This is a genomic window from Porphyromonas sp. oral taxon 275, from assembly GCF_018127745.1.
Lineage (GTDB): Bacteria > Bacteroidota > Bacteroidia > Bacteroidales > Porphyromonadaceae > Porphyromonas.
The window spans coordinates 1,727,988-1,785,251 of sequence record NZ_CP072333.1; the positions used below are offsets into that span (position 1 = coordinate 1,727,988).

Below are 57,264 nucleotides of genomic sequence, written 5' to 3' on the forward strand. Positions count from 1 at the left end.
CCATCGCCGACAGCCGCAGCCCCGCCGAGTTCGTGGCCTACCTGCGCTCTGTCGGCTACGAAGCCGTATGGAAGGACTGGGACAGCTGGCTCTAGGGGCGGAGCGAGGGGGCGAAGGCTGGACGGACGAGGCCGCCGAGCGCTACCAGCGGCAGCTCCTCCTCCCCGAGCTCGGGCTGGAGGGACAGCAGCGCCTCGGCCGTGCTCGGGTGGCGGTCGTCGGCGCGGGCGGGCTGGGCTCCACCCTGCTGCCGCTGCTGGTGGGCGCAGGCGTCGGGCAGCTGCGCCTCTGCGATGGGGATAGCGTCAGCCGCAGCAACCTCCCCCGACAGACCCTCTACCGCACGGCTGACCTCGGCGGGAGCAAGGCGCGGCTAGCTGCCGAGCGCCTCAGCTCCCTCAATCCCCACTGCCAGCTCATCGCCTCGGCGGAATACCTGAGCCCCGAGAACGCTCCGCGCCTCCTCGGCGGGGTCGATCTCATCCTCGACGCCACGGACAACGAGCCCGCCCGCCGCTGCCTCGACGCCTACAGCCGCGCCGCTAAGCTCCCTTGGCTCTACGCCTCGGCCGAAGGCTGGGGCGGGCAGCTGGCGCTCTTCCTCCCCGGGCGTCCAGGCTACGCCGAGCTCTTCCCCGAGGCGCCAGCACCCGCCCCGAGCGAGGCTGGCCAGGGCTCTACCGCGCCCGCTGCAGCCTCAGGCGGCCGCCCCATCCCCGTGCTGGCGACGACACCCGCCCTCATCGCTTCGCTCGCTGCCACCGAGGCGCTCAAGTACCTCCTCGGGCTCCCGACGACGCTCGCCGACAGCCTGCTCCTCGTCGACAGCCTCGGCATGCGCCTCCAGCGTATCCAGCGCTAAGCCCCCGCCCGACGGTTCGCACCGCCCTCCAGCCCCTGCCGCCTCGCCTCACCTCGAGCGCGGCAGGGGCTTTCTCTTTTCCTTACGCTCCTGCCTTAGCTCAGGGCTAAGGCTGGGAGGGCAAAGCTCCGACGAAGGGACAGCTAAGGGCGAGGCCTCGCAAGGGATATCAGTGAGGAGGCTGAGGGACGTCCGTAAGGAGCGTGAGGGATATCAGTGGGGGCGGCTGAGAGATATCCCTCACGGAGGCGGGACAAGGCCATCGCTACGCTCCGCCGCCCAGCGTACTGCCCTAGGAGGAGCGGGGCAAGGCGGGGCGAGGTGGGTAGCGAGATATTTCGTACCTTTATTTAAGCAAACCAATAGCCCTGCAGCCCATGCTCTACCTATCCATCCTCCTCGTCTGTCTCAGCCTCATCATCTTCGTCCTCCTCTACCAGCGTCAGGCAGCCATCCGTCAGGCGCTCGAGCCTAAGGACGAGCAGCTGAAGCGCCTCGACCTCGAGTGCCAGCGTCTGAGAGGCGAGCTCTCGCAGCGCGAGAGCCAGCTCGAGCAGCTGCGGCAGGAGCATAGCCAGCGCCTGCAGCAGCTGGCGCGCCTCGAGGAGCAGACCCAGCAGCAGGAGGCCCTCAAGGCCGAGCTCGCGAGCCTCCAGCAGGACTACCTCCAGAGCCAGACCAGCCTCAGCGCGCAGAGCCAGGAGCTGCGACAGCTGCGCGAGCAGCTCGCCGCCTCCCGCGCCGAGCAGGGCGAGATCAGCCAGACGCTGCGCGAGAGCTTCCGCAACCTCGCCACCGAGGTACTGCAGGGCCAGCGGGCCGAGCTCAGCACACGCAACCTTGAGCAGCTCGCCCCGCTGCGTGAGGAGCTCCAGCGCTTCAGCGAGCAGGTCGGAAAGGTCTACAATGAGGAGGCTCGCGAGCGCTTCTCCCTCCAGCGAGAGATCATGCAGCTGGTCGAGCGCAGCCAGGCGCTGAGCCAGGAGACCACGCAGCTGACGCAGGCACTCAAGGGCGACAGCAAGGTACAGGGCGACTGGGGCGAGATGATCCTGGAGCGCATCCTCGAGCAGAGTGGCCTGCGGCGCGACGAGGAGTACTTCGTCCAGCAGACCCTACGCGATGCCGAGGGGCGCGTCATCACCACAGAGGACAACAAGGGCGGCCTGCGCCCCGACGTGCTAGTGAAGTACCCCAACGGCGGGACGCTCGTCATCGACAGTAAGGTCAGCCTCACGGCCTACCTCAACTACCTAGGCGCCGAGACCGAGGAGCAGCGCGAGCAGGCTGCCGCCGCGCATCTGCTGAGCGTACGCCACCACATCGACGAGCTCGCGGCCAAGCGCTACGAGACGCATACGGCAGGCTCGCCGAACTTCGTCATGCTCTTCATCCCCAACGAGCCCGCCTACATGCTCGCCCTCAGCCGCGACAAGCAGCTCTGGGAGTACGCCTACCGCAAGAACGTCATCCTCATCAATGGCACCAACCTCATCGCCAGCCTCCGCCTGGCACAAGACATGTGGCAGCGCGAGCGTCAGGACCGCAACGTGGAGCAGATCCTCGAGCGGGCCAATCTGCTCTACGACAAGGTCGTCTCCTTCGGCGACCAGTTCGTCACCCTCGGCGACCGCCTCCAGAAGGCCCTCGAGAGCTATGAGGGGGCGAAGAAGTCCCTTGACTCGGGCCGGGGTAACCTCGTCTCGCAGTTCGAGAAGCTCCGTAAGCTGGGCCTGAATCCCAAGCGCAAGCTGAGCTCCGCCCTCCCTAGCGCAGAGCTAGGAGATGAGGAGGAGGACGAGCAGCAGCAGGAGGCTTAGCCTACGCCCCCCCCTAGGCTCCAGCACCCCGACGCTCGCCCCAGCCGAGGCTGCAAGCACATGCCTAGCTGAGCCTCGCTAAGGCCGCAGTGCACCTCTCGGCAGAGGGCCTTCGCCGCGCCCCATACGGAGCCCCTCAGCCGAGGCGCAGCCTATTCCCCCCTTAATTGTATATTTGTATAGATTCAATATATTAAGTGCATTATGGCATTCACACTAGGAGACCTAGTCCCCGACCTACTGGGGACGGACCAAGACGGTCGTGAGGTACGCCGCTCGGACTACCCCGGGCGCAAGATTATCCTCTATTTCTACCCCAAGGACAACACCTCGGGCTGCACCGCTCAGGCCTGCTCGCTACGCGACGGCTACAGCGAGCTACGCGCCGCAGGCTACGAGATCATCGGCGTCAGCCGTGACTCGGCCAAGAGCCACCAGAAGTTCATCACCCAGCACGAGCTGCCCTTCCGCCTCATCGTAGATAGTGACGTCCAGCTCAACGAGCTCTTCGGCACCTGGATCGAGAAGAGCATGTACGGGCGCAAGTACATGGGTACCGAGCGTACGACCTTCGTCCTCGACGAGGCGGGCCGCATCGAGCGCATCCTCCGCGGCAAGGAGATCTCCACCAAGGAGCACGCCCAGCAGCTGCTCCAGCATCAGTAGTCAATCATACACCCCAATAGCATCATGAGCGAAGAAGTAAAAGACATAAAGGTACGCGGACTCAAGTCTAAGGACAAGGAGCTCAGCCCCGAGGAGCGCCGTCGCCAGGCCCTCGAGACCACCCTAGCAGGTATCGACAAGGCCTACGGCAAGGGCGCCATCATCAACATGGCCGCCCGTCCCACCGAGCAGGTGGACAAGATCCCCACCGGCTCCATCACCCTGGACAACGCCCTCGGCATCGGTGGCTACCCCCGCGGCCGTATCATCGAGATCTTCGGCCCCGAATCCTCGGGTAAGACCACGCTCGCGATCCACGCCATCGCAGAGGTGCAGAAGGCGGGCGGCATGGCAGCCATCATCGACGCCGAGCACGCCTTCGACCCCACCTATGCCGAGGCCCTCGGCGTGAACATGGAGGACCTCTACATCTCCCAGCCCGACAACGGCGAGCAGGCCCTCGACATCGCCGAGCGCCTCATCCGCTCGGGCACGATGGACCTGGTGATCATCGACTCCGTCGCCGCCCTTGTCCCCAAGAGCGAGATCGAGGGCGATATGGGCGAGGCCAAGGTAGGGCTGCAGGCTCGCCTCATGTCGCAGGCCCTGCGCAAGATCACGGGTGCCATCAGCAAGTCCAATACCGCCTGCATCTTCATCAACCAGCTGCGTGAGAAGATCGGGGGTAATATGTACGGCCCGAGCGAGACGACCACGGGGGGGAACGCCCTCAAGTTCTACGCCTCGGTACGCCTAGACATCCGCCGCCGCTCACAGATCAAGGACGGCGACGAGGTGCTGGGGAACCAGACCACCGTCAAGGTCGTGAAGAACAAGGTAGCACCGCCCTTCCGCAGCGCCACCTTCGACATCATCTATGGCGAGGGTATCTCCCGCACGGGTGAGATCATCGACCTGGCAGAGAGCGCCGACATCATCAAGAAGAGCGGCGCCTGGTACAGCTACGGCGCTACCAAGCTCGGGCAGGGACGCGAGGCAGCCAAGACAACGCTGCTCGACAACCCTGAGCTGATGGAGGAGCTGACGGCCAAGATCAACGAAGGCCTCAAGGGAAACAGCATCGCCGCGGGCAAGAAGAAAAAGAGAAGCAAGGACGAAGACGAGGACGACGAAGCCTAGCCGCATGGGAAAGCTCATCATCATCTCCGCTCCCTCAGGTACGGGCAAGAGCACGCTCATCACTCGCCTGATGAGCGAGCACCCCGAGCTCCAGCTGCGCTTCTCTGTCTCGGCCACTAGCCGCGCCCCTCGCGGCGCCGAGCGCGACGGCGTGGAGTACCACTTCTTTAGCCCCGAGGAATTCGAGCAGCGCATCGCTCGCGGTGAGTTCCTCGAGTACGAGGAGGTCTACAGCGGCCGCTACTACGGTACGCTGCGCAGTGAGGTGGATGCTCGGCTCTCCGAGGGTGGGCGCGTGATCTTCGACGTGGACTACGTCGGGGGGCTCAACATCAAGCGCGCCTACGGCTCCGAGGCTCTCAGCATCTTCATCCTCCCGCCGAGCATCGACGAGCTCCGCCGTCGCCTCGTAGGGCGCTCTACCGACAGCCCTGAGGTCATCGAGGAGCGTATCGCCAAGGCCGAGCTGGAGCTGCAGCACGCGGGGGAATTCGACCTACAGCTGGTCAACTCCGACCTCGAGGAGTGCTACGAGCGCTTCTACGACGCCATCAGCCACTTCCTCGCCGAGTAGGCTCCGTCCCCCTACTTACCCAAAAGCCCTCGGGGCGCCCCAGCACAGCTGCTAGGGCGCCCCGAGGGCTTTTGTTACTTAGGCGCTAGGCGAGGGAGGCCGCGAGGCGAGGCTTAGAGCTCCAGCGTGCAGATCGCACCGTAGGGATCGAGCTGAGCGAAGGCCTCCTCCAGCGGACAGAGGCCAAGGGCGACACGTGCCGCCACCAGCACCCCGCCGTGGGCGAAGGCCAGCACCTCATGCGCCCCAGCGCCGAGCGCTTCCTTCCGTGCCGCCAGGCCACGCACGAAGTCCCCGACGCGCTCCACCTGCTCCACGAAGGATTCGCCCCCAGGCGGTGCTACGTGCAGGTAGTCGGCATACCAGCGCTCCAGCTGCGGGTCGCGGATGTCGTCGAAGCGCTGCAGCTCCCAGTCACCAAAGTTCAGCTCTAGAAGGCGTTCATCGAGCTCGGGCTCATAGCCACAGTAGCGCGCCAACCGACGGCTGCGGCTCAGCGGACTGCTGTAGACGGCGCGCGGCGCTTGGCTCTGGAGCAGCAGCCCGAGGCGCTGACGCACGGCATGCGCCTCGTCCATGAAGGTCGGGCGCAGCGGCACGTCCGTACGTCCGTAACAGACGCCCGCGGGGACGTCGACCGAGGTATGGCGTATGAGGTGGAGGCGCAGCGTGGGCGGCCTTAGATCCTTAGAGTCCATAGCGGTCAAGGAGTGCATGCATAGCGAGGACGGAGGCGAGGTAGCAGAGCTCCGAGAGGAGGCAGAGCGCCCCGCAGGTATCGCCCGTATAGCCCCCGATGCGGCGACGCAGATAGGCGATGAGGAGGAGACTTAGCCCAAGGGGCGTCAGCGCTAAGAGGCGCAGCCAGCCGAACTCCTCGGGTAGGCTCAGCAGCACGGCGCTGAGGCTCACAACCAATCCCAGGAGCAGCGGCACCGCGCTCGTCCGTCGGTAGACGACCTGCGTCTTGCTCTGCTCCTCGCGGCGCGCATAGGGCAGCAGCTGCACCTGGAGCTGCGCAGCGAACTTACCCATCAGATCCGCCGCCACCAGCACCCAGGGGAAGGGAACCCCGCCCTCAAGGGCGGTGCTGATCTCATCATAGAGCAGCAGCGTCTGCGCCATACCCACATAGCAGAGGTAGTAGAGGACAAAGCCGAGGACGGCATAGCTGCCCACATGGCTGTCCTTCATGATCGCCAGCACCCGCTCGCGATCGCGCCCCCCGCCGAAGCCGTCGAAGAAGTCCCCCAACCCGTCCTCATGGAAGGCGCCCGTCAGGATCATCCTGCAGCCGAGGGCCAGCACCAGCGCTACCTGCATGGAGAAGAGCTGCGCCAGGAGCCAGTAGCTGCCCGCCAGCGTCAGCGCCGTGAGGACGCCCACGACGGGCCACCAGCTGAGGGCGTCCTCATAGTCCTCCTTGGTGAGGCTGCGTAGGCGCCAGAAGGGCAGCCGCGTGAAGAGGCTTGCCGCGGCCACGAGGGCTCCGAGATGTGATCGCTTGTTCATCACGTATCGTATATCATTTACTTATCCTATAGCCTTAGCCTATCGCGGGAGCCCGCTGTAGCGTGCGGGACTAGCTGAGACAGGCCTCCGCTGAGCTCTATGGCTTAGTACCAGATGTGCCCGCGCTCGCTCGTCAGCTCGAAGCTCAGCTCCCCGCCACGCTGTAGCTCCTCCCAGCTGATGTAGGAGCGGCGTAGGGGCTGGCCGTTGAGGCGCACAGACTTGATGTAGCGCTTGCCCTGCTGGCGTCCCTCAGCCTTGATGCGCAGCACGGCACCCGAGCCCAGGCGCAGACGCGCCTCCTCGAAGAGCGGCGTCGTCAGCTCGTAGTGCCCCGACAGCGGGTCAAGGGGGTAGAAGCCGAGGGCTGTCATGACGTACCAGGCCGACATCTGCCCGCAGTCCTCATTGCCGCACAGACCGCTGGGCCGATCGTTGTAGAGCTCGGTGAGGATATGGAGATTGATCTCGGCGGTGCGCCAGGGCTGGCGCACCGCGTTGTAAAGGAAGCTATTGTGGTGCCCGGGCTCATTGCCATGGGCGTACTGCCCGATCATCCCCGTGGAGAAGATAGGCAGCTCGATCTCCTGCGGCGTCGGGCTCGTGAAGTACTCATCCAGACGACGCGCCAGGCCCTCGGCACCGCCCATCAGCTGCATCATCCCCTCCACATCGTGCTGCACGCTGAAGAGGTACTGATAGGCATTGCTCTCGGTATAGTCCTTGGTGTAGGCGAAGGGATTGAAGTCCGCACGCCACACGCCCGAGGCACTGCGGGCACGGAAGAAGCCGCGCTCAGCGTCCCAGAGCTTGCGGTAGCTCTGAGCACGTGCCTCGTAGCGCTTCGCCGTCGTCTCATCCCCCATCCAGCGGGCATAGGCGGCGATGGCAGCATCATCGTAGGCATACTCCAGCGTCTTGGAGACGCTCTCCTCCTCGGTGTCGTAGGGCACGTAGCCGAGGCGCTGGTATTCGTCTAGCCCGCGGTAGCCACGACGCTCGGCCGTGGAGCGCAGCAGCGCCAGCAGGGCGGCCTTATCGCGGGGCTTATAGATGCCCTTCAGCACCGCCTCCACGATGACGGGCACCGAGTGGTAGCCGATCATCATATCCGTCTCGGAGGCGAACATCGACCATACGGGCAAGTGGCCGCCGTGCTCACGGCCGAAGTCGACGAGCGAGCGTACGAGGTCGCGGCTCGTCTTAGGGTCAAGGAGATTATATAGCGGATGCGCGGTGCGGTAGGTGTCCCAGAGGGAGAAGGTCGAGTAGGCGGCCTGCCCCTTCGGTAGGTGATGCACCTTACGATCCGCCCCGAGGTAGGCGCCCGTGACATCGGAGCTCAGCGTGGGGCAGATCTGCGCGCGGTAGAGCGCCGTGTAGAAGGTCGTACGGAGGCTGTCGGGTGTGGACGCCGCGATCTCGATCTGCCCGAGACACGCCGCCCACGCAGCTTCGCTCTGTCTGCGGTAGCCGTCGAAGTCATCCCGCGGCGCCTCGGCCGCGAGGTTGGCACGGGCTCCCGCCTCGCTCACTCCAGAGAGAGCGGTCGTCACCGTGATCTGCTCGCCCGCCTTGACCTTATAGTAGAGATAGGCGCGGTGGCTTAGCCCCACGACCTTGCCCTCATGGCGCAGCGTGTCGGTCTTCAGCTCCCAGCGCAGCGGCTGACGCGAGAGGCGCGAGGCGAAAAAGATGCGCTGATCACGCGCCCAGCCATCGGAGAAGCGATAGCCCGCGAGCCTGCGCCCTCCCTCGGTGACGCGGATCTGACTCGCCATCGTACGGTCCCAGTTCATCGCCTTGGTGAGGTTGAGGATGATACAGGCCGAGTCGCTCCCGCGCTCGAAGGTATAGCGCTGCACGCCCACACGGGGCAGCGCTGTCAGCTCGACGCGGATCTGATAGGGCTGGAGCGTCACGGCGTAGTAGCCCGCCCGAGCCTGCTCTGTGCTGTGGCTGAAGCGTGCGTGCACACCGAGGTGCTCCTCCTTCGCCTCCCGACTATCGTCCAGCGCGGGAAGGAGGACGGGCAGGAAGGAGATATCATAGAGGTCACCCGCGCCCGTCCCGCTCAGGTGCGTATGGCTGAAGCCCGCGATCGTACTGTCTGGGTAGAAGTAGCCCGCAATGCGGTCCCAGCCTCCGATGCCGTTGTCAGGGCTGAGCTGCACCATCCCGAAGGGTGCCGAGGGGCCAGGGTAGACGTTCCCCACCCAGTCAGTCCCGATGAGGGGATTGACTGCGTAGCTCAACTGTCGGGGCTGCAGCAGCTGTGCCGAGAGCGGTAGCGCAAGAAGGATCGAAAGGAGGGCCAGCCGCACGAGGCTCCCTAGATAGTTAGTCGTAATGTAGCTCATCATCGTTTGTTTAAGTCCCCGCCAGCGGGCTCCGCTGACGGCAGCACTCCTCCTCGGGTCTAGTATCCACGGGAGAGAAGCGCCCTCGTCCACCGCCTCCAGTGGCGGCGCAAAGAAATCCGCGGGCCAGCCCGCGCGAGTAACAATCAGCCTGCAGCTTACGTCCTACAGCCCGAGAGCCTAGCCCGCAAGCCTGCCCGCAAGCGAACTCAAGGCTACTCCGCAAGCCTGCCCAAGGCCATCCCGCAAGCGAGCTCAAAGCTCGCCGAAGAGCAGGCAGCCGCACGAGCCGCCTAGGCAGCTGGCTCATCCACAGCCTCCGCTCACTGCATAGAGCCCTAGCTAACAGCTCCGCTCCACAAGTGCGAGACTCCACTAAAAGCCCTTGCCCACGAAGCAGAGGCCGCACTCAAAGCAGCTTCCTGGATCGGAAGCGAGCCTAGCGCAAAGCAGCTCCACCCGCGAGCCGAGGGGTACAAAAGCAAGAAAGGCGATAACTAGCAGCAGCTAATCATCGCCTCCTCGGATGGGTGAGAACATTGATATGACAGCAGAAGGTAGCACGCGCGCTAAAGGTCCAAAACCTAACACATCTATACGTACATACTACACTAACTATACTAAAGCCCATTTTCAGAACTCCAGAAAGGAGGTGTTCCAGCCGCACCTTCCGGTACGGCTACCTTGTTACGACTTAGCCCCAGTCACCTGTATTACCCTAGGCCGACCCTCGCGGTTACGGACTTTAGGTACTCCAGACTCCCATGGCTTGACGGGCGGTGTGTACAAGGCCCGGGAACGTATTCACCGCGCCATGGCTGATGCGCGATTACTAGCGAATCCAGCTTCACGGAGTCGAGTTGCAGACTCCGATCCGAACTGTGATGGGGTTTGGAGATTCGCATCCTGTCGCCAGGTAGCTGCCCTTTGTCCCCACCATTGTAACACGTGTGTCGCCCCGGATGTAAGGGCCGTGCTGATTTGACGTCATCCCCACCTTCCTCACGCCTTACGACGGCAGTCTCTACGGAGTTCCCAGCATCACCTGATGGCAACCGTAGACAGGGGTTGCGCTCGTTATGGCACTTAAGCCGACACCTCACGGCACGAGCTGACGACAACCATGCAGCACCTACATAGACGCCCCGAAGGGAAGCCGACTTTCACCGGCGGTCATCTACATTTCAATCCCGGGTAAGGTTCCTCGCGTATCATCGAATTAAACCACATGTTCCTCCGCTTGTGCGGGCCCCCGTCAATTCCTTTGAGTTTCACCGTTGCCGGCGTACTCCCCAGGTGGATAACTTAACGCTTTCGCTTAGGAGCATACTGTATATCGCATACGCCCAGTTATCATCGTTTACTGCGTGGACTACCAGGGTATCTAATCCTGTTTGATACCCACGCTTTCGTGCTTCAGCGTCAGTTGTACCTTAGTAAGCTGCCTTCGCAATCGGAGTTCTGCGTGATATCTATGCATTCCACCGCTACACCACGCATTCCGCCTACCTCATCTACACTCAAGCCCGCCAGTATCAATGGCAATTTAGGAGTTAAGCTCCTAGATTTCACCGCTGACTTAACAGGCCGCCTACGCACCCTTTAAACCCAATAAATCCGGATAACGCTCGCATCCTCCGTATTACCGCGGCTGCTGGCACGGAGTTAGCCGATGCTTATTCGTAGGGTACATTCACTGAGGCACGCGTGCCCCTCTTTATTCCCCTACAAAAGAAGTTTACAATCCATAAGACAGTCATCCTTCACGCGACTTGGCTGGTTCAGGCTCTCGCCCATTGACCAATATTCCTCACTGCTGCCTCCCGTAGGAGTCTGGTCCGTGTCTCAGTACCAGTGTGGGGGTTCAACCTCTCAGTTCCCCTACCCATCGTCGCCTTGGTGAGCCGTTACCTCACCAACTAGCTAATGGGACGCATGCCTATCTCACAGCGAATTTCATTTCCTTACCAAAGGATGCCCTCCGATAAGTGTACGCGGTATTAGTCCGTCTTTCGACGGGTTATCCCCCTCTGTGAGGCAAGTTGCATACGCGTTACGCACCCGTGCGCCGGTCGCCATCAGTCTTAGCAAGCTAAGACCATGCTGCCCCTCGACTTGCATGTGTTAAGCCTATCGCTAGCGTTCATCCTGAGCCAGGATCAAACTCTTCATTGTCAATATCTTTATTGTACTTTGTTTCTGTTTGTCTTGCTCCGAAGATGTTTCTTGCTTCAGATTCATTAGTGTTCTTACCTAAGTAAGGTTCGTATTGACGGTTAGGTCTTTTTGTTCCCTAAACGTTTGTTACTACACTTCTGTTTGTCAATATCAAATATCTCAAAGATCTCTCAAAGTCAGTCAGTAAGCATCTCTCAGCTTAGCTGCCCGTTTTTTTTGATTGCGAGTGCAAAGATAAGAGCTTTTATCCAAACCACCAAATCAGCGCGGTGATCTTTTGCTCTGCGCTCTGCTGTGACTTAGGCCTCAGCTAGCCTCGCTATCGTATCTCATTTCTATCGCACCCCTCGCTCGGTTTGCGGTTGCAAAGATAGAGCTTTTCCTGAATACAATCCAAATCAAAAACAAAAGTCACACGCAAGTGCGCTTAAATTAGGGGATTAGAGAAGGGGACTCAAGGCCAGGGAGGCGCTTCGAAGGGGCTTGCAGCACGGCGGATGGCTGAGAAGAAGGGCAGCTGAAAAGAATGGGAGCAGCGTTGCGAGGCAAGAAGAGCGAGCTACTTTATAGATCGCGGGGCACCTATATATAAGGGGTGGACGAGCCGAGGGATAAGGCAGCCCTCCCCCACCGATATCAGTCAGCCGCCCCGCAGACACCCCTCAGAGCGCTGACTGACGTTCCTCACAACGCTGAGGGATAGCTGTCACGGACGGCACAGCTAAAGGCGAGGCAGGCTGCACCTACAAAAAGCGAGCGCCCCAGGCAGGACTCCATCGGAGTCGCTGCCTGGGGCGCTTGGCCTTATACTTAGGTCTGTAGGACTACTCGTCGAGGTCCTCGCTAAGGGCTTCCAGCTCCTTAGCATAGCTCTTGTCCGCGAAGAGCGGAGCGAAGACAGAGTCACTCTGAGCCTTATAGAGAAGGAAGGACTCGAGCTTGACGGCCTCGCGCAGCGACTTCTTAGCTTCATCGACCTTACCCGAACGAGCCAGACAGAGCGCCTTGAGGTAGTTTACCTTCCCCGTGGAGTTGAGCTGATTGAGCACGATGAGGGCGCGCTCATCATCACCCATCCCTGCGAAGGCTACGGCGGCATTGTAGTCAGGATACTTGCGGAAGATCTCGAGGGCAGCCTTGTAGTCACGTGCTGCCATGCGCTCCAGACCCTGCTTGTACTCGATCGCAGCCTCGGGCTTGTCGCTCCAGCGCTCGATGAGGCTAGCGTCTACGAGGTCGTTGATCCCCGAGATGACGAAGCTCAGCGTATCGAGCCCGCGCTGTGCCCAGATACTGCGATCAAGGGCGGTGACGCGCGACTCCATGAGGACGCGCAGGCGGCGCTGCATCTTGGGCGTCACCTCGATATCGCGGCTGTAGAGGTAGACGAAGTCCTGGTCGGGCTTGATCTCCTCGGTAATGTGCGCATCGGGGATGAGCGGGAAGTGCAGGATATTGCGGTGATAGACGTCCTGATACTTACGGCGGCTCTCGTTGTGCGCGATCTTCTTGAAGTCGTAGGTGTGCACCGCGATATCGAGGGAGTCACGCTCCTGTAGGGTCTTGACTTGGATGGAGTCGATCGTCCAGCCACGCTCTACGAAGCTACGATAGCGGCGGGGCGTATTCCAGGGCTGGATGGAGCGCTCCTTGAGCCCCAGGATCTTCGCCTCGCGCTCGGGGGTATAGTACTCGTTGAAGCGCGTGTGCACAGCGGCGCTGTCACGGCCTGCCAGGTAAGCATTGTAGGCATTACGCAGCATACGGAGGCTGGCATCGTGGTAGCGGGTATCGTAGGCGCCCTTGGACTGGGCGTTGCTGCGGAGGTAGCGCTGCTCAGTGATGCTACGCCAGCGGTCATAGCTGAGGAAGCTCTTGATCTCGCGCTGATTGGCCTTGTAGTAGCTGCCCTGCAGACGGTGCATGAAGCGGCGGTACTTGGCGGGCTTGAAGTAAGCGCTATCGTACTTCGCGCTATCTACGATGCTCTCGTCGAAGGCCTTGACCTTATCGAGCTCCTTCTGCTGTGCCGCAGCGAAGAGCTTACCCTTGAGCACCATCGGGGGCAGCTTGTAGGTCGTATCCCCAGCATTGAGGGTAGGGCTCAGCACGACCTGATAGCGATCATCCATGAAGGCAGCGGGCACCTTGACAAGGAAGGTCAGGTTGATCATACCCTTGCGCAGGGTAGAGATCTTGACCTTGGGGCGCTCTGCTGTAATGGTCACGCCCTGCAGGGAAATGGTCTTGACGCCGTCATCCTTCTTGGGAGCAGCGGCCTCGCTGCTAGACTTCTTGCGCAGCGTATCGATGCGCTGCTGATAGGTGACGATCTCGGAGAGCTGCCCCGCACGACCAGCCTGCTCCTCCTTGTCGGTAGGGAGTAGCGCCTGGGGACGGCCCGTCTGATAATAAAGTTTATGGGTAAGGGGCTTGGAGCAGGCTCCGAGGAAGAGGAGTGCTGCCAGGCTCGTAAGTGAGGTCGTTAAACGCAAGCTTGACTTCATAGAATATACACTAGACTAAGACTAACACGGGTGGGAATCAGCAATGAGCGCTGCTGATCCGCTGCCTCAAGGGTACCATTACGGTGGTAGCGATCGTAGAGCGCCTGCACGAAGGAGCCGCCCAGCTCGCCCTCAATGTTCCAGCGAGGCGAGAGCTCATAGGCATAGCCCAGGGACATCCCTCCGCCAAAGAGGTAGCCCTTGGAGTAAGTGGGATCCCCTGTATAGGTACCGAACTTGTAGTAGCCAGCAATAAGGTTGAGCCCGATGAAGAAGCTACGATTGTACGCACCCTGCGCCCAGTAGCGGATCCCAGGCTGGATGAAGGCATGCTGCGTATGGTACACATTGTGAAACTTGAAGCGCTCGTCAGCACCTAGAGAACGGTCTGAATAGAAAGTATCCATAAGCCCCGTCGGCAGCGGGAACTTAAAGTCAATGGGCTTGGCCTGTATTCCGAGCTCGAGCGTAACCTTCTGCGTCAGCGCCATGGAAGGCTGGAGATTGATGGTCCCCGTGAGCCAATAGGGGAGGTTGGTACCTATGGCATAGTTCTGCGCCTCGGCCTTAAAGCTAATTCCCAGTAGGCAGAGCGCGCCCCATAGGGCAATACGTTTGATCATTATGCAAGCTGATTAGTTTCGTCACAAAGCGCGGGCACCTTGGTCCCGCATAGAGCCAGCAAAATTACAAAAAAGTGTTGATTCACAGCTCACCCAAGGCTGCATCATCCCCAAGAGGCCACTCCCTAGAGGCAGGAGCAAAAGCAGGAGCACCCTACTATAGAGGGACACAGCGTAGAGCATGCAGGCAAGGCCCTGCCCTCAAAGGCACCCTTACCCTAGCTCCCCCACCCCTATATACCTATATATAATGTACGCGCGCGAGCGAGAGGATAGGCACCAAGGATAGCTCCACACACGCCCTAGGAGCGACAGGCCAAGCACGGAGGCTCGGGCACAGGCAAGCGAGACGGGCAAATATCCTATCTTTGTAACAAACTAATACACTACGGATATGAAGCTATCAGACTCTAGAGGACTAAGCCTACTCCTGGTGGGCCTCCTCACACTCCTTCCCCTGCTGCGACTCAGCGCCCAGACAGGACAGACCACGCAGGCTGATAAGGACAAGTCCTTCAGCCTGAATGTCGATGGGCGCCTTACCTTCGACGCGGCTACCTACTTCGTCCCCGGGAGTAGCGACCTGCGCTACTCAGGAGCTCCCTTCCGTATGTCGCCCGCGAGCCAGGTCAGCCAAGCGCGCATCGCAGCAGTTCTAGGGCTCGACCGCTGGTCAGGACGCTTCGACCTCGACTTTGTTCGGGCTCGTGTCACGCTCTGTGATCTCTTCGTCCGCTACAGCTATGCGCCCCAGGCCAACATCACTGTAGGCTACATCTTCGACCCCATCAGCATAGGGATCAATACGGCTACCCGTCATCGATCGGTGAACCTCGCTCCCGCCGTCGCCCCCCTAGCGCAGAGCTCACGCCACTGGTCCATCCACTGGCGTCAATGGGGGCGCAACTACTGGCTCTCTGCAGCCCTCGCCGCTGGCGGCATCGAGAGCATCAATGCCAGCCCCAACCACTACAGCGAGGGCTACGGCATCTCAGCACGCGCCGTCTGGCTCCCTAGTCCCGAGCCCGACCGCCTCATCCATCTAGGTATCGCTGGGACCGTGCGCGCTGGTGACCGCAGCCAGAATCCTCTCGGGAGCTTCACCCTACGCGCAGCCCCGAGCTCTGATGTCGACGGCCGCAGCTTCATCCTCAGGACGCTGACGGGAGTGCAGCGCTACGAGATCCTCGGGCTGGAGGCAGCTCTGCGTACCCCCAAGGTCTACCTCCTTGGCGAAGGGCTCTACACCCGCGTAGGCTACGACCCGACGGTCACCGACCCCGAGAAGCTCCAGAGCGGCCTCTTCGTAAGTCCCCACAGCTACAGCAATCACTACGGGGGCTATATCGAGGGTAGCTACATGCTCCGCGGCACGCAGCGCAAGTACCTCAAGGCAGCCTCAGTCTTCAACAACGTCGCCGACGAAGTCAGCCCTGGGGGCAACCTCGAGCTGATGGCACGCCTCAGCTACATCAATGCCCGCACTGGTGGGGCGAGTACAGATGCTCTCGTCGCGCTCAACTGGTTCCCCTCGCCCAGCGTCCTCCTCGGGCTCAGCTACAGCTAGATGAACGCCTCGGCAAGCGATGGGGGCAAGATCACCCGTGTCGGCGCAGCCTATGATGGCCTCCAGGTACACTGCCTGCAGCTGCGTACCCAGTTCGTCTTCTAGCCTCCACGCTACTACCCCATACCCACATTATGACCCTCCTCCGCCCCTACCTCGCACTCGCGACGCTCCTTATAGCACTACCTCTCTCCGCAGGCACGCCCAAGAAACCCGCCAAGGCCAAGCCTCAGGTCACAGCCAAGACACCCCAAGCCCACCTCGAGGATGCACGCCAGCTCTACCGAGCCTACCGCATCAATGAGGCCATGGATCAGATCGCCGAGGCGATGGCAGCGGCTAAGGGTAAGCGCTTCGACGACGAGACGATGGCTGTGTACCGCGAGCTCCACGGGCAGATCAATCGTGCAGCCGTCATGAGCGACCGAGCAGATAGCCAAGTACTCCTAGACAGCATCGTCGTCCCCAAGGCAGACTGGCTGAAGCACCTCGCGGCCTACGAGCCTGGTCTCCAGCCGATGCAGGAGCCCCTACCTGGTGAGTCACAGATGCCCAGCGTCAGCTACCGCGACGCCCTGGAGCGCAACCAGCTACTCCCCTCGGGGCAGAGCCTCGTATGGCACTCCAAGGTCGGAGGCGCATGGGAGCCCCAGCCGCTGAGCACCCGAGCGCTCGACGAGGAGCAGCCGCTCGTCTGCCCCATCCTCCTAGAGGACGGCACAACGCTGCTCTTCGGACGCGAAGGAGCTAAGGGCATCGGAGGCTATGACCTCTATATCTCCCGCCTCAGAGATGGAGGGGGCGCCTTCCTCGAGCCTACACTCCTGGGGATGCCCTACAACTCGCCCTACAACGACTACCTCCTCTCCTGGCACGAGAGCGAAGGCTGGGGGACGCTCGTCAGCGACCGCTTCTGCGGCCCTGACTCCGTGCACATCTACCGCTTCGCCCAGAAGCCCAGCTTCCTCTCGGGGCAGACCAAGGTAGAGCCAAGAGAGGAGACAGCAGGAGAGGAGTTTGACTTCGCCCGCGCCTCCCTATCGGGCCTCCCTATCAGCAAGGACAAGGCAGCCGTCGCTAGCCCCAGCCGTCCAAGCCAAAAGGCAAGTAGCGAGCTCCACTTCGTCGTGCAGGGCGATCGTATCTACCGCCACTGGTCCGACTTCCGTTCGCCCGAGGCAATGAAGCGCTACAAGGCTGCTCAGGAGGCCGACCAGCGCCTAGCCGAGCGCCGCAAGCAGCTGGAGGAGCTACGCCGCAGCTGGAGCGCCAGCGCCGAGGATAGCACGCAGCGCCGCGAGCTCTCCGTACAGATCCGCCAGCTCGAGACCCAGCTCGAGACCGCTGCTGCCGAGCTCGAGGCACAGTACCAGACGGTACGCCGCCTCGAGGGTGCTCACTAGGCAGCCTACCCCTTACCCCATTTACATTGGAAGAATTAGCACAGATCATCCGACCGAGCATAGCCCTCTCGGCGTGGACTACCCTAGCCCTCAGTGGGCTACTACTCATCATCTCGGGCTTCATGTCCTCTAGCGAGGTAGCCTTCTTCTCCCTCTCACCGAGCGACATCGATGAGATCAAGGAAGAGGAGCACCCTGCCGACTCGGCACTGCTGGAGCTGCTGAAGGACTCGGAGCGCCTGCTGGCGACCATCCTCATCGGGAACAACCTCGTGAATGTAGCCATCGTCATCCTGACGGGCTACGCCTTCAGCCAGATCTTCGACTTCGGGACAAGCCCACTGCTGGGCTTCCTGGTGCAGACAGTCATCCTGACGCTGCTGCTGCTGCTCTTCGGGGAGATCATCCCCAAGGTCTACGCGCAGGCACGGCCGCTGGCCTTCAGCCGCTTCTCTGCCGGCAAGATGCGCCTCATCAGCCGCGTGCTCCGCCCCTTCGCCACGCTTCTGATGCGCACCACGAGCCTTGTGACCAGCCGCATGCAGCCCAAGAAGTACGACCTCTCGGTCGATGAGCTCTCGCAGGCCGTCGACCTACTGGAGGGACACGAGCCCGAGGAGAAGGAGCTCTTCGAGGAGATCATCAACTTCCATCACAAGACAGCCTCCGAGATCATGGTGCCGCGCGTGGATATGTGCGACATCGACATCAGCTGGGACTTCGCCCGCGTCCTGGCCTTCGCCATCGAGTGCGGCTACTCTCGTATCCCTATCTACGAGGACTCGGAGGACAATATCCGAGGCATCCTCTACATCAAGGACCTGCTGCCGCACAAGGATAAGCCCGCCGAGTTCGACTGGCGTGGGCTCATCCGCGAGGCCTACTTCATCCCCGAGAACAAGCCCCTGGATGACCTCCTCGAGGCCTTCCGCAGCAGCAAGAAGCACATCGCTGTCGTCGTCGACGAGTACGGCGGTACGAGTGGTATCGTGACGATGGAGGACCTACTGGAGGAGATCGTCGGGGAGATCTCGGACGAGTACGACGAGGAGGAGCTGCCCTACAAGCGGCTCCCCGACGGGAGCTACCTCTTCGAGGGTGGCACGCCGCTGACGGACGTCCTGCGCGCACTCAACCTCCCCTCTGGCACCTTCGGCAAGGGCGAGGACCAAGTAGACACCCTCGGGGGGCTCGTCCTCGAGCTGAAGCAAGACCTACCCCGCAAGGGCGATGTCGTGACGAGCGAAGGCTGGCGCCTGGAGGTGACGGGGCTGGAGAAGTTCCGCATCACCGAGGTCAAGCTCACCCCGCCGCCTGCCGCGACAAGCAGCTCCAGCTAGCATCATGGCTCTAGAGCTACAGCAGCTCGCCTGTGCCCTAGAGGGCGCACGACTTGTCCTCTGCCGCTTTGCCCCAGCTGCTGACCGCCGCGAGCGGCGAGCACTGGAGCAGGAGGCTACACAGGCGGCGCTGCACTACGCCCTCGGGAAGGCTAGCCCCCTAGCACACCACCCGCACGGAGCTCCCTATCTCCCCGAGGAGCCTGGCTGGGCCGTGAGTCTCAGCCACAGTGCGAGTGCCGTCGCCCTGCTCCTTGCCCCACAGCAATCCCCCCTCCACATAGGTATAGACATCGAGGAGGAGCGCGCCGAGCTCGAGCGCGTCCTGCCTCGCTTCGTCCATGGGCCCGAGCTGGTGCAGCTCGAGGCTAAGGGTCTCCCTCGAGCAACGGCCCTCGGCCTCCTCTGGACGGCCAAGGAAGCAGCCTACAAGGCGGTGAACCCACCGAGCGGCTCCCTCCTCAGCTTCGTCCTCGAGCGCTGTGACCCAGCCGAGGGGCTCCTCAGCCTCCGCTACGCTCCCCTAGAGCTCCAGCTCGAGCTGCATTACCTCCAGCTCGCGGGCTACCTCATCAACTATACCGAGCCTATCCCCGCAGCGCTCCTCTCCCCTCAGCTCCAGCTCTAGATCTAGATCTCATCCCGACATCCGCGACGACATGACCCTCTTCCGATACGAGGCCTTCACCAACCTCAGCTACCTAGGCGTCGGCATCCTCTGGCTGCTGATGCTCGTCCTGTGGCTCTATACGCCTGGGCTACTCGCCGTAGCCGTGCATAGCCTCCGTAGCCGTGGCCGTGATACGGGGATGGGCTATATCGCCCGCTTCGCCCCGATCAACCTTTTCCGCTTCCTCGTCTACCTCGTCAATAGTCTAGGGATAGGCTTCCTATCGCTACGGTTGATGGGCTTGATGGGCGCACTTCCCGCGGGCAAGCAGGACTACCAGGGGATGCTGCTCTTTGTCGGGGGCGTCAGCCTCGGCTGCTATGCCTTCCTCTTCCTACGCTCTCGGCTCTTCTGGCTCTGGCGCTACCTCTTCTTCGGAGGGCTCGTAGGTGAGGCGCTGAGGCAGGACTACTTCTTCCTCGACTGGCTGCGCGCGCTGTGTCTAGCACCACTGGGACTACTCTGCCTAAGCCCCCTCCCCGCGCCCCTCCTCCTGCAGCTCACGCTGGGCCTGCTCCTCCTCATACAAGGGCTAGGTATCCTCCAGCTTATCCGCAGGTTAGCCGCGTCTTCGGCTGGCTATGTGCTCCTTTTTTTGTACCTTTGCGCCCACGAATTAGCGCCCTTCCTCTACTTGCTAGGCCTCGGGCGCTATCTAGGTATGTATTCATGAGCATCAAGAAGATCCTAATCTCTCAGCCCAAGCCCGAGTCAGGGAAGTCCCCTTACTTCGACATCGCAGCGCGCCATGATGCCGAGGCTACCTTCCGCCCCTTCATAGTCGTCGAGTCGGTATCCAGCCGTGAGTTCCGCGACCAGAAGGTGAATATCCTCGATCATACGGCCATCGTCTTCACCTCGCGCATCGCGATGGAGCACTTCTTCAAGCTCGCTGAGGAGCTACGCGTCAGCCTGTCGGAGGACATGAAGTACTTCTGCATCAACGAGCAGGTAGCCCACTACCTCCAGAAGTTCATCGTCTACCGCAAGCGCAAGGTCTTCTATCCCGAGGCTGGCGGACAGACCGAGCTCGTGGCCCTGATGCACAAGCACGCCAAGGAGCACTACTTCCTCCCCGTGGCCGAGGACCACAAGGCCGATCTCATCGATCTACTGGAGGCCAAGAAGCTCCAGTACAGCAAGGCCGTCATGTACCGCACCGTCAGCGCCGAGTTCAGCCCCGAGGAGAAGGCCGAGCGCTACGACATGATCATCTTCTTCAGCCCCGCAGGGGTGACCTCCCTCCTACACAACCATCCGGACTTCGAGCAGGGCAAGACCGTGCTGGCTGCCTTCGGCCCCGCGACGACCGCCGCTGTAGAGCAGGCTGGGCTACGCCTCGACCTGGCGGCTCCTACGCCAGGTGCGCCCTCCATGGCCATGGTACTCGACCAGTACCTCGGTCAGGTCAATAAGTAAGCCGCCTCCTGCCGTGGACAGCCCTAGCCTAGTCCTTCGCAATACGCTATCCAAGGAAGAGCGTCTGCATCTCAAGCGAGATGTAGACGCCCTTTTTGCTTCGGGCTCAGCCTTCATCGCCTACCCGCTGCGTGTCGTCGTGCACGTCCGCCCTGCCCTCGAGGGCGAGCGCCCTGGGGCTGCTATCCTCGTCGTCGTAGCCAAGAAGTACTTCAAGCGCGCCAATAAGCGCAACCGCATCAAGCGCCTCATCCGCGAGAGCTACCGCGTGCAGAAGCATCCCCTCACCGAGCAGGCACAGCGCCACGGCCTCAGGGTACACCTCGGCTTCCTCTCGGTGGCAAAGACCCTCCCCAGCTATGCCGAGGTCTCCCGTGGTATGGAGAAGGCGCTGGCACGTGTCCTCGAGCGCCTCAGCGAGGCCCCGCACCCAGCAGCCCCCGAGTCCCATGAGTAGCACACACCTCAGGCAGTTCCCGCGGCTGATGCTCAGCGGACTACGTCGCCTCTTCATCCTCCTGCTGACGCTGCCCATCCTCTTCTACAAGGGCGCTATCTCCCCCCTCACGCCACCCTCCTGCCGCTTTACCCCCTCCTGCTCGACCTATGCGCTGGAGGCCATACGTCGGCACGGCCCCATCTACGGGCTCTACCTTGCGCTCAGACGTATCCTGCGCTGCCATCCCTGGGGCGGCAGTGGCTACGATCCCGTACCCTAATACCCCTCTCGCTCCTCCCCGCTATGGAGGTTCCCTTCATCGACCTACATACCCACCACGAGGCAGCCCCCAGCGCGGAGGCCTGGCAACTGATCAGCCGTAGCCTCAGCGAGGGACTCTCCCCAGCCCCGCCTCCCCGCAGCGCCTACAGCCTAGGGATACACCCTTGGCAGATTAATGCGCTCGGCGAAGAGCCCCTGCCCCAGCTCGAGCAAGCCCTCAGCCAAGGTCATTTCCTTGCCCTCGGCGAAGCAGGTCTCGACAAGCGCTGCGGCACGGACTACACGCGCCAGCAGCAGCTACTCCGTGGGGAGATCGAGCTCTCGGAGCGCCTCCAGCTGCCCCTCATCCTACACCTGGTCAAGGGTACGACCGAGCTCCTCGCCCTACGGCGCGAGCTTCGTCCCCACATGCCCTGGGTCGTCCACGGCTTCAGAGGCAAGGCTACGGAGGCGGCCCAGCTCCTAGGCCAAGGACTCTACCTCAGCTTCGGCCGCTACTACCATCCCGAGAGCCTCGCCCTAGCCCATAGGGCGGATGCCGCCTTCCTAGAGACAGACGAGGCGCCCCTCCCGATCGAGGACATCTACACCGAGGCCGCTAGCACCCTCGGCCTCCCCCTCTCCGAGCTCCGCCACCAGCTCTACGAGCGCTGCCAGCGCCTCCTCGCCCTCCCTCCAGCCAAGTAAGCAAGTCCACCACAGCCCCCAAAGGCAACTAGCGTCCAAGGCTCACGCTTGGTTTTATTCACAGAATTAGCTACCTTAGCTGCGCTACTAAACGACAATACGTACCTTCCGTGAGGGCATGGCTCAGCCTCAGATCAAGGAAAGGCTAGAGGCCTCAGCAGGAACTCACGGACAAACTAAAAGAGCTACTCAAGCGTTCTATCCAAAAACAGATTCAGTCCTATGAACATTATTAACGTGCTACTCGGCGGGCTCTGTGCCATGTTTGGCACGTCGCAGCCCCCCAAAGACGAAGGCATCGAGCTCCTCAAGCGAGAGCTCGAGAGCTATAGCCGCGTCTCGGACAGGGAGCGTCTCGCAGGTGACTGGCGCACTGTCCGAAGCGATATGAACAAAGCCTGGCAACGCATCAAAGCAGAGTATGAGCAGAACTAGTCTCAAGCGAGCGGGTGCCAAGATTGAGCCCCAAGCATCCTTGGAGGACCAGAGCCTCATCCAGACACTCCAAGCAGAACATGTAGTCATTGACGACAGCCCCATACCCTCCGCCGACGAGCTGGCCAAGTACAAAGAGCTCGACCCAAGACTGGTAGACTACTTCATGCGAATCGCGGACGAAGAGCGAGCGATGCGACACGAAGCTACCAAGCAGAGCATGGACATTATCGCTAAGGATAGCAAGGGGAAGCACCAAGAGCGTATGCTCGGCCTCATCTTTGCATTCGTCTCGCTTCTCGGCTTCCTCGGTACGACCATCCTAGCCCTCTACCTCGATAAGCCTTGGCTGGCGGCCATCTTCAGCACGCTATCCATCGCGGGTATTGTCTCAGCCTTCGTCACAGGAGCCAAGAAAAGCGAATAGCCCACCCCCACACAACACAGCAGCGCCCCTGCATCCGTCACGGATGTAGGGGCGCTGTTGTTTTTAGCCGAGCGGGCTAGCGGGGGAGCTAGCCCGCTTAGTTGATCTCGCAGGCACCGCCGACACAGGACTGAGAGGCCTGTTCGTCAGCGTTGGCATAGCGCTTGCCGCCGAAGTCCACCAGCTTCCAGTCTACGGGCTTGTAGGTCTTCTTCAGCAGCTCGAAGAGGTGAAGGTTGTTGACGCTCTTCAGCAGGTTCACCGCCTTGTACACATCGCCGCGGCAGTAGTTGGCCGCGAACTTGATGATACGACGTACAATATCGCGCTTGGCCGCGAGGTTCTCCACCTTATCGTTGAGCTTGGCATTGAGCGTCGCTAGGATGTGCTTGCGCTCCTCCTCGGTGATCGTCGCCTCGTCCAGATCATTCTTCTGCAGGTAGTCCACGAGCGCATGATCGGAGACGAAGAGCTGCTCGCCACGACCCTGCGCCGACTCACAGGCCTTCCACAGGTCGCCGAAGACCTCAATCGCCTCGACCACGAGCCCAGAGGCGAACATGCTGCCGACCCCGTACTCACGCAGGATCTCCTCAGGCGTCGCCACGCGGCACATAGGTGCCTGCGGCAGATCCATATCCCCGTAGGAGGAGAGGAAGGTCACGCCTGCGATGTAGTCCTGATTCTCCCACACCCAGTCGCGGACGACATCCCACTGGTCGTTGGGGACGTCGACCGTATTGGACACATTGTTCTTGATGGGCGAACTCATATCCGTCATCCCGGGGATAACCCAGCTCTGCTGGACGAGCTTGACGTACTCCAGCAGCTTGAGGCCAGCCAGCTCGGAGCGCAGCAGCGTCTCCTCTGACTCCTCGATGGGGAAGAAGATCTTCTTATCCGTCGTGGGCTTGAAGATATTGGGCTGTACAGCCTTGGGGTTGGCCTCCTCATAGGCCTTGAGGTTGGGCTCCTCGATGTTGGCCTCGACGCTGCGCAGGTAGCGCTTGGCGTAGGCGCCGTGGATACCCGAGGTCATCCCGAGCAGCAGGCTCACCGTACCGTCGGGCTTGACGCAGGTCGTGCGCGTGGCGGGGTTGATGCCGAGGATGCGGGCGACCTTGGCATTCTGCTGACGCACCTGCATGGCGCCGACCGAGAGGATATTAGGATTGGTCAGCACCTGGGGATTATTCATGATCCCACCGATGGAGACCCCAATCAGCGGATCGGACTCGATGATATTGCGCGTGGCGGGGCTGAGGTAGGCGAAGTCCATGTAGGTAGCCTGCACCGTAGCCAGCGTAGAGGCACAGCGGCAGATCTTGTAGAACTCCTCCTCCGTCGTGCAGCACAGACCATTGATGGACACGAGGTTGCACACCTGCCAGCCCGTATTGCCGTACTGGTCTACGGGGCGGAAGCCGATCTCACAGCAGGGGTTGCAGCCGATGCCGAACTCATCACGCCAGTAGAGCCCTGGGTCGCCGCTCGTGCGCATAGCCTCGAAGAGACGCTCATAGACCTCGCGCGCTACCTGGCCGCGATCCAGAGCAGCCGACATATTGAAGCGCGCACGTTGGGGATTGGTCGAGAACCAGTCGCCGTGCTTACAGTTCACCATCTCCTCATCCTCGGGGCTGAAGAGGATCATCAGTGCCGAGCGACGTACCCCACCCGAGAGGACGGAGTCCGCCAGGTGCGCGATGATGTCGGTGCACTGCAGCGCTGAGAGACGGCGCTGACCTGCCGTGACGGCCTCGCGCAGGAGCTTGCGGATATTATCCAGCGCGATACGCAGGCCATCGGGCCCGGGGGCGAGGAAGCGCCCAGCGATCTTGGAGCCCTTGGGGCGGATATCCGTGTAGTCAAAGACAGGGCGCGTCGTGCCAGGGACGAAGAAGAACTCCAGCAGGCGGTGGATGGCATCCGACCAGCCCTCGATGCTATCGGGGATGCGGAAGACTTCGCTCTCCTCCAGCAGTTCCTCCAGGGGCAGCAGGTCGGGCAGCTTGTCCACGTGCGCCTGCTCTACCGAGAGCCCGCAGCCGCAGCCACTCAGCAGCAGCCACTCCGTCTCGCGGAAGACCTCCAGGCGATCGCAGTGCGAGTAGCTACAGTTGTACGATTTGGCAGACGACTTGAGCACGGGCTCACCCCCGAACTGGAGGTTGCGCTGCGAGCCGACGAACTTCTTCTGCTTGTAGTAGTCAATGGCCTCATGGAGCTGCTCCATGAACCACTCATCCTGCAGAGCTGCTGGAGCGTGGATCCCTAGGTGCGTGAGGTGCATCTGGTAGATGCGCTCGACGCTCTCCTCCCAGACCTCCTTACGGCCGAGATCCTCGCGATAGAGCGAGTACTTACTCTGGTAGATGTAGTCCGACAAGGCGCGTTTACTTTCTGTCATGATGTGTACCCTGTGATGGTTTGTCTATAAGTGTGGTTTATTATATCTCTAGTATAAAGCGACATACAGCACACCCACGGATGAGGTGCGACGTCTATGTATAAGGGATGAGGCCGCCTTGGCAGCCTCCTGTGCCCCAGCTGCTAGTCTAGTCTAGACCAGCCCCGGGGCGCTGTGGTTCTGGATCTCAAAGGCAAAGATAAGGTAAAAAAGAACAAATTTCAGCCCCTCTGCCCAATCGTCAGAGCCGCCTCCCAGCGTGGTCAAAGAGGCCCCAAGAGGCCCCTAATCCTCACCCCACCAAGCTGCCCTCAGAAGCCCCGAGCAGCACAAGGATCAGACAGAATACGAGCTCCGAAGCGGGCAAAAACGCCGTCCGAAGCACCCGAAATTGCCCCCTCCCTCGCTGGGCCGGATCTGCCGTTTTGTCCGAGTGCTCCCCTCCTCCATCGCTCCCCCCATCCTCCCCCCAAGGCCGCGGAAGCTCTCCCAAGCTAGGGCACGGCTCGGGGAAGCTAGGCCCTAGCCTCCCCGACCCCAGCCTCCAGCCTCCGGCACGGATATCCCTCAGCGCCCCGACTGACGTCCTTCAGCGCGCGAACTGATATCCATCGACGATCTGAGGGATATCCCTCAGCCCCGCTCCCCCTTATGCAAGAGCCATGGCCCCCCTATATGCAGAGAGCTTCGCCCCCCGAGAGGGAGACGAAGCTCTCTGCTTAGACGGCCTTTGATCCGTCTAAGACATGCAGCGACTGGCTTAGCCTTGATGCCCTAGGACTAACTTGCCCAGCCCTTGACCTCACTAAGGAGCTAAGCGGCTAAGCTACCGTTGATGATGTAGCGGCGCCGCTTCGTGCGATACGTCAGCTCCAGGAAAGGCCCGCGCTGATCTGCGACGAAGAGGCTACAGAGACCTCGCTTCGGCAGCCAGAAGAAGCCCGTGAAGCCGAGGTAGCCACCCGAAGCGAAAATCCGAATACCACCCAGTATCGGCTGCTGCTCAAGCGCCCTGACTTCGTAGTCCGCCAGCAGGAAGGTCTTGCGCCATAGAAGGCAATGCAGCACGATCCTATCCTCATGCAGCTCATAGCCGCGAGGCAAGTAGATCAGCGGCACCAGCATCAGCGACAGCAAGAGGTAGCTGATCCAGCTCACGGAGAAGTAGCAGGCCCCCAGCAGCAAGACCAAGCAGCTCGCCGTGATGACCTTCACCATCGGCGAATAAGAATACCCGTAATACATAAGCCCATCTATTATATGCGTCCAACAATATCTATCCCTTAGCTCCCGCAGCTCCTCCGCCGTCGCCTCTCTTTATGCGTCTCGAGGGGCGCCCCTATCCCAAGCAAGGCCAGCGCCCCAATCTAGGGCCCTCCTCCCTCTAAGCCAAGCAAGAGCCCGACGCACGGAACAAAGCCACGGCCTTCAAGCAAGGCGTGCCTCAGCCCCTATACACAAAGCCACAGCACAAAGTTATTCAAAAAAGTACGCCCCTGCACCGACCGCTCTCCCCCAACGCTCGCCCCGCACGAGCCCTAGCCAGGAAGCTCCGCCCTCCTCCCTTCGCCACCGCTTTGACGAAGATCAAGGGCCGTACGGAGCATCGACAAATGGCCTTACAAGCAACAAGCAGGGCAGCTGTACCCCAAGCTAGAGGAGCCCTGCAAGGACTGGGGAGACTGAGTGTGCAGCTGGGTCTAGGTCAGTTCACGCTAAGCTGAACAGCCCGCCTGCAGCCGAATGGCAGGCGAGCTGAAAGAAACTTTGAAAGTGCGGGCGTGTCCAGCTGACGACAGCGGAGCAGTCGAGTGGCGGCTGATATGCGCTAGACTGACGGCGCACATCATGCGAAGAGGAGACTGCACTTAGGTAAGGCGGACGAGTAGGCTCGCGCTAAACTGACGACGTGCGTCCCGCGAATAGGGAAATAGACTTGGGCAAGGTTAGCAGGCCTACTCCCCCTAAGCTACAGACTGATTTAGGCAAGGGGGTAGGCGGCTTGTACTTGGCGGGTAGCTCGGTCTATGCACGGGTGGCAGCAGGCTTTGACGCTGTTAGTCGGAGTGTTGGCGCTACTGGGCGGCAGCGCTTGGGTTCCAGATTTTGGGCGGCTTGTGCTTGCTGGCTGTGCGGTCGACCTGCGGCTGGCCGCTGGCGGAGGCTTTGTTGGTGGAGCGGGGCGTATGCAGGCTGAGGTAAGCGGCGGCGCTGCTGGCAGGAGCGCGGGCGCCCTTGCGCGGTGATCTGAGTGCCAGCTCGCAGCAGGGCACAAAAAAAGAGCGGGTGCGATCGCTTCTGCAATCACACCCGCTCATCCTAAAATGGCGGCTACCTACTCTCCCACTTTCGCAGTACCATCGGCACAATTGGGCTTAACTTCTCTGTTCGGAATGGGAAGAGGTGGAACCCCAACGTTATAACCACCTAAATATCTCAATATCTAGACAATCATTGACTTGATAAAAACATCCGATACTCACCACCGTAGCGCTAAGTCGGTATACAACCACTCGCGCAAAAACTTTCGGGCTATTAGTACTACTCGGCTTTGATGTCACCATCTTTACACCTGTAGCCTATCAAGGTCATCGTCTTTAACCACCCTTATAATGAGATCTAATCTTGAGGCAAGCTTCGTACTTAGATGCTTTCAGCACTTATCTCAACCGAACGTAGCTACTCGGCACTACACCTGGCGGTATAACCGATAGACCAGCGGTTCGTCCAACACGGTCCTCTCGTACTAGTGTCAGGCCCCCTCAAATCTCAAACGCCCACAACAGATAGAGACCGAACTGTCTCACGACGTTCTGAACCCAGCTCGCGTGCCACTTTAATGGGCGAACAGCCCAACCCTTGGGACCTTCTCCAGCCCCAGGATGTGACGAGCCGACATCGAGGTGCCAAACCGCTCCGTCGATATGAGCTCTTGGGAGCGATCAGCCTGTTATCCCCGGAGTACCTTTTATCCTTTGAGCGATGGCCCTTCCATACGGAACCACCGGATCACTATGCTCTAGTTTCCTACCTGTGCGACTTGTTAGTCTCCCAGTCAAGCACCCTTGTGCCATTACACTCTACGACCGGTTACCAATCGGTCTGAGGGTACCTTTAGAAGCCTCCGTTACTCTTTTGGAGGCGACCACCCCAGTCAAACTACCCACCATGCAATGTCCTCGCATCCGCGAGTTAGAACCCAAATAACAAAAGGGCCGTATTTCAACGGCGACTCCACGAATACTGGCGTACCCGATTCATAGTCTCCGGCCTATCCTACACATTTGTTACCCAAATCCAATGCAAAGCTATAGTAAAGGTTCACGGGGTCTTTTCGTCCCGTTGCGGGTAATCGGCATCTTCACCGATACTACAATTTCACCGAGCTCGCGGTTGAGACAGTACCCAGATCGTTACACCATTCGTGCAGGTCGGAACTTACCCGACAAGGAATTTCGCTACCTTAGGACCGTTATAGTTACGGCCGCCGTTTACTGGGGCTTCAATTCAATGCTTCTCTTGCGATGACATCTCCTCTTAACCTTCCAGCACCGGGCAGGTGTCAGGCTATATACAGTATCTTTCGATTTAGCATAGCCATGTGTTTTTGTTAAACAGTCGCCTGGGCCTATTCTCTGCGGCTCACCTTTAGAGTGAGCGTTCTTTTTCCCGAAGTTACAGAACCATTTTGCCTAGTTCCTTAACCGCGAATCACTCGAGCGCCTTAGTATACTCAACCCAACCACCTGTGTCGGTTTATGGTACGGGTAATCATGCAATATGCTTAGCGGATTTTCTTGGGAGCGCCGTTACTCTGTCCATATCACCTCGTGCAAGCACTCAGCGTACTGTCAGGTTCAGCTCTCAGGGCGGATTTGCCTACCCCGATCATCGCCTACACCCTTCAACCAGCTATTCCGTCAGCTGGCAGGACCGTCACATCTCCGTCTCCACATCGCTCACATAATTAGTACCGGAATATTAACCGGTTCGTCCATCGGGTGCGCCGTTCGGCTGTCCCCTTAGGCCCCGACTAACCCTGATCCGATTAGCGTTGATCAGGAAACCTTAGTCTTTCGGCGAGGAGGTTTCTCACCTCCTTTATCGTTACTTATACCTACATTTGCTTTTCTAGAAGCTCCAGCCTGAGTTGTCCTCAAACCTTCTACGCCGCTAGAATGCTCCCCTACCGATATTTTCATATCCCACAGCTTCGGTAAATAGCTTATGCCCGATTATTATCCACGCCAAAGCACTCGACTAGTGAGCTGTTACGCACTCTTTAAATGAATGGCTGCTTCCAAGCCAACATCCTAGCTGTCTTAGCACTCTGACTTCGTTTGGTCAACTTAGCTATTATTTCGGGACCTTAGCCGATGGTCTGGATTCTTCTCCTCTCGGACATGGACCTTAGCACCCATGCCCTCACTCCATGGATCTAACTTGTGTGCATTCGGAGTTTGTCTGGACTTGATAGCCGGTGAAAGCCTCGCATCCAATCAGTCGCTCTACCTCACACAAGAAACTCCACAGGCTGCACCTAAATGCATTTCGGGGAGTACGAGCTATCTCCAAGTTTGATTAGCCTTTCACCCCTACCCTCAGTTCATCCGAAAGCTTTTCAACGCTTACCGGTTCGGTCCTCCAGTTGGTTTTACCCAACCTTCAACCTGACCAAGGGTAGATCACTTGGTTTCGCGTCTACTCCCTCTGACTATCCGCCCTATTCAGACTCGCTTTCGCTTCGGCTCACGTGACTCCTCATCACTTAACCTTGCCAGAGAAAGTAACTCGTAGGTTCATTATGCAAAAGGCACGCAGTCACAGCCAATGGCTGCTCCTACCGCTTGTAGGCAGACGGGTTCAGGATCTATTGCACTCCTCTGTTCGAGGTTCTTTTCACCTTTCCCTCACGGTACTGGTTCACTATCGGTCTCTCGGGAGTATTTAGCCTTACGGGATGGGCCCCGCAGATTCACACAGGATTTCACGTGTCCCGCGCTACTCAGGATACTCCTAACTCCAACTAAAACTTTCGGATACACAGCTGTCATGTTCTATGGCAGGCCTTTCCAGACCTTTCTCCTAGTCTTGTCTTCATATGACGGAGTCCTACAACCCCGTGCTTGCCGAAACAAGCACGGTTTGGGCTTCTCCCCGTTCGCTCGCCACTACTAAGGGAATCACTTTTGTTTTCTTCTCCTATGGGTACTTAGATGTTTCAGTTCCCCACGTTCGCTCACTGCTCTGCAGTGTGACATGTCTTCTACATGCCGGGTTGCCCCATTCGGAAATCTACGGATCAATTCGTATGTGCCGATCCCCGTAGCTTATCGCAGCTTATCACGTCCTTCGTCGCCTCCGAGAGCCTAGGCATCCACCGTCTGCCCTTATCTGTTTTTGCGCCTAAGATGCTTCAAGTTACCCATCCGCATCCAGGTTGTATACTAACTTATTTAATATGCTCTACGTTGTTTTCTCGTTTGTTTTTATCAAGTATGTCAATGATCGCTTTTAGCTATCTAAGGAGAATTGCTTCTCGTCTTAGACTCATCTCGCTCCCGAGGCTTGTCTCTTCCGTCCCTGCCCGGCGCGCTTGCCGTAGCTCCGTGGGCGTTTCCTCGTTTGCGGTTGCAAAGGTAAGACGAAAAAGCAATACCAACCAAATCTCGAGGAGAAAAAGGCGCTCGGAGTAGGCCCTGAGTGCTATTCATTAGGCCGTAAGACAGCTAATTACAAAGGCCAAAAGTTTTTTCTCGTTCGGGTGAAGATGGGGGCTGGAAGGGGCGCTCAGCAAGCGCGGAGCGGGGTGAGAGGGCGCGGAAAAGGGGAAATGGAAGCGCTGCGACAAGCCGCGCGGGGCGGTGAGACAAGGCTAGAGGGTCAGCGCGGAGCCGCTTGGCCCGCGCTGACCCATAGCAGCCACCGTCCCCGCCGACGCCAGTTAGCCCCACGACCCACGCCAGTCAGCGCGGCGAGGGATATCGGTCCGAGCGCCGACAGGCATCCCTTATATTAAGGAGCGGCAAGGCAAGGCGCAGCCGCGGGCGGCCTTCGACGAGTCCCCTCCCCTAGCCTAGCCGCGCGGATGGACTTAGCTGAGTTAGGTGCACGGCCTTGCTTGGGTGGAGACGCTAATTAAGTTGGACGGGGACGCAGGCAGCCTTGGGCGAGCACTCCCCTTACACTATGCGTGCGCGCAGAGCAGCGCTTCGACAGGAAAAAGCCCAGCGGGGCGAGCTGGGCTTTTAGGCTTAGGACGCCTTAGGTCCTAATGAAGGAACGAGGGAGGATCAGCGACGGAAGGTATAGTTGACCCCAAGGCTGAGGTAGGTCGGGAAGAGCGCGTAGGGCATGACCTCGAAGCTACGCTCGAAGGTACGCGTTATCCCGAGCTTGAGCCGTCCGTAGAGTCCCCAGTTCTCATCGAGGCGACAGTCTGCCCCGAGGAGCAGCCCGAGCTCATTGCGCACCTGCATGTGCCCGATGGCAAAGGGAAGGATGGTCTCGCGCTGGTAGATGCGCCCGTCCATCAGCCCGTCTCCGTCAAGGCGCGCGATGAACTGGCGGTCGACGAGGTGGCTGTAGTAGCCGCCTGCCTGCAGCGACCAGCGCGTGGAGAGGTCGTAGCTGAGGGTCAGCGGCAGGGTCAGCGCCTGGTTGCTCTGGTCTACCGACTGGTAGCCCGTATAGTGCTGCTCGGCGAAGTCGGTATTCTGATAGCGCACGGGCATATCCCGCGCCGAGATGGAGGTATAGAAGCCGCGCCCCTCGAAGGCGAGGCCCGAGCAGAGTCGCCAGGGGGAGCTCGGCGCGCCAAAGCGCCAAGAGACATCCAGCCCGAGATCGAGGCCGAAGCCTGGATCAAAGTGATGGATACGCTCCACCGTCGAGGGGATGGAGCGCGGCAGGGCGCCCCCGAGGTTGAAGCCAAAGTGTGCGCCGTAGCCGAGGCGTGGGCTGGGAGCGGTCGTATCTTCGCCAGCGAAGGCTGCCAGCGGACTAGCCGCGAGGGCTAGCAGTAGAAGGGTCTTCTTCATCATCCTAAGGTGGGGGCTAGTTGCTTGACTTGACACGATCCTTGATGCGCACATCCTGCAGACGCAGCTCACTGCCGAGGGCGCCGATGAACTCAGCCCCGCGGTAGCTGGAAGCAAAGACGAGGGCGAGGCGATAGCGGCGTGCGGCGAAGTCTATGCGGGCATAGCGCGCCGCGTCCACAGGAGCGACACGCAGCTCGAGCTCGCGCCACTGCCCCTCAGGCGTCGCCTCGAGCTCGGTATAGCCCTTGGCGACAATGCGCGGATCGGACTGCAGCGTCAGGCCATTGAGGTAGCTGGCGTCCTCGGTGATCTCGTAGAGGACGATGGACACGGAGCCCTTGTCGGTGGCGGGGAGCTCGACACGGCGGTTCTGCCCCTGGATGACGGTAGCGCCGGACTTATACTGGTAACGGAACTCCAGCCACTCGGGGACTCCGCTCGTGTAGGGCTGACCGAAGAGGCTGGACTCGAGGCTACTGGAGATGAGCTTGCGCTTGTCGACGGCGCCCGTGTAGAGCGAGCCCGCGACGACATTCGACCCGATACCGAAGAAGTAGGCGCCCTTGACGGTGCGGATGGAGGCCCCTCGAGCGCGCCCATCGATGAGGAGCGGAGTCACGGGGAAGTCACTCTTGCCCTGCGCGAGGAAGGTGTAGCCTTGGTTGCTCGCTGAGGCCCAGTAGGTGGCGGTCGGTGTGTCGCCCTTGCCGATGGTGGGCAGGGAGTAGCCGTCGGGGGTCTCGAGCCACTGGGTGAAGTCGTAGTGCTGTGTGGTGGTGAGTACGCCCTCGGTCGCGGCCTTGCGCGCCAGGGCGGTCTCCTTCTCCTCGAGCGGATCGGCGCCGCAGGCCGGGAGGAGGCTAGCCATAGCCAAGGTGAGGGCTAGGGGCAGGAGGATGTGCTTGGTCATCAATAAAGCTATGAAAGGGGGAGGCTAAGTGCCGAGGCTATGCTCACGCAGAGCTCGGACTGTCCGCCTTAGCGGTGGCGGGACTTAGCCAGGGACTAATAAGCGACTAGCCATAGGGTCGCTAGGCGATCCTATGGCTAGTATACTGGACGAGCTTCGTCAGACACCCACTGCGGGGCGAAGACTACTTCTCGATGGCTACGCGACGCTCCTTGATACGAGCCTTCTTACCCGTGAGGGCACGGAGGTAGTAGAGCTTAGCGCGACGCACCTTACCGAGCTTCTCGACGGTGATCTTGTCGATGAAGGGGCTCTCGAGCGTGAAGATACGCTCTACGCCGACACCTTCGCTGATCTTACGTACGGTGAAGCGCTTCTTATCCCCGTGACCGCTGATACGGATGACGACACCGCGGTAGCGCTGGATACGCTCCTTACCACCTTCACTGATGCGGTAGTCTACGGTGATCGTGTCCCCGCTACGGAAGCTGGGGTGGCTCTTGCCGGTGCTGAATGCGTCGTTGACGATCTTGATGAAATCCATCTTGTCTTTGGCTTATTTGATTAGTACTATTCTAAACGCAATATAACAGGCCACTCAGAGCTTTCCTGACAGAGATTGCGCAAAGCGCCACAAAGGTACAAAGAAAAAGCCAAGTGACCGCGACTGCAGTCACTTGGCTCTCCGAATGATGGGGTATGGCGCAGTGCGCTACTGGGCGGGCTGCTCTGCGGGCGCCTGCTGAGCAGGCGCTGCTGCAGGAGCCGTGCCGCCACCGAGGTTGGGCAGAGCCGTAGGCGCTGGAGCCTTGGCTGCGTTCTGCTCGAGGGTCTGCTGCGTCTTGCTCTCGGCGGTAGCACCACCACCGAGGAAGTGCGTGGAGGCGACGCAGAGGACAGCGATGGCGCCGAAGAGCCACCAGGTAGCCTTCTCGAGTACGTCCGTCGTCTTGCGCACGCCCATGATATTATTGGACGAGGCGAAGGGCGAAGCGAGGCCGCCGCCCTTAGACTTCTGCACGATGACGAGCAGCACCAGGGCCAGAGATGCGATGAGGATGAGGACAGTGATTAGGGTGAACATGTCGTCTTAGTCTTCTTATTATTGCTTGCTTTTGTTATTCGCTATCAGGCGCTCTAGGAAGCGTATCTGGTCTGCAAAGAAACGATTTTTCTCTGGATAATTCAAACTGAGGGCGCGGATAATGCGCAGCGCCTTGTCGTAGTGCTGCTGCTGGATGTAGATCTTGGAGAGGGTCTCGGAGAGCAGTGACTCCTCCAGCTCGGCCTCTAGGGCGGGGCGTGCGGGCGGCTGGCTCGGCGCAGAGGAACTAGGCTGCGGCGAGGAAGCGCGGACGGAAGGCGCGGTAGGCTCAGCACCCAAGGGAGCAGCCGCGGAAGCGATCGGTGCAGTAGCTGCTGAAGCGGTCAAGGCAGCCTCTAAGGAAGAGGTGCGCAGGGCGTCCTCAAGCGGACTGGAGGTAGCGGAGGTGACGGACTCAGCGGGCGCACGCTCGGGGAGCAGCGCACTGAGGGCGGCCGTCTCGCTCAGCTCCTCCTCGCCTGCGAAGTACTCCTCACGCAGGGCAGCCGTCTCCAGCTGCAGGCCCGTCGGGAGATCTTCGCCCGAGGTCAGCGCAGCATCGAGGAAGTGATCGATCAGGTCGAAGCTATCGGTCGCGGGCTCCTCAGGCTCGGGCAGCTCGACGCTGAGCCTATCGCCCTCGACGAGGCGGAAGAGGCGCTCTCTGTCGGGCAGCAGTACCGCCAGGCGCCTCAGTTCGCTGGCGTAGCGCACATCCTCCGCCACCGAGAGATTGTATAGGTAGAGGAAGGTGAAGGTGCTGCAGTAGGGATAGGCCTCCGAGAGCTGGCGTATAGGCTCGAGGGTCTCGGCGCTGAGCTGCCGCGGGTCACGGAGGTAGCTATAGAGCTCGTCGCGGGTCATGCTACCAGTTCTCTACCGTGGCGTTGTAGATCTGCTTGATCAGATCATCCATGATCTCACGCAGGAGGTCGTCCTGCACCGCCACGAAGGGCTGCGTGCGGGGGAAGTCGCGATAGGCCTTGAAGCTGCGATCGAAGCTCTCCTTATCATTGGCGCGATTGACGTACTTGACCTGCACCGTGACGGTGAAGACGGTACGCTCGGCGAAGTTGTCCTGGCTGATGGACATAGGCGTCAGGTCGTAGCCCGTGACCGTGCAGTGCAGCTCGAGGTCCCCCGCCTGAGGCACCAGCGAGAGGCGCGTGCGGGTGACGTACTGGTCCTTGAGGCGCTCGGTGAAGGTCGGTGCCAGCGTCGGGTAGATGATGGGCGCCTTATTGAGCACCTCGCCTATGGTGATGGTGCGCAGCTGCGTGTAGTCGATGGCGCCGCCGTTGAAGCGGTAGCTGATGCTGCAGCCGACGAGCGTTGTCACGAGCCCCACGAGGAGCACGAGCCCGAGTAGCCAGCCCTTGAGCTGCTTAATGCTGTTCATCCAGTGCGTATTGCTTGATTTTACGATAGAGCGTGCGCTCCGAGATTTTGAGCTCCTGGGCGGCCAGGCGACGGCGTCCCTTGTGGCGATGCAGGGCCTCGGCGATCATACGGCGCTCGTTCTCCTCCAGCGATAGGGGCTCCTCGACGATGTACTCCTGCACGTGCTCCTCTACGGGGAAGTCGTGGTGGGGCAGCGCTACCAGCGGTTCCTCGCGACCGAAGCTCCCCGTGGGGTGCGTGAGGAGCGATACCGCACCCTCGCTGGTGGGCGGACGGAGGCCCGCCGCAGCGTAGCCCCCACGTAGGTCGGCGTAGTCGGCCGTGCCCCCAGCGGGGTGATGCCCTACGGGGATATCGCCCTGCATGATGCCTGAGACGAGCTTGCGTAGCTCGGCCATATCCTGACGCATATCGAAGAGTACCTGGTAGAGGATCTCACGCTCGTTGGCAAAGCTCTGCTGCTCGCGGCTCTCCATGGGGCGCAGCGCGGGATGGTAGTCCTCGCTCACCGTGCGGGGCAGGTAGCCACGCACGATCTCGGCCGTCAAGAGACGCTCCTCCTCGAGCACGCTCATGCGGTCGGTGAGGTTGCGCAGCTCACGGATGTTGCCGGGCCAGCGATAGCTCTGGAGCAGCTCGACGGCCTCGGGGGTCAGCTTGAGCGGCGGCATGTGGTACTGGTCGGCACTCTTGGAGGCGAAGAAGCGGAAGAGCAGGGGGATGTCCTCGGGACGCGCGCGCAGGGGCGGGATCTCGATGGGGACGGTATTGAGGCGGAAGAGTAGATCCTCGCGGAAGCGTCCGCGCGCCACGGCCTCCTGTAGATTGACGTTGGTGGCGGCGACGATGCGCACATCGGTCTTCTGCGCCTGGCTGGCACCGACGGGGATGAACTCGCCCGTCTCCAGCACGCGCAGCAGGCGTGCCTGCGTCGAGAGGGGCAGCTCGCCCACCTCGTCGAGGAAGATCGTCCCGCCGCCTGCCTCCTGGAAGTAGCCCTTGCGGTCGTTGATGGCGCCCGTGAAGGAACCCTTGAGGTGGCCGAAGAGCTCGGAGTCGATCGTCCCCTCAGGGATAGCCCCGCAGTTGACGGGCACATAGGGCCCGTGCTTGCGCGCGCTCGACTGATGGATGATGCGGGGGAAGTTCTCCTTCCCCACGCCGCTCTCCCCGATGACGAGGACGGACATATCGGTAGAGGCTACCTGCACTGCCGTGCGTAGCGCGTGCTCCAGGAGCGGGCTATTGCCTATGATGCCGAAGCGGTGCTTGATCTGCTGAATATCTATACTCATCTGGCTGTAGGGCTTATCCTTTGGAACTACAAAGATACGCAAGACTAGCCGAAGCGGCCAGCTCGGCCGTCAGGGCGGATAGAATAGCGACGTCCCCACACCATGCACTGGAGGCAGGATGTGGGGACGTATATATATGTAGGACGGCTGGGGGCAGCCACCCTAGGGAGGGCGGAGGACTAAGCCTCAGCTGCTGCCTCCTCGGCTGCGGGAGCCTCAGCAGCAGGAGCCTCTTCCTTCTTCTCCACCGCTAGGGGAGCATCGGAGAGGACTTCGACGGGGATCTCTACAGCCACTTCCTTGTGCAGGCGCACGGTAGCGATGTAGTTACCGACCTCCTTGATGGTCTTGACGAAGATGAGCTTGCGCTCGGTCTCCAGACCCTTAGCCAGCAGCGCTTCGGCGATCTCGGCAGCCGATACAGAGCCATAGAGGGCGCCCGTAGCGACGTTGGTGTGGGCCGTGATCGAGAGGCGTACGCCCTGGTACTTGGTAGCGCGCTCTTCGGCTTCCTTCTTGATGGCAGCGATCTTGTGGGCACGCTGGCGGAGGTTCTCAGCTAGGATCTTCTTAGCCGACTCCGTAGCGATGATCGCCTTACCTGTGGGGATTAGAAAGTTGCGACCGTAGCCGTTCTTCACTGTGACGATATCGTCCTTGTAGCCGAGGCCGACTACGTCTTCTTTCAAAATAACTTCCATTGTATTCTGTCTCCTCTGGGTTTATTCTTTACTTAGGGATGATGACGAGTTGCCGCTGGGACTACTTCGCCATGTTGTCCGTCACGTAGGGCAGCAGCGCCAGGTGACGAGCGCGCTTGACAGCCTGAGCTACGCGACGCTGGAACTTGAGGCTCGTACCCGTGATACGACGGGGAAGGATCTTACCCTGCTCGTTGAGGAAGCGCTTGAGGAATTCGGGATCCTTATAGTCGATATACTTGATACCGCTCTTCTTGAAGCGGCAGTACTTCTTCTTCTTGCTATCGAGGTTCAGTGGGGTCAGATAGCGTACTTCTGATGGTGCAGCCATTTCTTGGTCTCCTTTTCTTTAGGGGTTATGCCTTGCGGCTTCTTCTCTTCTCTGCGTATGCAGCGGCGAACTTATCCTGGCGGAAGGTCAGGAAGCGGAGGACGTTCTCGTCACGACGGAACTGCGTCTCGAGCGTAGCGATCACGGTAGGCTGTGCCTTGAACTCGACGAACTGGTAGAAGCCCGTGGTCTTCTTGTTGATGCTGTAGGCAAGCTTCTTGATGCCCCAGTTCTCTTCGTTGACGATCTCGGCACCTTCGGCCTTGAGAATGTCGACGAACTTAGCGACCGCTTCCTTTACCTGAGCTTCAGATAAATCGGGAGTAAGAATGAAAACGGTTTCGTAGTTATTCATTGCTCTGTCTGTTATAGAGTTAAAAATATCGGCTACAAAGATAATACTTATCTGCGTACTAGCCAAGAAGGGCGCTGCGACCTCCGCCAGAGGGAGGCGCGACCTAAGGAGGAGGCCTGCTGACTGATACCCATGAGCCTCGTGACTGCCGTCAGTGGACGCCGTGAGGGACAGCAGTCAGCGCGCCCACGGATATCCCTCACGGCGCGCACAGATAGGCCGAAGCGCACGAGGGGGCGAAGCGAGGAAGTACAGACGCCCGATGCGCACAAGCTAAAAGCCCTAGGGGAGGGCGCCCCTGCTGCAGGTGCAGGTGACGCCCTCCCCTAGGGCTTATCCTATATCTATATAAGGAAGGGAGTGCTAAGAGCAGACGGAGGCTAAGGCCGAGAGGCGGGAGCAGCCGCTCCTCAGCGCCCGCGGCGGCTCAGCAGGCTATTGAGGACGACGCTGAGGCTACTGAGCATCATCAGCCCACCCGCCAGCATGGGATCGAGCTGCCGCCCGACGAGCAGATACAGTCCCCCTGCGGCCAGCGGCACGGCAAGGAGGTTATAGACCGAAGCCCAGAAGAGGTTGGTATGGATAGTGCGTAGCGTGCGCTGGGCGATGCGGAAGAGCAGCGGCAGCTTCGCCAGATCACTCCCGCGCAGCGTCACCTGCGCTGTCTCCAGCGCCAGGTCACTCCCCTGCCCCATCGCCAGACTCAGGTCGGCGCGCGCCAGCGCTGCGGCATCGTTGACCCCATCGCCGAGCATCGCCACCCGATGCCCTGCGGTCTGGAGGCGCGCGACGTAGTCCGCCTTGCCATCAGGGAGGACGGAGGCCACGACCTCGTCGATCCCGAGCTGGGCGGCGACGCTGCGGGCGACGGCCTCATTGTCCCCCGTCAGGAGGATGAGACGCTTGCCCTGCTGGCGTAGCTCAGCCAGCGCGGAGGCTGCCGAGGGGCGTAGCGTGTCGGAGAGCTGCAGGAGCGCCAGGAGCTCGCCCTCCCGAGCGAAGAAGCTCGTCGTCAGGCCTTCGGCGGCCGCAGCCTCCAGCAGGGGCTGCAGCTCGGGGGCAAGAGAAATGCCCTGCTCCTCTATGTAGCGGCGGCTCCCGACGAAGTAGCGCGTCCCTGCGACCGTACCCTCTAGGCCACGCCCCGCGCGCTCGCTGACCGCCGTCAGCTGCAGCGGCCGCAGCACGAGCCGCGGCAGGCTGGGCTCTAGGCCGCGGACGACGGCTGCCCCCAGCGGGTGGGAGGTGCGTGCCTCGAGGGCGGAGAGGATGAGGCGCAGCTGGGGACTGCCCTGCTCCTCCCCACTGAGCCAATGGATCTGCCTGAGCTCGGGACGCCCCTCGGTGAGCGTCCCCGTCTTGTCCAGCACGAGGGTGTCGATATGGAGCGCGGCCTCAAGGGTCTCCGCATCGCGGATCAGCAGCCCCTCCTCAGCCGCATGGCCTATACCGACCATGATAGCCGTAGGTGTGGCCAGCCCTAGGGCGCAGGGGCAGGCGATGATGAGGACGGTGAGCGCCGCCGTCAGGCCGTGCTCCCAGCCCTCCGCGCCGCCGAGGAAGCCCCAGAGGAGGAGCGTCAGCACTGCCAGCAGCACGATGACGGGGACAAAGATGCGGGCCACCCCATCCACCGTCCGCTGGATGGGGGCGCGCGAGGCGCCTGCCTCCTGGACGAGACGCACGATGCGCGCCACGACCGTCTGCCCGCCCACGGCCTCGGCGCGGTAGTCGATGGTGCCCGAGCCGTTGAGCGTACCCGCCCAGACCTGAGCGCCAGGGGCCTTGGTGACGGGCAGCGATTCGCCCGTGATCAGCTGCTCCTCGGCGTAGGACTCACCCGTGAGGACGCGGCCATCGACGGCGAAGAGCGCGTGCGGTGCTGCGCGCAGCACCATCCCGGGATGCACTTCGTCGAGCGGCAGGCGGCGGGTACTGCCATCGGGCTGCACTTCGTCCACCTCCTTGACCCCGCTCCGGATGAGGGCGCGGAGGGCGCGCTGCGTACGCTGCTGGGCGCGAGCCTCGAGGTACTTGCCCAGGAGCACGAAGGCTATGGTCATCGAGGCGGCCTCGAAGTAGAGCTGCTGCAGCGCCTCCTCCTGCCCCCCGAGGAGGGCGAGGGCGAGCTGCACGAGGCTGTAGCTATAGGCCACCCCCGTGCTGAGGGCGACCAGCAGGTCCATCCCCGCAGCTCGGGCACGTAGCTGACGCCAGGCACGGAGGTAGAAGTCCCGCCCCGCATAGCCCAGCACTACGCCCGTAGCCAGTGCGCTCACGAGGGCCTCGGCGCGCCCCATCGGGTGGCCGTGGTGGAGCATCATCAGCGTCATCACGAGCAGCGAGAGGAGGACAGCCAGCAGCGTGCGCCGTCTGAGGCTGCGCTGCTCGAGCTCAGCGAGCTCCTCCAGCTGCTCCTCCTCGCTCGGGTCGATACGCAGCTCGTAGCCGACGGCGGCCACGGCCGCCTGCAGCTGCTCAGGCGTGCAGAGCGTCTCGTCGTACTCGATGAGGGCGGAGGCGGAGGGGAGGCTGACGGCGGCACTGGTGACGCCTGGGAGCGCCTCCAGCGCCTTGGTAGCATGAGCGGCGCAGCTGGCGCAGCTCATCCCGAGTAGTGGATAGTTTTGCTTCGTCATAGGGGTATAGAGATATCGAATGTTTGACTTACCTGTGTCGACAAAGGTAAGGAGGCGAGCTGAGCTGCGCCTTACGATATTCGGGAGAATACTTACACCTCATCCAGCGGCCTACGCGGGGCGGCACGCAGCTCACGGAAGGCTCGGGGCGACATGCCCGTGATACGCTTGAACTGGCTACTGAGGTAGGCCGCACTGGAGTAGCCCATGCGGTAGGCGATCTCGCTGATGGAGAGTTCGTCGTAGACGATGAGCTCCTTGACCCGCTCGATACGCTGGAGGATGTAGTAGTGCTCGATGGTGATGCCCTCGACCTCGGAGAAGAGCTTGGAGAGGGCACTGTAGTCCGAGGCGAGACGCTCGCTGAGGTAGCTGGAGAGGCGTAGGGCGGGCAGCCCCTCGGGGCGCTGCACCAGCTCGATGATGGCGGTCTTGATCCGCTCCACGAGGCGACTGCGGCGGTCACCGAGCAGCTCGAAGCCCAGCGCCCCGAGGGCCTCCCCGAGCGCCTCGAGCTGCTCGGGGCTCAGCTCCTCCTCGGGCTCGGCCTGCCCTAGGCTCAGGCTACGCAGCGCTATACCCTGCTGGCGGAAGACCTCCTCCACGGCCCACAGGCAGCGCCGACAGACCATATTCTTGATCGTAATCATAGGTTTATCTAGCTTAGGAGCCCCACACGGGCTCTCCTCAAAGGTAGGCATTCCTCGCTCCACAGCCCCAGCGCAGAGGCCGCGCGGCTGACCTTCGCCCCGCCGCTACACCATAGTATATAGGCGCGCGTACGAGAGGAGGCTAGGGTGCGCGCCAAGGCATCCCGCTCCTATATAGCGGCAATGACGTATCTTTGTCCCAAAGGAATAGCACCCCCGATAGCAATGATCATCAAGAGCGCCACCTTCGTCATCAGCAACAGCCAGGTACGTAAGTGCCCCGACAGTCGCCTGCCCGAATATGCCTTCATCGGGCGGTCCAACGTCGGGAAGTCCTCCCTCATCAACATGCTCACGGGGAAGAAAGGCCTCGCGATGACCTCGCAGAAGCCGGGGAAGACCCAGCTCATCAATCACTTCCTCATCAATGAGGCTTGGCATCTAGTGGACCTCCCCGGCTACGGCTATGCACGCCTCAGCAAGGACGGCCGCGAGGGCCTGAAGCGCATGATCGAGGACTACGTGCTGGAGCGCGAGCAGCTCGTCTCGCTCTTCGTCCTGCTGGACTGCCGCCACGAGCCGCAGAAGATCGACCTCGAGTTCGTCTCCTGGCTCGGCGAGCACGGCGTACCCTTCGCCCTGGTCTTCACCAAGACCGACAAGCTGAGCAAGGGTAGGCTGGCAGCCAATGTGGAGGTCTACAAGGCAAAGCTCCTCGAGCAGTGGGAGGAGCTGCCTCCCCTCTTCGTCACCTCCAGCGAGGAGCGCCTCGGACGCGAGGAGCTGCTGGACTACATCGATAGCATCAACCATACATTACAATAATAGCACACAGTACTATGGCAACTAAAGGAACGATCCTCGTCACCGGCGGGACGGGCTACATCGGCTCACACACCAGCGTGGAGCTCATCCAGGCTGGCTACGAAGTCGTCAGCATAGATAACCTCTCCAACTCCAGCGCCGACGTCCTCGACGGTATCGAAGCCATTACGGGCGTACGCCCCACCTTCTACGAGGCTGACTGCAACGATGCCGAGGCGATGGAGCGCATCTTCTCGGCGCACCCCAGCATCCAGGGCGTCATCCACTTCGCTGCCAGCAAGGCCGTAGGCGAGTCCGTACAGAAGCCGCTACTCTACTACCGCAATAACCTCCTCTCGCTGATCGTCCTCCTGGAGACCATGCAGCGCCACGGCACGCGCGGGATCGTCTTCTCCAGCTCCTGCACGGTCTACGGACAGCCCTCGCCCGAGCACCTGCCCGTCACCGAGGACGCCCCCATCCAGGAGGCCCTCTCGCCCTATGGCAACACCAAGCAGATCAACGAGGAGATCCTGCGCGACGTCGTCTACGCTGGCGCCCCCTACAAGGTCGTACGCCTGCGCTACTTCAACCCCATCGGCGCCCATCCTAGCGCGCTCATCGGTGAGCTCCCCAACGGCGTCCCCCAGAACCTCATCCCCTACCTCACCCAGACGGCAGCAGGCATCCGCCAGGAGCTGAGCGTCTTCGGCGACGACTACAGCACGCCCGACGGCAGCTGCATCCGTGACTACATCAACGTAGTAGACCTGGCGAAGGCCCACGTCTGTGCCGTAGAGCGCATCCTCGACGACAGCAAGGGCAGCGAGCGCCTGGAGACCTTCAACATCGGTACGGGGCGCGGCGTCAGCGTCCTGGAGCTGATCCGCACCTTCGAGGCCGTGACGGGCGTCAAGGTACCACACAAGATCGTAGGCCGCCGCGAGGGCGACATCGAGCAGGTGTGGGCCGACCCCAAGCACGCCAATACCGTCCTCGGCTGGGAGGCCAAGGAGACCCTAGGCGATACGCTGCGCTCGGCATGGGCCTGGCAGCTGCGCCTGGCAGAGAAGAAGTAATAGCCTAACGAACGCATGGACACACGTGGGGATAGGGATGACCTGTCCTCACGTGTGCCGTGTATAGATATACGATAGATGGACAATAAGAAGAACTATAAGCGTACCCTCATCACCGCGGCCCTACCCTATGCCAACGGCCCCGTACACATCGGGCACCTCGCAGGGGTCTACATCCCTGCCGACATCTACGCCCGCTACCTCAGGCTCAAGGGCGAGGAGGTGCTCTTCGTCTCCGGCAGTGACGAGCACGGCGTGCCCGTGACGATCAAGGCCAAGAAGGAGGGCGTCAGTCCGCAGGACGTCGTAGACCGCTACGACGGCATCATCCGCGACTCCTTCGCCCGCTTCGGGATGACCTTCGACATCTACGGCCGCACCACCAGTGCCATGCACCGCGACCATGCCTCGGCCTTCTTCCGCAAGCTCTACGACAAGGGCGAGTTCATCGAGGAGGAGAGCGAGCAGTACTACGACCCCGAGGCGCAGCAGTTCCTCGCCGACCGCTACATCACGGGGACTTGCCCCCGCTGCCAGAACGAGCACGCCTACGGTGACCAGTGCGAGCGCTGCGGCTCCACGCTGAGCCCCACCGACCTCATCCAGCCCCGCAGTGCCATCTCGGGAGCCACGCCCGAGCTACGCAAGACCCGCCACTGGTACCTGCCGCTCGACCGGCATGAGGCCTTCCTCAAGGAGTGGATCCTCGAGGGGCACAAGGAGTGGAAGAGCAATGTCTACGGCCAGTGCAAGAGCTGGCTGGACGGCGGCCTACAGCCTCGCGCCGTGAGCCGCGACCTCGACTGGGGCATCCCCGTGCCCGTAGAGGGCGCCGAGGGCAAGGTGCTCTACGTGTGGTTCGACGCGCCCATCGGCTATATCTCCAATACCAAGGAGCTGCTGCCCGAGAGCTGGGAGCAGTGGTGGAAGGATGAGGACACGCGCCTGCTGCACTTCATCGGAAAGGACAACATCGTCTTCCACTGCATCGTTTTCCCCGCTATGCTCCGTGCTGAGGGCAGCTACATCCTGCCGGAGAACGTCCCTGCCAACGAGTTCCTCAACCTCGAGGGGGACAAGATCTCCACGAGTCGCAACTGGGCCGTCTGGCTCAACGAGTACCTCGACGAGCTGCCCGGTAAGGAGGACGTCCTGCGCTACGTGCTGACGGCCAACGCCCCCGAGACGAAGGACAACGACTTCACCTGGCGCGACTACCAGGCACGCAACAACAACGAGCTCGTAGCCGTCTTCGGTAACTTCGTCAACCGCGCCCTGGTGCTGACCGACAAGTACTTCGGCGGCAAGGTCCCTGCCCGCGGGGCGCTCACCGACTTCGACCGCGAGACACTCCAAGGCCTCTCCGAGGTACGCCAGGCTATAGAGCGCGAGCTGGACAGCTTCCACTTCCGCGAGGCGCTCAAGGAGGCCATGAACCTGGCCCGCCTAGGGAATAAGTACCTGGCGGACACCGAGCCCTGGAAGCTAGCCAAGACCGACATGGAGCGCGTAGCGACCATCCTCAACATCTCGCTGCAGATCACAGCGAACCTCGTCACGGCCTTCGCCCCCTTCCTCCCCCACAGCAGCGCCAAGCTCCGCGAGATGCTCCAGATCGAGCAGCCCAAGTGGGCCGAGCTCGGCAGCAGCGAGCTCCTCTCCGTCGGGCACCAGCTGGGGCAGGCTAGCCTCCTCTTCGAGAAGATCGAGGACGCCGTCATCGAGGCACAGATCGCCAAGCTGCAGGCCGCCAAGGAGGCCAACGCCGCCGCCGAGGCCGCTGCTACGCCCGCTCCCACGGTAGCCGAGGACATCAGCTTCGACGACTTCACCAAGCTCGACCTCCGCGTAGGTACCGTACTGGAGTGCACCAAGGTACCGAAGGCGGACAAGCTCCTGCAGTTCCGCATCGACGACGGTCTCGGTGGTCGCACCATCGTCTCGGGTATCGCCCAGTACTACGCTCCCGAGGAGCTAGTAGGCCGTCAGGTGTGCTTCATCGCCAATCTCCCCCCACGCAAGCTACGTGGCATCGAGTCCCAGGGCATGATCCTCTCCACCGAGGACTATACGACGGGGCAGCTGCGCCTCGTCACGCCCGCCGAGCTCGTCGCCCCTGGTAGCCCCATCAAGTAAGTGCTATGATCAAGATCCTCCGTAGCCTCCTCCCCCTCGTCTGCCTCCTCAGCGTCCTCTCCTGGGGCGCTGAGGCCGCGGCCCAGGGACGCCGCGCCAGCGGCACCAAGCCCAGCGTGCACCAGCTGCGCATCATCCACACGACCGACATCCACGGCAACGTCTACCCCTACGACTTCCTCAACGACCGCCCCGGCACGGGCAGCATGGCGCGCCTCTCGACCGTCATGCAGCAGGTGCGCCGCGAGTCGCCCGAGGCCCTGCTGCTGGATGCGGGCGACCTCCTGCAGGGCGAGCCCCCCGCCTACTACTACAACTACGTAGACAGCGTGACGCCTCACCTCATCGCCACCTCGATGAACTACCTGCGCTATGACGCCGTAGCGATGGGCAACCACGACATCGAGCCCGGGCATCAGGTCTTCGATCGCTGGGGGCGCGAGTGCAAGTTCCCCCTTCTCGGTGCCAACATCATCTCGGATCGGACGGGCAAGCCTTACTTCAAGCCCTACCAGATCTTCGAGCGCTCGGGCCTACGTATCGCCGTCCTCGGCTTCACCACGCCCGCCATCCCGCAGTGGGTACCCGAGCATCTGTGGAAGGGCCTGCACTTCGACGACATCCTCGTCTCGGCACGCTACTGGATCCCGCGCATCCAGCAGTCCGAGCACCCTGACCTCCTCGTCGTGCTGATGCACTCGGGGCTGGAGAATGACAATCCCGACTACCTCGAGAACGCAGGCCGCGCCCTCGGCGAAGGTGTCCCAGGCATCGACCTCCTGCTCGTCGGGCACGACCACCGCAAGGAGCTGACCTGGCTCCGCCCCAAGGGCAGTAGCCGCGACTCCGTCCACCTGATCAACCCTGCCAACCACCTCGACCGCGTCTCCGACATCCAGATCACCGTGCGCAAGCAGGGCGGCAAGGTCATCGCCAAGGAGCTCCGCCCCAGCTTCATCTCCCTCGAGGGCGTAGCCCCAGACCCTGCCTTCCTCGAGGCCTTCGCCCGTGAGGAGCGCGCCGTCAAGGACTACCTCGCCAGCGAAGTCGGTACGCTGGAGGCCGAGGTACGTGGCGTCGATGCCCTCTTCGGCACCTCACCCTACATGGACATCATCCACCGCATGCAGCTGGAGACCGTCCAGGCGGAGATCTCCTTCGCCGCCCCGCTCAAGCCAAGCGCCGTGCTGCCTGCGGGTAAGGTCTACATGCGCGACCTGTTCAAGTTCTGCCCCTTCTCCAACTACCTCTACGCCATGGAGCTGACGGGGCGCGAGATCAAGGGCTACCTCGAGCACTCCTACGCGGGCTGGGCTGCAGAGATGCATTCGGCCGAAGACCACCTCATCCGTCTACGCCCTGGGGCGAAGGAGGACGACCGCTACAAGACAGCCGTCCCGACCTTCAACTACAGCGCCGCCCAGGGCATCGACTACCTCGTCGACCTCACCAAGCCCGAGGGGCAGCGCGTGACCATACTTAGGCTGACGGGGCACAGCGAGCCCTTCGACCTCGAGCGCCGCTACCGTGTGGCGGTGAACTCCTACCGTGCGGGCGGTGCGGGCGGCATGCTCACCACGGGCGCTGGCATCCCCAAGGAGGAGCTGCCGAAGCGTATCGTCTACGCCACCTCCCACGACCAGGTCTACCACCTAGCGGAGTTCTTCCGCCGCCACCGCAGCGTACGCCCCGTGAATCCCGAGAACTGGAAGTTCCTCCCCGAGGCTTGGGCTAAGGAGGCTGCCGTGCGTGACCGCCGCTTCCTCTTCCCCCGCGAGCAGCGCTAGCGAGCTATGGCGCTGCTGCTCGGGCTGATTCTCCTGATCCTCCTGCTGCTGGTGCGGCAGCTCGGGACAAGACTAAGCGCGCAGCGCGCCCTACGCCAAGAGATCCTATCCCTGAAGCACAGCCAGGCGGCTGAGGCTTCGGGGATAGTTCGTTTTGTAGAGCAGGAGCTCGCTGCTCCACAGCCCCGCTCGGGGGAGGCCTGCTACCTCGTACTGGACACCGAGGCCATGGAGCTGATCGACGAGGTGGAGGCGGAGACGGGCTTCGTCTCCCCTCTCTTCGCCCTTGGCTGGCAGCTGCTGGACGCGACGGGTCATTGCCTCCGTGAGGAGAGCTACATGCTCCAGCAGCAGGGCGAGCGAAGCGAGGCGCTTCGCCAGCTGCAGCAGGTCTCCGAGCTCTGCTACCGAGCCGAAGCCCTTGCCCCAAGTGAGGCTCTACAGCGGCTCACCGAGGTACTGCAGCCGCAGCTCACACTCGTGGGGCACCACCTGGCCTACCACCTACGCCAGCTCCAGAGCGAAGCTGAGCGGCAGGGCATCCCACTCCCCCTCATCGCCCAGCTGCCGCAGCGCTGCCTCATGCAGGAGGGGCTACGCATGGGCTTCAAGCGCGGCTACGGCGACAGCCCGCTTTACCCTTCGGCCGAGGAACTCTTCCGCTACCTGCACCACCTCGGCAGCGAGCCGCCCCTTCCCCCGCTACGCAAGGCGCTGCGTGACCTTCGGCTAAGCGCCTCCTCCCTGCGCGTCCTCCTCGGCTGGGAGCAGACCAGCGACTAAAGCTCGCCGCCGAGCTCCTCCCCCAAGCATATACCTCGATTAGCCAAAGAAAAGCGGCCGTACAAGCCCCTGCGGGGCGATCCGCTCAAAGCCCAGGGTGCGTAGCCCTGCAAGGGCGACCAAACCCTGGGTAAAAGCATACCAAATACGCAACGAGCCCTACAGGGGCGATCCTCAGGATGATCAAGCAAGAAGTCTGCATCGTGCGACTACGATGCTACGAAGGTCCTGAGGGTCGCCCCTGTAGGGCTCTGTTCCTTATACCTCTACCTACCCAGGGTTTGGTCGCCCTTGCAGGGCTACGCACCCTGGGCTTTGAATGGGTTGCCCCGCTGGGGCTTATTCTATTCGGCTAAGCAAGCCAGCAGTAAAGGCAAACTAAGCTCGTCCATCCTTCCGGGGCTGAGGCCAAAGGATGCTGCTCCTTTACTTAGATTAGAGATGAGAACTCCGTTCGGACAATAGGGCGAGGACAGCCAAGCCAAGCCGAGATATAAGGTAACCCAGCAGGAAAGGCAGACTAAGCTCCTTCCACCCCTATGGCTGACCCCAAAGCGACGACAGCTCATCCAAGGCTGGATATAAGGGGAGACGCTCCCGAGAGCTATCCATCAGCGAGCTGAGGGACGGCAGTCAGCCATCCGAAGGGCATCCGTCACGGCGCTGAGGGATATCCCTCACGGAGGGTCAGATGAGGCTGTCGCCTTGCTGTGCTTCCGCTTGGCCGCGCCTCACGAGCTGAGAGGAGCGCTTCCTCGAGCCCAAGACACAAAAAGCCCATCGGGGCGCGCTGCAGGTAGGATGCTACCTGCGGCGCGCCCCGATGGGCTTTTCTGTTAAGGGAGACGGAGACGCTAGACGATGAAGTCCAGCCCCGCACCAAATCGCTCGTGCAGCGCGTCGAAGCGCTCCAGCGCTGCTTCGCCGTGCTTGGCAAAGCCCTTGCGTACCTTCTCCAGGCTCTTCTGCTGCCCGAGCTTGGTCTTGGAGAAGAACTTGTCCGCATAGCAGATCAGCTGCTCCTCCAGCGTCTCGGGCATATAGCAGCCCTCAGGTAAGGGCAGCTCGTGGGCGGCGATCTCCTCGCGGGTCAGGCCGCTGCCCGTATGGCGCTCGGCGACGCGGGCGTGGCGCGGCAGGCCGAGCGAGCGCAGCAGTTCGGCCCCGAGGTAGCCGTGGAGCAGATAGGGTGCCTCCCCCGTGCAATGGATACCTGGGGCGTCGGTGAGGTAGACGCCGATGTCGTGGAGCATCGCCGCCTCGGCGACGAAGGTTCGGTCGAGGCTTAGCTCGGGATGGGCGTCCACCAGGCGCAGCGCCAGCTGGGTGACGTCCTCACTATGGCGGCGCAGGATCTCCTCCTGCTCCGTGCCCGGAGTATAATAGCGGTGGATGAGCTCTAGGGTATTCATACGTATGCGTGAGGGCTTAGGTCTAGGGGGTGAGGGGAAAGGGCAGGAGCGCGCGCTCGCTAAGGGACGAAGCTCTGGGCAGGGCTGCGGGGAGCTTCGGCGCGGATGACTGTGGGGTGTAGGGCGGGACTTCTCCCACCCACCGCTAGCGACGGGCACGGAAGAAGGATTGCATCAGGGCGCGCGCCTCCTCGGCGAGCACTCCGCCGCGTACTTTCGTAGCGCGGGGGAAGATCTCGGGGGCATAGCGCTGGTAGCCGAACTTCTCCTCACTCGCCCCATAGATGACCTCCCCGAGGCGTGCCCAGTGCAGGGCGCCCGCGCACATCGTGCAGGGCTCGATCGTCACATAGAGGCGGCAGTCCCCGAGGAACTTGCTCCTCATATACTGCGTGGCGGCCGTCACCGCCAGCACCTCGGCATGAGCCGTCGGGTCGCTGAGGCGCTCGACCTCATTATGCGCCCGAGCGATGACGCGGCCATCACAGACGACGACCGCCCCGATGGGGATCTCGCCCGATTCATAGGCCAGCTGCGCCTCCTCGAGCGCTAGGCGCATGTAGCGCTCATCCTCCTGCTGGCTCATCGCATCTCCTCCTCGGTAAAGAGCGTCGGGGCGTGGAGCATGTGCTCGTGGAAGATCTCCTTCATCAGCGTCAGGCGCACCCACTCCGAGCGGCAGGCGACCTTACGCTCACGGCAATGGTCCTGTATGGCCTTGTACTCCCGCTCGTTGAGCAGGACGGTCAGGCTGCGGGTGCGGCGCAGCCGCTCTTTCTTCGGGGGACGCATGATGAGGAGGGAACGAAGGGGGAAGGAAAGGGAAAGGGGTACGGGGAAGGGGCGAGGCGGCTAGGACTGCTGCGGTAGGAGCACCTGAAGGGCGAGCGGCAGCACCTCGACCTCGAGGGTAGCGCCCAGCTCGAAGGGCTCCCCGTCGAGATGTACGGGGCCCGCCGCACCGCGCTCGATACGGACGCGGCGAGCGCGCAGCGTCTCGTAGTGCTTGTTGCCCTCGAGGCGGCCCAGCATGAGGTCACCGAGCACGACGGCGGCCTCCAGGACGGGGAAGGGGCGTATGATCGCTAGATCTATGAGCCCATCCGACAGGTCAGCCGCGGGAGCGATGTAGGCATTATTGCCATACTGCGAGGCATTGGCCAGGACGAGGACGAAGGCCTCCGTCTCGAAAGGCTCGCCCTCATCGAGGGTCACACGGTAGCTGTCGGGGCTGAAGCTACGGTACTCTGAGACCATCGTCTGTAGGTAGGTCATCGGCCCACGCTTGTCCGCCTCGGCGAAGCTCCAGCTCACGGCAGCGTCGAAGCCCATCCCGCAGGTGCAGAAGAAGGGACGATCCCCCACCTGGCAGGCATCGATGCCGGCACGCTGCGCCCCTACGAGGGCGGAGATCGCTTGCTCGGCATTCATCGGGATGCCCAGCGTGCGCGCCAGCCCGTTGCCCGAGCCCTTGGGGATGATCCCTAGGGCTGTGGAGCTATGCAGCAGGCCGCGTGCAACCTCATTGACCGTACCGTCTCCACCGACGGCGATGACGTGGTCGTAGCCCTCAGCAGCGGCACGGCGTGCCAGCTCCTCGGCATGCCCCGCCTCCCGAGTGTAGGTGAAGAAAAGCTCAAAGGGCGTGTCCTGATAGGCACGCCCTAGGAGCTCGGGGACGGAGCGCTTGGAGCCCGTCCCCGATATAGGATTGATGATCGCCAGTGCGCGCTTCATCGCACGGGATGTGTAGCGAGGCGCTGGGCAGCCAGCTCCTCATACTTCGTCCCTGGCCTACCGTAGTTGCAGTAGGGCAGGATGCTGATGCCGCCGCGGGGCGTGAAGTCCCCCACGATCTCGATGTACCGAGGGTCCATGAGCTTGATGAGGTCCTTCATGATGATGTTCACACAGTCCTCGTGGAATGCGCCGTGGTTGCGGAAGCTGAAGAGGTAAAGCTTGAGGCTCTTGCTCTCCACCATACGCACGTCTGGGATGTAGTTGACGTAGATCGTCGCGTAGTCGGGCTGACCGGTGATGGGACAGAGACTGGTGAACTCGGGGCAGTGGAAGCGCACCCAGTAGTCATTCTCCTGATGCTTGTTGGTGAAGGCCTCGAGGACCTCTGGGGCGTAGTCCTGGCTATAGACCGTGGTCTTGGAGCCGAGGAGCGAGAGTTCGTTCTCGCCGTCACGTATGCTGGCCATAGGATAGGGGCTAGGGGGTTAATAAGCTCGTGCGAAGAGGACGCGCTGCTTGGAGGGCTTGCCCGTGACCATGCAGACGCCGGGGGTCTTGTCGCCCTCAAGTGGGATGCAGCGGATGGTTGCCTTGGTCTCGGCCTTGATGCGCTCCTCGGTCTCAGGCGTGCCGTCCCAGTGGGCGAGGATGAAGCCACCCTCCTCGATCTTCTCCTTGAACTCCTCGTAGCTGTCCACCTTGATGGTATGGGACTCGCGGTAGTCGAGGGCCTTCTGGTAGATGTTGTGCTGGATATCCTCGAGCAGCTGGGCGATGTAGTCGGCGATGCCTTCGAGGGCGTGTGTCTCCTTGGTGAGGGTGTCACGGCGCGCTACCTCGACGGTGCCCTGCTCTAGGTCACGAGCGCCGAGGGCTAGGCGTACGGGTACGCCCTTGAGCTCGTACTCGGAGAACTTCCACCCGGGCTTCTTATTGTCAGCATCGTCGTACTTGACACGTATGCCCTTGGCCTTGAGCTCGGAGAGCAAGGGCTGGATGTGCGCCGTGATCTCGTCGCGCTGCTCGAGGCTCTTATATATAGGTACGATGACGACCTGATGCGGGGCGAGCTTGGGTGGCAGGACGAGTCCGTTGTCGTCCGAGTGCGCCATGATGAGTGCGCCCATCAGACGCGTCGAGACGCCCCAGGAGGTAGCCCAGACGAGCTCCTGCTTACCCTCCTTGGTCGTGAAGGTCACGTCGAAGGCCTTGGCGAAGTTCTGCCCGAGGAAGTGCGAGGTACCGCTCTGCAGCGCCTTGCCATCCTGCATCAGCGCCTCGATGGTATAGGTCTCGACAGCCCCAGCGAAGCGCTCGTTGGCACTCTTGACCCCTACGTGCACGGGTACGGCGAGGAAGTCACGGGCGAAGTCTGCATAGACGTTGACCATACGGATCGCCTCTTCCTCCGCCTCCTCACGCGTGGCATGCGCCGTATGCCCCTCCTGCCAGAGGAACTCGGCGGTACGGAGGAAGAGGCGCGTACGCATCTCCCAGCGCACGACGTTCGCCCACTGATTGCAGAGGATAGGCAGGTCGCGATAGGACTGGATCCAGCCCTTGTAGGTATTCCAGATGATGGTCTCGGAGGTGGGGCGTACGATCAGCTCCTCCTCCAGCTTGGCCTCGGGATCGACGACGACCCCACCGTCGGGGCTCGTCTTGAGGCGGTAGTGGGTGACGACCGCGCACTCCTTAGCGAAGCCCTCGACGTGGTCGGCCTCGCGGCTGAGGAAGCTCTTGGGGATGAAGAGAGGGAAGTAGGCGTTGTAGTGCCCCGTCTCCTTGAACATATCATCGAGCTGGCGCTGCATGCGCTCCCAGATCGCATAGCCGTAGGGCTTGATGACCATGCAGCCACGTACGGCGCTGCTCTCGGCTAGGTCGGCCTTGATGACGAGATCTTGATACCACTGCGAGTAGTCGACGCTACGCGAGGTGAGTTCTTTGAGTTCTTTTGCCATTATCGGTATTGATGCCTTGTATCGCTATTATCTTGAGGGACAAAGGTACGACTTTTCGGGGAGGCCTAGCGTGCTAGGGTGCTGCAGCGAGCCTCGGGGGAGGGAGGCGAAGGGCGGCTAGGGCTGCGGCCTCAGCGTGCTCCCAGCCTCAGCAAAGCAAAAGGGCAAGCGTCGTGAGACACTTGCCCTTCTGTGGTGCCACCAGGAATCGAACCGGGGACACAAGGATTTTCAGTCCTTTGCTCTACCAACTGAGCTATGGCACCTTGTAATTCTTAGCCTTCGTTGAGCGGAAGCGACGAGATTCGAACTCGTGGTACGGTTGCCCGTACGGCAGTTTAGCAAACTGCTGGTTTCAGCCACTCACCCACACTTCCATCGCATTCTGCTGCTGAATTGCACTGCAAAGATAATACGCTTTTTCGACTTATGCAAATACTTTGCTCTTAGCCTACCGACGGCCCCGCTAGTCGAGCACCCTCCCCTAACTCCGAGTAGTCCCCACCTAGGCACAAGCGAAGCCCTAATCGGTAAGCCTCGCCAAGGCGCGCAGCGTGACCACACAGTCCCAAGACCAAGCTACAATACCCCACCCCAAGCCTATAAGCCTTCCCCTCTTCGCGCGCGTACATTATTAAATAGACTCTTTGAGGAAGAGACCTACCTGTATGAGGCAATGACCTTAGACAAGGCGGAGGGCAGCACAAGCAAAGGCGGAGCTAGTCCCCCAGCTAAGGGGCCCCGAGCTCCGAGCAAGGGGGCGGGAAAGGGAGAGCTAAGGGGGAGCGGGATTTATTATATTATATTTCGTCGTCCCCCTTATCTCTCAGCGCGCTGAGGGATAAAGGGGACAGCCGATTATTATATTACTTTCCTCGGGCGGACTTGGGTCGCAGCGCGGGCGGCCTTGGCTGGGAGCTTCGTCTGAGGAAGATTGCGGCGCGGGGAGGCTTCCTTCGCAGCTCTACCCGAGGAGGGGCACGGGGTAGGCGAACTTCCTTAGCAATCCTACCGCAAGAGGGCTGCGGCTGCGTCCCAACTTAGCCACTAGTCCTCCCCTAGGCTGCAGGCGAAGCACACAGACTTAGGGCTGGAGTATGGGCGCCTTAGACCGTCATAAAGTTTTGAGACGAGGGAGGACGAAGGGACGACTGGAGGGAGGACAAGGCTAGCTCAAAAGGGAGGGCAGAAGGCAGGGACTAGGGAGGGCGGAGCGCTCGGGCGAAGGTCCCCACGCTCCTGCCTATAACTTTTGTATCTTTGTATAAATAAGGAAAAGTAGTACTGCGTATGAACTTATATTTTATCGGTATAGGAGGAATAGGGATGAGCAACCTCGCCCGCTACTTCCTCAGCAAGGGCGACGCCATCGCCGGCTACGACTTGACCCCCTCACCGCTCACAGCAGCCCTCGAGCAGGAGGGCGCGGCCATACACTACGAGGACAGCGTGGAGCTGATCCCCGAGGCTTGGCGCGGGCCGGACACCCTCGTCGTCTACACCCCAGCCATACCGCAGGATCATAGCGAGCTATGCTACTACCGCGCCCAGGGCAACCGCGTGATCAAGCGCGCCGAGCTACTGGGCGAGCTCACCCGCCGCGAGCGCGGGCTCTGCGTCGCGGGCACGCATGGCAAGACGACGACCTCCACCATGCTGGCGCACCTGCTGCACCAGAGCCACGTAGGCTGTCACGCCTTCCTCGGCGGCATCTCCAACAACTACCGCACCAACCTCCTGATCAGCGATCACAGCGACTACGCCGTGATCGAGGCCGATGAGTATGACCGCTCCTTCCATCACCTAGCGCCCTACATGGCCATCGTGACCTCGGCCGACCCCGATCACCTGGACATCTACCATACGCCTGAGGCCTACCGCGAGAGCTTCGAGCACTTCACCAGCCTCATCGACCCCGAGGGCGCGCTGGTGATGCGTCAGGGCATCGCGCTGACGCCCCGTCTACAGCCCGGGACACGCCTCTACCGCTACGGCAGCGTCAGTGAGCGCGTGGACTTCGGCTACGACGACGTCGAGATCACCGAGGGGCGCCTCTTCTTCGACTGGCATTACCCGGCCCTCGAAGGGCGTGCGGGCGGCGTCCTGCGCGTAGAGCTCGGCGTGCCCCTCCTAGTCAATGTGGAGAACGCCGTGGCGGCGCTGGCCGTGGCCTACCTCTGTGGCGCTAGCCTCAAGGAGCTCACGGAGGCCATCGCCTCCTTCCAGGGCGTGTACCGCCGTTTCGATCGCGTGGTCAATACGCCCCGCTGCGTGCTCATCGACGACTACGCCCACCACCCTGGGGAGCTCGATCCCAGCATCCGCTCGGTACGTCAGCTCTACCCCGACAGGCGCATCCTCGGCATCTTCCAGCCGCACCTCTATAGCCGTACGCAGGACTTCTACCGTGAGTTCGCCCACAGCCTCGACCAGCTGGACGAGGTGATCCTGCTGGATATCTACCCCGCCCGCGAGCGTCCCATAGAGGGCGTCACGAGCCAGCTGATCGCCCAGGCGATGAAGCGCCCCCCGCTGGCCGTCCTACCCAAGACGGAGCTGCTGCCCTTCCTCGAGGCGCGCGGCATCCTACCCGAGGTCACGCTGATGGTCGGCGCGGGTGATATAGACCGCCTGGTCCCCCAGGTAGCCCACTGGCTAGAGCAGCAGCTATGAAGCGCGCTTGGATACAGAATATACTCATCGCGCTGCTGGCAGTCGTCCTACTGGGGGCGCTCGTCTACTTCGTCCTCAACCCCGGACGTAGCATCTCGAGCGAAGCCTGCCGCAACATCGTCGTCGAGGTCTCCAGCCGCGGCTCGAGCAGCCCACGCTTCCTCACCCAGCAGCAGGTCATCGACGAGCTGAGCCGTCGGGGCCTCCGGCTTAAGGGGCAGAAGCTCGACTCCATCGACCTCAGGCGCATCGAGCGCAGCCTCACCGAGCTGGGGATCTACGACAAGGTCTCGGCCTACGTCGCCCCCGCCACGCACTCGGTCAAGATCCATCTCGAGGAGAAGAACCCCTACTTCCTCGTCATCGACGACCGAGGAGCGAGCTACTACGTCACCGAGGGGCGCGGCATCATCAAGGGCTCGACGCACTTCGCCTCCTACCTCCCGCTCGTGACGGGCACCCTCAGCGAGCAGTACGCCAGGCAGGAGGTCTATGACCTCTTCTGCACGCTCCAGGCCGACAGCTACTACCGCGACTACTACGGCCAGCTGCAGGTATCGCCCCAGCGCGGCATCGTGATGATCCCCCGCGTAGGCACCACAGAGCTCATCCTCGGCAAGGGCGGCAACTGGGCCGAGAAGCTGCGCAAGTGGCGTATCTTCGCCGCGAGCGTCCTCCCCCGCCGTGGGATGAACGCCTTCAGCTACGTCAAGCTCGACTACGAGGGACAGGTGGTGGCCGCCGAGCGCTACCCCGCCCTAGAGGAGGAGCTGGACGAGGAAGGCGAGCGCCGTAGCCCGAGCGTCTCCCCTCAGCAGCCTAGAGCCGCCGCCTCCCCCCAGGCCGTAGCACCCGCTCCCCACAAGGCAGAGCCTAAGAAGGCCGAAGTCAAGAAGGCCGAGCCGCACAAGGCGGAGCCCAAGAAGGAGGCAAAGAAAGAAGCGAAAAAGGAGCCCCGCAAGGAGCCGAAGAAGGACGCCAAGCCCGAGCGCAAGAAGGACTCCGCACCCAAGCAGCAGGCCGCCAAGGCCGAGCCCCGCAAGGCCGAGCCCAAGAAGAGCCCCGCCGCAGCGCCCGCCAAGAAGGCCCCGAGTAAGGAGCCCAAGAAGCCCTCGGCAGAACCCCACCCCAAGCACAGCAAGCAGAAGCCCAC

The 57,264-nt window shown here is 61.5% G+C and carries 49 protein-coding genes, 2 tRNA genes and 3 rRNA genes (2 of these 54 running past the window's edge); 24 read left to right on the forward strand and 30 right to left on the reverse strand.

Annotated elements, in window-relative coordinates:
• The 6 genes from thiH to gmk all read left to right on the forward strand — a co-directional run.
• Positions 1-95, forward strand: partial view of a 2-iminoacetate synthase ThiH gene (gene thiH / locus J4862_RS06820; RefSeq protein ID WP_211788377.1) — the end only. 1,021 nt of this gene lie to the left of the window's left edge; only the last 95 of its 1,116 coding nucleotides appear in the window; its start codon lies off the left edge, out of view; the stop codon is at positions 93-95.
• Positions 68-862 (forward strand): HesA/MoeB/ThiF family protein, encoded by a 795-nt coding sequence (locus J4862_RS06825; protein WP_211788378.1) that lies wholly within the window; start codon positions 68-70, stop codon positions 860-862. The genes thiH and J4862_RS06825 overlap by 28 nt, the downstream gene beginning before the upstream one ends.
• A 377-nt stretch (positions 863-1,239) precedes the next feature.
• Positions 1,240-2,682 carry a DNA recombination protein RmuC gene (gene rmuC, locus J4862_RS06830; protein WP_211788379.1) on the forward strand — a complete coding sequence of 481 codons (1,443 nt, stop codon included), beginning with the start codon at positions 1,240-1,242 and terminating at the stop codon, positions 2,680-2,682.
• A gap of 204 nt (positions 2,683-2,886) precedes the next feature.
• On the forward strand, positions 2,887-3,348 hold the full coding sequence (locus tag J4862_RS06835; RefSeq protein WP_211788380.1) for a peroxiredoxin: 462 nt from the start codon (positions 2,887-2,889) through the stop codon (positions 3,346-3,348).
• A gap of 24 nt (positions 3,349-3,372) precedes the next feature.
• On the forward strand, positions 3,373-4,488 hold the full coding sequence (gene recA, locus J4862_RS06840; RefSeq protein WP_211788381.1) for a recombinase RecA: 1,116 nt from the start codon (positions 3,373-3,375) through the stop codon (positions 4,486-4,488).
• A gap of 4 nt (positions 4,489-4,492) precedes the next feature.
• A complete protein-coding gene (gene gmk / locus J4862_RS06845) occupies positions 4,493-5,062 on the forward strand; it encodes a guanylate kinase (RefSeq protein ID WP_211788382.1) in 570 nt (189 codons plus the stop codon).
• A 113-nt stretch (positions 5,063-5,175) separates the two neighbouring features.
• Here the strand turns inward: gmk and cobC are convergent, their stop codons facing one another.
• The 6 genes from cobC to J4862_RS06875 form a co-directional block, all read right to left on the reverse strand.
• Entirely contained in the window at positions 5,176-5,730 is a 555-nt protein-coding gene (gene cobC, locus J4862_RS06850) for an alpha-ribazole phosphatase family protein (protein WP_211789572.1), read from the reverse strand.
• 19 nt (positions 5,731-5,749) lie between these two features.
• The gene (locus J4862_RS06855; RefSeq protein ID WP_211788383.1) at positions 5,750-6,574 is read right to left on the reverse strand and encodes an adenosylcobinamide-GDP ribazoletransferase; all 825 of its coding nucleotides are present in this window, start codon (positions 6,572-6,574) and stop codon (positions 5,750-5,752) included.
• A gap of 104 nt (positions 6,575-6,678) precedes the next feature.
• On the reverse strand, positions 6,679-8,934 hold the full coding sequence (locus J4862_RS06860; protein ID WP_211789573.1) for a GH92 family glycosyl hydrolase: 2,256 nt from the start codon (positions 8,932-8,934) through the stop codon (positions 6,679-6,681).
• Between the two features lie 645 nt (positions 8,935-9,579).
• Positions 9,580-11,109 (reverse strand): 16S ribosomal RNA (locus J4862_RS06865).
• 827 nt (positions 11,110-11,936) lie between these two features.
• Positions 11,937-13,619, reverse strand: coding sequence for a M48 family metallopeptidase (locus tag J4862_RS06870; RefSeq protein ID WP_211788384.1), 1,683 nt, complete (start codon positions 13,617-13,619; stop codon positions 11,937-11,939).
• Positions 13,616-14,242, reverse strand: a complete 627-nt coding sequence (locus J4862_RS06875; RefSeq protein ID WP_211788385.1) for a DUF3575 domain-containing protein — start codon at positions 14,240-14,242, stop codon at positions 13,616-13,618. Before J4862_RS06875 ends, J4862_RS06870 begins: the two co-directional genes overlap by 4 nt.
• Before the next feature lie 394 nt (positions 14,243-14,636).
• Here J4862_RS06875 and J4862_RS06880 point away from each other — a divergent pair, with 394 nt between their 5' ends.
• From J4862_RS06880 to J4862_RS06930, 11 genes are all read left to right on the forward strand, one after another.
• Positions 14,637-15,809, forward strand: a complete 1,173-nt coding sequence (locus J4862_RS06880; RefSeq protein WP_211788386.1) for a porin — start codon at positions 14,637-14,639, stop codon at positions 15,807-15,809.
• A 134-nt stretch (positions 15,810-15,943) separates the two neighbouring features.
• Positions 15,944-17,212 carry a hypothetical protein gene (locus tag J4862_RS06885; protein WP_211788387.1) on the forward strand — a complete coding sequence of 423 codons (1,269 nt, stop codon included), beginning with the start codon at positions 15,944-15,946 and terminating at the stop codon, positions 17,210-17,212.
• A gap of 122 nt (positions 17,213-17,334) precedes the next feature.
• On the forward strand, positions 17,335-18,552 hold the full coding sequence (gldE, locus tag J4862_RS06890) for a gliding motility-associated protein GldE (protein ID WP_249107462.1): 1,218 nt from the start codon (positions 17,335-17,337) through the stop codon (positions 18,550-18,552).
• Between the two features lie 4 nt (positions 18,553-18,556).
• A complete protein-coding gene (locus J4862_RS06895) occupies positions 18,557-19,180 on the forward strand; it encodes a 4'-phosphopantetheinyl transferase superfamily protein (RefSeq protein ID WP_211788389.1) in 624 nt (207 codons plus the stop codon).
• A 31-nt stretch (positions 19,181-19,211) separates the two neighbouring features.
• Complete coding sequence (locus tag J4862_RS06900) at positions 19,212-19,895, forward strand: DUF4271 domain-containing protein (protein WP_211788390.1); 684 nt, start codon at positions 19,212-19,214, stop codon at positions 19,893-19,895.
• On the forward strand, positions 19,892-20,641 hold the full coding sequence (locus J4862_RS06905; protein WP_211788391.1) for a uroporphyrinogen-III synthase: 750 nt from the start codon (positions 19,892-19,894) through the stop codon (positions 20,639-20,641). Before J4862_RS06900 ends, J4862_RS06905 begins: the two co-directional genes overlap by 4 nt.
• A gap of 13 nt (positions 20,642-20,654) precedes the next feature.
• Positions 20,655-21,098, forward strand: a complete 444-nt coding sequence (rnpA, locus tag J4862_RS06910) for a ribonuclease P protein component (RefSeq protein WP_211788392.1) — start codon at positions 20,655-20,657, stop codon at positions 21,096-21,098.
• A 28-nt stretch (positions 21,099-21,126) separates the two neighbouring features.
• On the forward strand, positions 21,127-21,360 hold the full coding sequence (yidD, locus tag J4862_RS06915) for a membrane protein insertion efficiency factor YidD (RefSeq protein WP_314440683.1): 234 nt from the start codon (positions 21,127-21,129) through the stop codon (positions 21,358-21,360).
• 23 nt (positions 21,361-21,383) lie between these two features.
• Positions 21,384-22,049 (forward strand): TatD family hydrolase, encoded by a 666-nt coding sequence (locus J4862_RS06920; RefSeq protein ID WP_211788394.1) that lies wholly within the window; start codon positions 21,384-21,386, stop codon positions 22,047-22,049.
• Between the two features lie 222 nt (positions 22,050-22,271).
• Positions 22,272-22,484, forward strand: coding sequence for a hypothetical protein (locus J4862_RS06925; protein ID WP_211788395.1), 213 nt, complete (start codon positions 22,272-22,274; stop codon positions 22,482-22,484).
• The gene (locus J4862_RS06930) at positions 22,471-22,911 is read left to right on the forward strand and encodes a hypothetical protein (protein ID WP_211788396.1); all 441 of its coding nucleotides are present in this window, start codon (positions 22,471-22,473) and stop codon (positions 22,909-22,911) included. The genes J4862_RS06925 and J4862_RS06930 overlap by 14 nt, the downstream gene beginning before the upstream one ends.
• Before the next feature lie 97 nt (positions 22,912-23,008).
• Here the strand turns inward: J4862_RS06930 and J4862_RS06935 are convergent, their stop codons facing one another.
• From J4862_RS06935 to J4862_RS07010, 16 genes are all read right to left on the reverse strand, one after another.
• Positions 23,009-25,321: a hypothetical protein gene (locus J4862_RS06935; protein WP_211788397.1), complete on the reverse strand. Its 2,313-nt coding sequence runs from the start codon at positions 25,319-25,321 to the stop codon at positions 23,009-23,011.
• 813 nt (positions 25,322-26,134) lie between these two features.
• On the reverse strand, positions 26,135-26,566 hold the full coding sequence (locus J4862_RS06940; protein ID WP_211788398.1) for a hypothetical protein: 432 nt from the start codon (positions 26,564-26,566) through the stop codon (positions 26,135-26,137).
• Positions 26,567-27,643: 1,077 nt separating this feature from the next.
• A 5S ribosomal RNA gene (gene rrf, locus J4862_RS06945) occupies positions 27,644-27,752 on the reverse strand.
• Between the two features lie 83 nt (positions 27,753-27,835).
• Positions 27,836-30,726, reverse strand: a 23S ribosomal RNA gene (locus tag J4862_RS06950).
• A gap of 888 nt (positions 30,727-31,614) precedes the next feature.
• Positions 31,615-32,364 (reverse strand): outer membrane beta-barrel protein, encoded by a 750-nt coding sequence (locus J4862_RS06955; RefSeq protein ID WP_211788399.1) that lies wholly within the window; start codon positions 32,362-32,364, stop codon positions 31,615-31,617.
• Positions 32,365-32,377: 13 nt separating this feature from the next.
• The gene (locus J4862_RS06960; protein WP_211788400.1) at positions 32,378-33,274 is read right to left on the reverse strand and encodes a PCMD domain-containing protein; all 897 of its coding nucleotides are present in this window, start codon (positions 33,272-33,274) and stop codon (positions 32,378-32,380) included.
• A 184-nt stretch (positions 33,275-33,458) separates the two neighbouring features.
• Entirely contained in the window at positions 33,459-33,818 is a 360-nt protein-coding gene (gene rplS, locus J4862_RS06965; RefSeq protein ID WP_211788401.1) for a 50S ribosomal protein L19, read from the reverse strand.
• Positions 33,819-33,986: 168 nt separating this feature from the next.
• Positions 33,987-34,358: a preprotein translocase subunit SecG gene (gene secG, locus J4862_RS06970; RefSeq protein ID WP_211788402.1), complete on the reverse strand. Its 372-nt coding sequence runs from the start codon at positions 34,356-34,358 to the stop codon at positions 33,987-33,989.
• Between the two features lie 18 nt (positions 34,359-34,376).
• Positions 34,377-35,222, reverse strand: coding sequence for a hypothetical protein (locus tag J4862_RS06975; protein WP_211788403.1), 846 nt, complete (start codon positions 35,220-35,222; stop codon positions 34,377-34,379).
• Between the two features lies 1 nt (position 35,223).
• A complete protein-coding gene (lptE, locus tag J4862_RS06980) occupies positions 35,224-35,757 on the reverse strand; it encodes an LPS assembly lipoprotein LptE (RefSeq protein ID WP_211788404.1) in 534 nt (177 codons plus the stop codon).
• Positions 35,744-37,054, reverse strand: coding sequence for a sigma-54-dependent Fis family transcriptional regulator (locus J4862_RS06985; RefSeq protein WP_211788405.1), 1,311 nt, complete (start codon positions 37,052-37,054; stop codon positions 35,744-35,746). The genes lptE and J4862_RS06985 overlap by 14 nt, the downstream gene beginning before the upstream one ends.
• 179 nt (positions 37,055-37,233) lie before the next feature.
• Positions 37,234-37,755, reverse strand: coding sequence for a 50S ribosomal protein L9 (gene rplI, locus J4862_RS06990; protein WP_211788406.1), 522 nt, complete (start codon positions 37,753-37,755; stop codon positions 37,234-37,236).
• 61 nt (positions 37,756-37,816) lie between these two features.
• Positions 37,817-38,086 (reverse strand): 30S ribosomal protein S18, encoded by a 270-nt coding sequence (rpsR, locus tag J4862_RS06995; protein ID WP_211788407.1) that lies wholly within the window; start codon positions 38,084-38,086, stop codon positions 37,817-37,819.
• A gap of 25 nt (positions 38,087-38,111) precedes the next feature.
• Complete coding sequence (gene rpsF / locus J4862_RS07000) at positions 38,112-38,441, reverse strand: 30S ribosomal protein S6 (protein ID WP_211788408.1); 330 nt, start codon at positions 38,439-38,441, stop codon at positions 38,112-38,114.
• 410 nt (positions 38,442-38,851) lie between these two features.
• Positions 38,852-41,083 carry a cation-translocating P-type ATPase gene (locus J4862_RS07005; protein ID WP_211788409.1) on the reverse strand — a complete coding sequence of 744 codons (2,232 nt, stop codon included), beginning with the start codon at positions 41,081-41,083 and terminating at the stop codon, positions 38,852-38,854.
• Between the two features lie 92 nt (positions 41,084-41,175).
• A complete protein-coding gene (locus J4862_RS07010) occupies positions 41,176-41,733 on the reverse strand; it encodes an AraC family transcriptional regulator (RefSeq protein WP_211788410.1) in 558 nt (185 codons plus the stop codon).
• Positions 41,734-41,958: 225 nt separating this feature from the next.
• Between J4862_RS07010 and yihA the strand changes: the two genes are divergently transcribed.
• The 5 genes from yihA to J4862_RS07035 all read left to right on the forward strand — a co-directional run bounded on the left by yihA (position 41,959) and on the right by J4862_RS07035 (position 48,322).
• Entirely contained in the window at positions 41,959-42,558 is a 600-nt protein-coding gene (gene yihA, locus J4862_RS07015) for a ribosome biogenesis GTP-binding protein YihA/YsxC (protein ID WP_211788411.1), read from the forward strand.
• A 14-nt stretch (positions 42,559-42,572) separates the two neighbouring features.
• A complete protein-coding gene (gene galE / locus J4862_RS07020) occupies positions 42,573-43,616 on the forward strand; it encodes a UDP-glucose 4-epimerase GalE (protein WP_211788412.1) in 1,044 nt (347 codons plus the stop codon).
• 78 nt (positions 43,617-43,694) lie between these two features.
• Positions 43,695-45,752, forward strand: coding sequence for a methionine--tRNA ligase (gene metG, locus J4862_RS07025; RefSeq protein ID WP_211788413.1), 2,058 nt, complete (start codon positions 43,695-43,697; stop codon positions 45,750-45,752).
• Positions 45,753-45,757: 5 nt separating this feature from the next.
• Positions 45,758-47,539, forward strand: a complete 1,782-nt coding sequence (locus J4862_RS07030) for a bifunctional UDP-sugar hydrolase/5'-nucleotidase (protein WP_211788414.1) — start codon at positions 45,758-45,760, stop codon at positions 47,537-47,539.
• Positions 47,540-47,545: 6 nt separating this feature from the next.
• Positions 47,546-48,322: a hypothetical protein gene (locus J4862_RS07035; RefSeq protein ID WP_211788415.1), complete on the forward strand. Its 777-nt coding sequence runs from the start codon at positions 47,546-47,548 to the stop codon at positions 48,320-48,322.
• Positions 48,323-49,176: 854 nt separating this feature from the next.
• Here the strand turns inward: J4862_RS07035 and J4862_RS07040 are convergent.
• From J4862_RS07040 to J4862_RS07075, 8 genes are all read right to left on the reverse strand, one after another.
• A complete protein-coding gene (locus J4862_RS07040; RefSeq protein WP_211788416.1) occupies positions 49,177-49,734 on the reverse strand; it encodes an HD domain-containing protein in 558 nt (185 codons plus the stop codon).
• Between the two features lie 145 nt (positions 49,735-49,879).
• The gene (locus tag J4862_RS07045; protein WP_211788417.1) at positions 49,880-50,320 is read right to left on the reverse strand and encodes a nucleoside deaminase; all 441 of its coding nucleotides are present in this window, start codon (positions 50,318-50,320) and stop codon (positions 49,880-49,882) included.
• On the reverse strand, positions 50,317-50,526 hold the full coding sequence (locus J4862_RS07050; RefSeq protein WP_211788418.1) for a hypothetical protein: 210 nt from the start codon (positions 50,524-50,526) through the stop codon (positions 50,317-50,319). Before J4862_RS07050 ends, J4862_RS07045 begins: the two co-directional genes overlap by 4 nt.
• A gap of 60 nt (positions 50,527-50,586) precedes the next feature.
• Entirely contained in the window at positions 50,587-51,471 is an 885-nt protein-coding gene (locus tag J4862_RS07055; RefSeq protein ID WP_211788419.1) for a diacylglycerol kinase family protein, read from the reverse strand.
• Positions 51,468-51,941, reverse strand: coding sequence for a preQ(1) synthase (gene queF, locus J4862_RS07060; protein ID WP_211788420.1), 474 nt, complete (start codon positions 51,939-51,941; stop codon positions 51,468-51,470). The genes J4862_RS07055 and queF overlap by 4 nt, the downstream gene beginning before the upstream one ends.
• An 18-nt stretch (positions 51,942-51,959) precedes the next feature.
• Positions 51,960-53,438 (reverse strand): proline--tRNA ligase, encoded by a 1,479-nt coding sequence (gene proS, locus J4862_RS07065; RefSeq protein WP_211788421.1) that lies wholly within the window; start codon positions 53,436-53,438, stop codon positions 51,960-51,962.
• A gap of 193 nt (positions 53,439-53,631) precedes the next feature.
• Positions 53,632-53,704 (reverse strand) — tRNA-Phe (locus J4862_RS07070).
• Positions 53,705-53,728: 24 nt separating this feature from the next.
• Positions 53,729-53,815 (reverse strand) — tRNA-Ser (locus J4862_RS07075).
• A gap of 913 nt (positions 53,816-54,728) precedes the next feature.
• Here J4862_RS07075 and murC point away from each other — a divergent pair.
• Both murC and J4862_RS07085 read left to right on the forward strand, forming a co-directional pair.
• Complete coding sequence (gene murC / locus J4862_RS07080) at positions 54,729-56,111, forward strand: UDP-N-acetylmuramate--L-alanine ligase (RefSeq protein WP_211788422.1); 1,383 nt, start codon at positions 54,729-54,731, stop codon at positions 56,109-56,111.
• On the forward strand, positions 56,108-57,264 hold the 5' portion of the coding sequence (locus J4862_RS07085) for a cell division protein FtsQ/DivIB (RefSeq protein ID WP_211788423.1). Its footprint extends 22 nt past the window's final position; the window shows 1,157 of its 1,179 coding nt (coding positions 1-1,157); the start codon lies at positions 56,108-56,110; its stop codon lies beyond the right edge, outside the window. Before murC ends, J4862_RS07085 begins: the two co-directional genes overlap by 4 nt.

What these genes read in the sequence shown, in the direction of transcription:
- J4862_RS06825 (WP_211788378.1), top strand. Translation starts at nt 68, where the DNA reads ATGGAAGGACTGGGACAGCTGGCTCTAGGGGCGGAGCGAGGGGGCGAA.
- rmuC (WP_211788379.1), top strand. Translation starts at nt 1,240, where the DNA reads ATGCTCTACCTATCCATCCTCCTCGTCTGTCTCAGCCTCATCATCTTC.
- J4862_RS06835 (WP_211788380.1), top strand. Translation starts at nt 2,887, where the DNA reads ATGGCATTCACACTAGGAGACCTAGTCCCCGACCTACTGGGGACGGAC.
- recA (WP_211788381.1), top strand. Translation starts at nt 3,373, where the DNA reads ATGAGCGAAGAAGTAAAAGACATAAAGGTACGCGGACTCAAGTCTAAG.
- gmk (WP_211788382.1), top strand. Translation starts at nt 4,493, where the DNA reads ATGGGAAAGCTCATCATCATCTCCGCTCCCTCAGGTACGGGCAAGAGC.
- J4862_RS06855 (WP_211788383.1), bottom strand. Translation starts at nt 6,574, where the DNA reads ATGAACAAGCGATCACATCTCGGAGCCCTCGTGGCCGCGGCAAGCCTC.
- J4862_RS06860 (WP_211789573.1), bottom strand. Translation starts at nt 8,934, where the DNA reads ATGAGCTACATTACGACTAACTATCTAGGGAGCCTCGTGCGGCTGGCC.
- J4862_RS06870 (WP_211788384.1), bottom strand. Translation starts at nt 13,619, where the DNA reads ATGAAGTCAAGCTTGCGTTTAACGACCTCACTTACGAGCCTGGCAGCA.
- J4862_RS06875 (WP_211788385.1), bottom strand. Translation starts at nt 14,242, where the DNA reads ATGATCAAACGTATTGCCCTATGGGGCGCGCTCTGCCTACTGGGAATT.
- J4862_RS06880 (WP_211788386.1), top strand. Translation starts at nt 14,637, where the DNA reads ATGAAGCTATCAGACTCTAGAGGACTAAGCCTACTCCTGGTGGGCCTC.
- J4862_RS06885 (WP_211788387.1), top strand. Translation starts at nt 15,944, where the DNA reads ATGACCCTCCTCCGCCCCTACCTCGCACTCGCGACGCTCCTTATAGCA.
- gldE (WP_249107462.1), top strand. Translation starts at nt 17,335, where the DNA reads ATGTCCTCTAGCGAGGTAGCCTTCTTCTCCCTCTCACCGAGCGACATC.
- J4862_RS06895 (WP_211788389.1), top strand. Translation starts at nt 18,557, where the DNA reads ATGGCTCTAGAGCTACAGCAGCTCGCCTGTGCCCTAGAGGGCGCACGA.
- J4862_RS06900 (WP_211788390.1), top strand. Translation starts at nt 19,212, where the DNA reads ATGACCCTCTTCCGATACGAGGCCTTCACCAACCTCAGCTACCTAGGC.
- J4862_RS06905 (WP_211788391.1), top strand. Translation starts at nt 19,892, where the DNA reads ATGAGCATCAAGAAGATCCTAATCTCTCAGCCCAAGCCCGAGTCAGGG.
- yidD (WP_314440683.1), top strand. Translation starts at nt 21,127, where the DNA reads ATGCTCAGCGGACTACGTCGCCTCTTCATCCTCCTGCTGACGCTGCCC.
- J4862_RS06920 (WP_211788394.1), top strand. Translation starts at nt 21,384, where the DNA reads ATGGAGGTTCCCTTCATCGACCTACATACCCACCACGAGGCAGCCCCC.
- J4862_RS06925 (WP_211788395.1), top strand. Translation starts at nt 22,272, where the DNA reads ATGAACATTATTAACGTGCTACTCGGCGGGCTCTGTGCCATGTTTGGC.
- J4862_RS06930 (WP_211788396.1), top strand. Translation starts at nt 22,471, where the DNA reads ATGAGCAGAACTAGTCTCAAGCGAGCGGGTGCCAAGATTGAGCCCCAA.
- J4862_RS06935 (WP_211788397.1), bottom strand. Translation starts at nt 25,321, where the DNA reads ATGACAGAAAGTAAACGCGCCTTGTCGGACTACATCTACCAGAGTAAG.
- J4862_RS06940 (WP_211788398.1), bottom strand. Translation starts at nt 26,566, where the DNA reads ATGTATTACGGGTATTCTTATTCGCCGATGGTGAAGGTCATCACGGCG.
- J4862_RS06955 (WP_211788399.1), bottom strand. Translation starts at nt 32,364, where the DNA reads ATGATGAAGAAGACCCTTCTACTGCTAGCCCTCGCGGCTAGTCCGCTG.
- J4862_RS06960 (WP_211788400.1), bottom strand. Translation starts at nt 33,274, where the DNA reads ATGACCAAGCACATCCTCCTGCCCCTAGCCCTCACCTTGGCTATGGCT.
- rplS (WP_211788401.1), bottom strand. Translation starts at nt 33,818, where the DNA reads ATGGATTTCATCAAGATCGTCAACGACGCATTCAGCACCGGCAAGAGC.
- secG (WP_211788402.1), bottom strand. Translation starts at nt 34,358, where the DNA reads ATGTTCACCCTAATCACTGTCCTCATCCTCATCGCATCTCTGGCCCTG.
- J4862_RS06975 (WP_211788403.1), bottom strand. Translation starts at nt 35,222, where the DNA reads ATGACCCGCGACGAGCTCTATAGCTACCTCCGTGACCCGCGGCAGCTC.
- lptE (WP_211788404.1), bottom strand. Translation starts at nt 35,757, where the DNA reads ATGAACAGCATTAAGCAGCTCAAGGGCTGGCTACTCGGGCTCGTGCTC.
- J4862_RS06985 (WP_211788405.1), bottom strand. Translation starts at nt 37,054, where the DNA reads ATGAGTATAGATATTCAGCAGATCAAGCACCGCTTCGGCATCATAGGC.
- rplI (WP_211788406.1), bottom strand. Translation starts at nt 37,755, where the DNA reads ATGGAAGTTATTTTGAAAGAAGACGTAGTCGGCCTCGGCTACAAGGAC.
- rpsR (WP_211788407.1), bottom strand. Translation starts at nt 38,086, where the DNA reads ATGGCTGCACCATCAGAAGTACGCTATCTGACCCCACTGAACCTCGAT.
- rpsF (WP_211788408.1), bottom strand. Translation starts at nt 38,441, where the DNA reads ATGAATAACTACGAAACCGTTTTCATTCTTACTCCCGATTTATCTGAA.
- J4862_RS07005 (WP_211788409.1), bottom strand. Translation starts at nt 41,083, where the DNA reads ATGACGAAGCAAAACTATCCACTACTCGGGATGAGCTGCGCCAGCTGC.
- J4862_RS07010 (WP_211788410.1), bottom strand. Translation starts at nt 41,733, where the DNA reads ATGATTACGATCAAGAATATGGTCTGTCGGCGCTGCCTGTGGGCCGTG.
- yihA (WP_211788411.1), top strand. Translation starts at nt 41,959, where the DNA reads ATGATCATCAAGAGCGCCACCTTCGTCATCAGCAACAGCCAGGTACGT.
- galE (WP_211788412.1), top strand. Translation starts at nt 42,573, where the DNA reads ATGGCAACTAAAGGAACGATCCTCGTCACCGGCGGGACGGGCTACATC.
- metG (WP_211788413.1), top strand. Translation starts at nt 43,695, where the DNA reads ATGGACAATAAGAAGAACTATAAGCGTACCCTCATCACCGCGGCCCTA.
- J4862_RS07030 (WP_211788414.1), top strand. Translation starts at nt 45,758, where the DNA reads ATGATCAAGATCCTCCGTAGCCTCCTCCCCCTCGTCTGCCTCCTCAGC.
- J4862_RS07035 (WP_211788415.1), top strand. Translation starts at nt 47,546, where the DNA reads ATGGCGCTGCTGCTCGGGCTGATTCTCCTGATCCTCCTGCTGCTGGTG.
- J4862_RS07040 (WP_211788416.1), bottom strand. Translation starts at nt 49,734, where the DNA reads ATGAATACCCTAGAGCTCATCCACCGCTATTATACTCCGGGCACGGAG.
- J4862_RS07045 (WP_211788417.1), bottom strand. Translation starts at nt 50,320, where the DNA reads ATGAGCCAGCAGGAGGATGAGCGCTACATGCGCCTAGCGCTCGAGGAG.
- J4862_RS07050 (WP_211788418.1), bottom strand. Translation starts at nt 50,526, where the DNA reads ATGCGTCCCCCGAAGAAAGAGCGGCTGCGCCGCACCCGCAGCCTGACC.
- J4862_RS07055 (WP_211788419.1), bottom strand. Translation starts at nt 51,471, where the DNA reads ATGAAGCGCGCACTGGCGATCATCAATCCTATATCGGGGACGGGCTCC.
- queF (WP_211788420.1), bottom strand. Translation starts at nt 51,941, where the DNA reads ATGGCCAGCATACGTGACGGCGAGAACGAACTCTCGCTCCTCGGCTCC.
- proS (WP_211788421.1), bottom strand. Translation starts at nt 53,438, where the DNA reads ATGGCAAAAGAACTCAAAGAACTCACCTCGCGTAGCGTCGACTACTCG.
- murC (WP_211788422.1), top strand. Translation starts at nt 54,729, where the DNA reads ATGAACTTATATTTTATCGGTATAGGAGGAATAGGGATGAGCAACCTC.